Origin of the sequence: Bradyrhizobium vignae, assembly GCF_004114425.1 — a bacterium.
Taxonomy (GTDB): Bacteria; Pseudomonadota; Alphaproteobacteria; order Rhizobiales; family Xanthobacteraceae; genus Bradyrhizobium; species Bradyrhizobium vignae.
The window spans coordinates 111911-168490 of sequence record NZ_RDQF01000006.1; the positions used below are offsets into that span (position 1 = coordinate 111911).

The 56580-nt window shown below is 63.5% G+C and carries 52 protein-coding genes and 1 pseudogene (1 of these 53 running past the window's edge); 24 read left to right on the forward strand and 29 right to left on the reverse strand.

Going from position 1 to position 56580, the window contains the following annotated elements; all coding sequences use genetic code 11:
• The first annotated feature begins 617 nt into the window (after window positions 1-617).
• Window positions 618-851 carry a DUF6894 family protein gene (locus EAV90_RS07305; RefSeq protein ID WP_129143005.1) on the forward strand — a complete coding sequence of 78 codons (234 nt, stop codon included), beginning with the start codon at window positions 618-620 and terminating at the stop codon, window positions 849-851.
• Between the two features lie 51 nt (window positions 852-902).
• On the forward strand, window positions 903-1103 hold the full coding sequence (locus tag EAV90_RS07310; protein ID WP_129143006.1) for a hypothetical protein: 201 nt from the start codon (window positions 903-905) through the stop codon (window positions 1101-1103).
• Window positions 1104-1311: 208 nt separating this feature from the next.
• Here EAV90_RS07310 and EAV90_RS07315 read toward each other — a convergent pair whose 3' ends face one another.
• The 6 genes from EAV90_RS07315 to EAV90_RS07340 all read right to left on the reverse strand — a co-directional run bounded on the left by EAV90_RS07315 (window position 1312) and on the right by EAV90_RS07340 (window position 4576).
• Window positions 1312-1833 (reverse strand): DUF4760 domain-containing protein, encoded by a 522-nt coding sequence (locus EAV90_RS07315; RefSeq protein ID WP_129143007.1) that lies wholly within the window; start codon window positions 1831-1833, stop codon window positions 1312-1314.
• Between the two features lie 119 nt (window positions 1834-1952).
• Window positions 1953-2264, reverse strand: coding sequence for a hypothetical protein (locus EAV90_RS07320; protein ID WP_129143008.1), 312 nt, complete (start codon window positions 2262-2264; stop codon window positions 1953-1955).
• Window positions 2265-2361: 97 nt separating this feature from the next.
• Window positions 2362-2634, reverse strand: a complete 273-nt coding sequence (locus EAV90_RS07325; RefSeq protein WP_129143009.1) for a hypothetical protein — start codon at window positions 2632-2634, stop codon at window positions 2362-2364.
• Window positions 2635-2644: 10 nt separating this feature from the next.
• Entirely contained in the window at window positions 2645-2890 is a 246-nt protein-coding gene (locus EAV90_RS07330) for a hypothetical protein (protein WP_129143010.1), read from the reverse strand.
• A gap of 142 nt (window positions 2891-3032) precedes the next feature.
• On the reverse strand, window positions 3033-3305 hold the full coding sequence (locus EAV90_RS07335) for a helix-turn-helix domain-containing protein (protein WP_129143011.1): 273 nt from the start codon (window positions 3303-3305) through the stop codon (window positions 3033-3035).
• Window positions 3306-3463: 158 nt separating this feature from the next.
• Window positions 3464-4576, reverse strand: coding sequence for a tyrosine-type recombinase/integrase (locus EAV90_RS07340; RefSeq protein WP_129143012.1), 1113 nt, complete (start codon window positions 4574-4576; stop codon window positions 3464-3466).
• 218 nt (window positions 4577-4794) lie between these two features.
• On the opposite strand from EAV90_RS07340, the gene EAV90_RS07345 reads away from it, so the two are divergent.
• Together EAV90_RS07345 and EAV90_RS07350 are read left to right on the forward strand one after the other, a co-directional pair.
• Window positions 4795-6255 carry a sensor histidine kinase gene (locus tag EAV90_RS07345; RefSeq protein ID WP_129143013.1) on the forward strand — a complete coding sequence of 487 codons (1461 nt, stop codon included), beginning with the start codon at window positions 4795-4797 and terminating at the stop codon, window positions 6253-6255.
• Window positions 6252-9236 (forward strand): bifunctional [glutamine synthetase] adenylyltransferase/[glutamine synthetase]-adenylyl-L-tyrosine phosphorylase, encoded by a 2985-nt coding sequence (locus tag EAV90_RS07350; protein ID WP_129143014.1) that lies wholly within the window; start codon window positions 6252-6254, stop codon window positions 9234-9236. Before EAV90_RS07345 ends, EAV90_RS07350 begins: the two co-directional genes overlap by 4 nt.
• Here EAV90_RS07350 and EAV90_RS07355 read toward each other — a convergent pair.
• From EAV90_RS07355 to EAV90_RS07375, 5 genes are read right to left on the reverse strand one after another with little or no spacing between them, the layout of a single operon-like run.
• On the reverse strand, window positions 9196-9426 hold the full coding sequence (locus EAV90_RS07355; protein ID WP_162500359.1) for a formate dehydrogenase subunit delta: 231 nt from the start codon (window positions 9424-9426) through the stop codon (window positions 9196-9198). The genes EAV90_RS07350 and EAV90_RS07355 overlap by 41 nt on opposite strands.
• Window positions 9416-10243, reverse strand: a complete 828-nt coding sequence (gene fdhD / locus EAV90_RS07360; RefSeq protein WP_129143015.1) for a formate dehydrogenase accessory sulfurtransferase FdhD — start codon at window positions 10241-10243, stop codon at window positions 9416-9418. The genes EAV90_RS07355 and fdhD overlap by 11 nt, the downstream gene beginning before the upstream one ends.
• Window positions 10244-10247: 4 nt before the next feature.
• On the reverse strand, window positions 10248-13121 hold the full coding sequence (gene fdhF / locus EAV90_RS07365) for a formate dehydrogenase subunit alpha (RefSeq protein WP_129143016.1): 2874 nt from the start codon (window positions 13119-13121) through the stop codon (window positions 10248-10250).
• A 10-nt stretch (window positions 13122-13131) separates the two neighbouring features.
• Window positions 13132-14688 carry a formate dehydrogenase beta subunit gene (locus EAV90_RS07370; RefSeq protein WP_129143017.1) on the reverse strand — a complete coding sequence of 519 codons (1557 nt, stop codon included), beginning with the start codon at window positions 14686-14688 and terminating at the stop codon, window positions 13132-13134.
• The gene (locus EAV90_RS07375; RefSeq protein ID WP_122404099.1) at window positions 14685-15161 is read right to left on the reverse strand and encodes a formate dehydrogenase subunit gamma; all 477 of its coding nucleotides are present in this window, start codon (window positions 15159-15161) and stop codon (window positions 14685-14687) included. The genes EAV90_RS07370 and EAV90_RS07375 overlap by 4 nt, the downstream gene beginning before the upstream one ends.
• Before the next feature lie 224 nt (window positions 15162-15385).
• Between EAV90_RS07375 and EAV90_RS07380 the strand changes: the two genes are divergently transcribed.
• On the forward strand, window positions 15386-16279 hold the full coding sequence (locus EAV90_RS07380) for a LysR family transcriptional regulator (RefSeq protein WP_122404098.1): 894 nt from the start codon (window positions 15386-15388) through the stop codon (window positions 16277-16279).
• A 208-nt stretch (window positions 16280-16487) separates the two neighbouring features.
• Here EAV90_RS07380 and EAV90_RS07385 read toward each other — a convergent pair whose 3' ends face one another.
• The 12 genes from EAV90_RS07385 to EAV90_RS39340 form a co-directional block, all read right to left on the reverse strand.
• A complete protein-coding gene (locus EAV90_RS07385; protein ID WP_129143018.1) occupies window positions 16488-18818 on the reverse strand; it encodes a PAS domain-containing sensor histidine kinase in 2331 nt (776 codons plus the stop codon).
• 225 nt (window positions 18819-19043) lie between these two features.
• On the reverse strand, window positions 19044-20417 hold the full coding sequence (locus tag EAV90_RS07390; RefSeq protein WP_129143019.1) for a cation-efflux pump: 1374 nt from the start codon (window positions 20415-20417) through the stop codon (window positions 19044-19046).
• Window positions 20418-20619: 202 nt separating this feature from the next.
• Complete coding sequence (locus EAV90_RS07395; protein ID WP_129143020.1) at window positions 20620-21588, reverse strand: zinc-binding dehydrogenase; 969 nt, start codon at window positions 21586-21588, stop codon at window positions 20620-20622.
• A 25-nt stretch (window positions 21589-21613) separates the two neighbouring features.
• Complete coding sequence (locus EAV90_RS07400; RefSeq protein WP_129143021.1) at window positions 21614-22609, reverse strand: NAD(P)H-dependent flavin oxidoreductase; 996 nt, start codon at window positions 22607-22609, stop codon at window positions 21614-21616.
• Window positions 22610-22867: 258 nt separating this feature from the next.
• The gene (locus EAV90_RS07405; protein WP_129143022.1) at window positions 22868-23518 is read right to left on the reverse strand and encodes a hypothetical protein; all 651 of its coding nucleotides are present in this window, start codon (window positions 23516-23518) and stop codon (window positions 22868-22870) included.
• 58 nt (window positions 23519-23576) lie between these two features.
• Window positions 23577-23780: a hypothetical protein gene (locus EAV90_RS07410; protein WP_122404093.1), complete on the reverse strand. Its 204-nt coding sequence runs from the start codon at window positions 23778-23780 to the stop codon at window positions 23577-23579.
• A gap of 585 nt (window positions 23781-24365) precedes the next feature.
• Window positions 24366-25139, reverse strand: coding sequence for a fumarylacetoacetate hydrolase family protein (locus EAV90_RS07415; protein ID WP_164936818.1), 774 nt, complete (start codon window positions 25137-25139; stop codon window positions 24366-24368).
• An 11-nt stretch (window positions 25140-25150) separates the two neighbouring features.
• Complete coding sequence (locus EAV90_RS07420; protein WP_129143024.1) at window positions 25151-26170, reverse strand: 2-dehydropantoate 2-reductase; 1020 nt, start codon at window positions 26168-26170, stop codon at window positions 25151-25153.
• A 98-nt stretch (window positions 26171-26268) separates the two neighbouring features.
• A complete protein-coding gene (locus tag EAV90_RS07425) occupies window positions 26269-26694 on the reverse strand; it encodes a CBS domain-containing protein (RefSeq protein ID WP_122404090.1) in 426 nt (141 codons plus the stop codon).
• Window positions 26695-26868: 174 nt separating this feature from the next.
• The gene (gene oxlT / locus EAV90_RS07430) at window positions 26869-28191 is read right to left on the reverse strand and encodes an oxalate/formate MFS antiporter (RefSeq protein ID WP_122404089.1); all 1323 of its coding nucleotides are present in this window, start codon (window positions 28189-28191) and stop codon (window positions 26869-26871) included.
• Between the two features lie 258 nt (window positions 28192-28449).
• Complete coding sequence (gene oxlT / locus EAV90_RS07435) at window positions 28450-29739, reverse strand: oxalate/formate MFS antiporter (protein WP_122404088.1); 1290 nt, start codon at window positions 29737-29739, stop codon at window positions 28450-28452.
• A gap of 243 nt (window positions 29740-29982) precedes the next feature.
• Complete coding sequence (locus tag EAV90_RS39340; protein ID WP_164936819.1) at window positions 29983-30120, reverse strand: hypothetical protein; 138 nt, start codon at window positions 30118-30120, stop codon at window positions 29983-29985.
• 345 nt (window positions 30121-30465) lie between these two features.
• On the opposite strand from EAV90_RS39340, the gene EAV90_RS07445 reads away from it, so the two are divergent.
• Complete coding sequence (locus tag EAV90_RS07445) at window positions 30466-31878, forward strand: Hsp70 family protein (RefSeq protein WP_245509471.1); 1413 nt, start codon at window positions 30466-30468, stop codon at window positions 31876-31878.
• A 13-nt stretch (window positions 31879-31891) separates the two neighbouring features.
• Here EAV90_RS07445 and EAV90_RS07450 read toward each other — a convergent pair whose 3' ends face one another.
• Entirely contained in the window at window positions 31892-32335 is a 444-nt protein-coding gene (locus EAV90_RS07450) for an SRPBCC family protein (protein WP_027572003.1), read from the reverse strand.
• Between the two features lie 288 nt (window positions 32336-32623).
• Here EAV90_RS07450 and EAV90_RS07455 point away from each other — a divergent pair, with 288 nt between their 5' ends.
• Together EAV90_RS07455 and EAV90_RS07460 are read left to right on the forward strand one after the other, a co-directional pair.
• Entirely contained in the window at window positions 32624-32845 is a 222-nt protein-coding gene (locus tag EAV90_RS07455) for a hypothetical protein (RefSeq protein ID WP_122404086.1), read from the forward strand.
• Window positions 32846-32851: 6 nt separating this feature from the next.
• Window positions 32852-33274 carry a hypothetical protein gene (locus EAV90_RS07460; protein ID WP_164936820.1) on the forward strand — a complete coding sequence of 141 codons (423 nt, stop codon included), beginning with the start codon at window positions 32852-32854 and terminating at the stop codon, window positions 33272-33274.
• A 206-nt stretch (window positions 33275-33480) separates the two neighbouring features.
• On the opposite strand, the gene EAV90_RS07465 is transcribed toward EAV90_RS07460, so the two are convergent.
• Window positions 33481-35379, reverse strand: coding sequence for an outer membrane protein assembly factor BamB family protein (locus EAV90_RS07465; RefSeq protein ID WP_129143025.1), 1899 nt, complete (start codon window positions 35377-35379; stop codon window positions 33481-33483).
• A 208-nt stretch (window positions 35380-35587) separates the two neighbouring features.
• Here EAV90_RS07465 and EAV90_RS40060 point away from each other — a divergent pair, with 208 nt between their 5' ends.
• The 8 genes from EAV90_RS40060 to EAV90_RS07505 all read left to right on the forward strand — a co-directional run bounded on the left by EAV90_RS40060 (window position 35588) and on the right by EAV90_RS07505 (window position 42676).
• Window positions 35588-35983 (forward strand): FAD-dependent oxidoreductase, encoded by a 396-nt coding sequence (locus tag EAV90_RS40060; RefSeq protein WP_208738474.1) that lies wholly within the window; start codon window positions 35588-35590, stop codon window positions 35981-35983.
• A 448-nt stretch (window positions 35984-36431) separates the two neighbouring features.
• The gene (locus EAV90_RS07475; protein ID WP_129143026.1) at window positions 36432-36806 is read left to right on the forward strand and encodes a DUF2946 domain-containing protein; all 375 of its coding nucleotides are present in this window, start codon (window positions 36432-36434) and stop codon (window positions 36804-36806) included.
• A 56-nt stretch (window positions 36807-36862) separates the two neighbouring features.
• Entirely contained in the window at window positions 36863-37867 is a 1005-nt protein-coding gene (locus tag EAV90_RS07480; protein ID WP_122404082.1) for a hypothetical protein, read from the forward strand.
• A gap of 2 nt (window positions 37868-37869) precedes the next feature.
• On the forward strand, window positions 37870-38220 hold the full coding sequence (locus EAV90_RS07485) for a copper resistance CopC family protein (RefSeq protein ID WP_122404081.1): 351 nt from the start codon (window positions 37870-37872) through the stop codon (window positions 38218-38220).
• Window positions 38221-38259: 39 nt separating this feature from the next.
• On the forward strand, window positions 38260-39192 hold the full coding sequence (copD, locus tag EAV90_RS07490; protein ID WP_245509473.1) for a copper homeostasis membrane protein CopD: 933 nt from the start codon (window positions 38260-38262) through the stop codon (window positions 39190-39192).
• A gap of 589 nt (window positions 39193-39781) precedes the next feature.
• Window positions 39782-40240 carry a YybH family protein gene (locus EAV90_RS07495; RefSeq protein ID WP_129143028.1) on the forward strand — a complete coding sequence of 153 codons (459 nt, stop codon included), beginning with the start codon at window positions 39782-39784 and terminating at the stop codon, window positions 40238-40240.
• 572 nt (window positions 40241-40812) lie between these two features.
• Window positions 40813-42135, forward strand: coding sequence for an adenylate/guanylate cyclase domain-containing protein (locus tag EAV90_RS07500; RefSeq protein WP_129143029.1), 1323 nt, complete (start codon window positions 40813-40815; stop codon window positions 42133-42135).
• A gap of 85 nt (window positions 42136-42220) precedes the next feature.
• Window positions 42221-42676 carry a cupin domain-containing protein gene (locus EAV90_RS07505; protein ID WP_122404077.1) on the forward strand — a complete coding sequence of 152 codons (456 nt, stop codon included), beginning with the start codon at window positions 42221-42223 and terminating at the stop codon, window positions 42674-42676.
• A 247-nt stretch (window positions 42677-42923) separates the two neighbouring features.
• Here the strand turns inward: EAV90_RS07505 and EAV90_RS07510 are convergent, their stop codons facing one another.
• Window positions 42924-43823, reverse strand: coding sequence for a LysR family transcriptional regulator (locus EAV90_RS07510; protein WP_129143030.1), 900 nt, complete (start codon window positions 43821-43823; stop codon window positions 42924-42926).
• A gap of 211 nt (window positions 43824-44034) precedes the next feature.
• Here EAV90_RS07510 and EAV90_RS07515 point away from each other — a divergent pair, with 211 nt between their 5' ends.
• The 4 genes and pseudogenes from EAV90_RS07515 (at window position 44035) to EAV90_RS07530 (ending at window position 47366) form a co-directional block, all read left to right on the forward strand.
• Complete coding sequence (locus EAV90_RS07515) at window positions 44035-45243, forward strand: arabinose transporter (protein WP_122404075.1); 1209 nt, start codon at window positions 44035-44037, stop codon at window positions 45241-45243.
• Window positions 45240-46022 carry a carboxymuconolactone decarboxylase family protein gene (locus tag EAV90_RS07520; RefSeq protein ID WP_129143090.1) on the forward strand — a complete coding sequence of 261 codons (783 nt, stop codon included), beginning with the start codon at window positions 45240-45242 and terminating at the stop codon, window positions 46020-46022. Before EAV90_RS07515 ends, EAV90_RS07520 begins: the two co-directional genes overlap by 4 nt.
• Before the next feature lie 116 nt (window positions 46023-46138).
• A complete protein-coding gene (locus tag EAV90_RS07525) occupies window positions 46139-46534 on the forward strand; it encodes a (R)-mandelonitrile lyase (protein ID WP_197711551.1) in 396 nt (131 codons plus the stop codon).
• Between the two features lie 63 nt (window positions 46535-46597).
• A pseudogene (locus EAV90_RS07530) lies at window positions 46598-47366 on the forward strand (glucose 1-dehydrogenase).
• 593 nt (window positions 47367-47959) lie between these two features.
• Here the strand turns inward: EAV90_RS07530 and frc are convergent.
• From frc to EAV90_RS07550, 3 genes are all read right to left on the reverse strand, one after another.
• Complete coding sequence (gene frc / locus EAV90_RS07540) at window positions 47960-49237, reverse strand: formyl-CoA transferase (protein ID WP_129143031.1); 1278 nt, start codon at window positions 49235-49237, stop codon at window positions 47960-47962.
• A gap of 63 nt (window positions 49238-49300) precedes the next feature.
• The gene (gene oxc / locus EAV90_RS07545; RefSeq protein ID WP_129143032.1) at window positions 49301-51034 is read right to left on the reverse strand and encodes an oxalyl-CoA decarboxylase; all 1734 of its coding nucleotides are present in this window, start codon (window positions 51032-51034) and stop codon (window positions 49301-49303) included.
• Between the two features lie 64 nt (window positions 51035-51098).
• Window positions 51099-51794 (reverse strand): GntR family transcriptional regulator, encoded by a 696-nt coding sequence (locus EAV90_RS07550; protein ID WP_162500618.1) that lies wholly within the window; start codon window positions 51792-51794, stop codon window positions 51099-51101.
• 351 nt (window positions 51795-52145) lie between these two features.
• Between EAV90_RS07550 and EAV90_RS07555 the strand changes: the two genes are divergently transcribed.
• From EAV90_RS07555 to EAV90_RS07570, 4 genes are all read left to right on the forward strand, one after another.
• On the forward strand, window positions 52146-54275 hold the full coding sequence (locus tag EAV90_RS07555) for an acetate--CoA ligase family protein (protein ID WP_129143033.1): 2130 nt from the start codon (window positions 52146-52148) through the stop codon (window positions 54273-54275).
• A 136-nt stretch (window positions 54276-54411) separates the two neighbouring features.
• Window positions 54412-55254: an IclR family transcriptional regulator gene (locus EAV90_RS07560; RefSeq protein ID WP_122404069.1), complete on the forward strand. Its 843-nt coding sequence runs from the start codon at window positions 54412-54414 to the stop codon at window positions 55252-55254.
• A gap of 104 nt (window positions 55255-55358) precedes the next feature.
• The gene (locus EAV90_RS07565) at window positions 55359-56327 is read left to right on the forward strand and encodes a Bug family tripartite tricarboxylate transporter substrate binding protein (protein WP_162500356.1); all 969 of its coding nucleotides are present in this window, start codon (window positions 55359-55361) and stop codon (window positions 56325-56327) included.
• Window positions 56324-56580, forward strand: partial view of a tripartite tricarboxylate transporter TctB family protein gene (locus tag EAV90_RS07570; protein ID WP_129143034.1) — the 5' portion only. It continues 229 nt past the right edge of the window; only the first 257 of its 486 coding nucleotides appear in the window; its start codon is at window positions 56324-56326; its stop codon lies off the right edge, out of view. Before EAV90_RS07565 ends, EAV90_RS07570 begins: the two co-directional genes overlap by 4 nt.

Genomic DNA, 56580 nt, shown 5'->3' on the forward strand with positions numbered 1-56580 from the left:
GCCTAGCGCGAACCGCCGCTGATGACCCAGACCTCCGTCCCGACCGCGCGAAACAAGCGTCAGCGCGGCAGATAAGGTCAGTCAACTTGACAGTGGGGCATGGCTAGTTTCGTCGCCTCTTTGCCAATGCTCCGCCTGCTCAGCCAGGCCTTGCTTTAGTAGAGGCTCTGGCGAGCTTTAAGATCGTGGTGAAACAATGCAGCTATCTTTCTGGCGCTTGAAAGGACCCGATGACGGCGACGAGAGGCGCGGGATCGATCAAGGTCAAAGTTGAGGAATCGCTGCTTCGCGGACGGACGATCCGGGGCATTGTGTGAGCTGCTCTGCAAACTTGAAAGCTTCGAGATCATGCTGGCCTCCTGAGCTAAGCTGCTAGGCGCGGTCAACGCCTTGGTTCTCATATCGCAAGAAGCCTGTTTTCGAAATTCCGGTGGGTTGCTTAAGGACATTTGCGAGTGACAGCGTGGGTCGGACGGCTTTGCGCAACTGGAAACACAATTGAGCAGCCCCCCCTTCCGCCTTCTCCGTATATCCCCTTAGGGTATCGACCTGAATTTTCTGATGTTTCTTCTCCTGCTATTGGGTGACCATGCCCTCGGCTGTGTAGGAGTCGGAACATGAAGGACGTCTATTTCCATTACTCCAATGCACGCGGCTTGTTGATTGATCCAAGCGGCACGGCCGTGGACCACTTGGTGGAGGCATGCGAGCGCGCAGATCGTGTAGTGCGGTCGCTCATCATGACAGCGAGCGCGGAAGATTGGCGCGGTTGGGTCCTCCACGTTACCGATAATGACGGCGATCAAATCTTTGACGTGCCGTTCGCAACAGTGCTCGGCAAGCCGCACTAAGAGGGCAAAATGCTTGCGCGCCGCGGGTGTCACTTCAGCGAGGCTTAATTCATGTTGGACGCTGCAACTCTGCGTGAAGATCTTGCCGTTATGGAAAAGCAAATTCAGTTCAATCCCAACGACAACGATCTTATCAACAGATACCTGACATATGCTCGCAAGGTTCGTGAAATTGAATTTCACGAGAACGGTTACGTCACTGCACGGAATCAGCCAACTCAAGGACGCAAGTTTGGAAAATCGTTTGCTTAGACAACTACAATTGGCTCATTATCATAGCTGGCGCGGCGCTCGCCGTAGTAATCCCGCCAAGCCGTCGCTTTGCTGTTCTCGAGTCCGGAATTGGCCCTTAGTGGACGTTCACGCGGGCATCGTTGATGTCTGCTTTTGGGGGCACCGCGACCCCGCCTAACCGCTCGACATCGTCGCGATGCCCACGCGCCGAATTGCGCGCCATCACCTAGCGCATCGCGACGACCCGATTTTTACTGTGCCATTCGTTTACTCTTGCGCTCCACCTCTCGTGCAAGCTCGTCAGCTCAAGGTATGCCGCCCCGTGATTAGGCCGCTGCCTTAGACGCTTGATCAGAACCTCGCACTCGATGCAATGGCGGATCAGAGTATCGGCCCAGAAGTGGTAGGCAACGTCCTCGTCGATGACGCCCTTCCTGATGCCGACGGCGAGAAGCTCGTGGATATTTAAATACGATCTCACGTGAGCGTAGTCGTCGCTGGCCTCAAACCTCGCCATCAGCGTTGAGTTAGCGGTATGCTTTGCCAAAATCAGCGCAGCCGCTTCATACTTCGCATGGGCGGTCAGCATCGGCTGATCCATCTCGGTCTTGATGAAAAAGTCGACGGCCGCTCTGTTCTTCGCGATACTGCGCTGCACTCGGATCGCTCGCATCGCCACGAGGCTAGCTATCAACGCGATGCTCGCCGTTGCTATAGTAGCGTGCGACGCCCACCAGTCCCAATCCATTGTTTCCCCCAAAGCCACCAAAATAGGGTGTATTAAACTCTCGGCACACGTACCATTATCATTTGGTTGGAGGGCTGCCCAAGAGCTCGTATGGATCCGCGCGCCCTCCCAGCTCGGCGCTACACTGGCCCGCAGTTGTCGACGATGACGCGAAGTGATTTGCGCAATGCCTGACAGTCGGCCTCTTGCGGCTGGTAAGTCGCCATGAACAGGGTGGCGCTCTCGACGGTGGTCGAGGGTTGAAACGCCAAGATGATCAATGGCTTTTCGAGCCCCGGTCGGGGCGTGACCTTTTCTAAGATTGAGACGACCCTGGCCCGTTCGAACTCGATGCCAGCTCGGATTGCTCTCTCGACCGCACCTTCAAGGGATCGATCGCGATCGTTGAACACGGCTTGGAGCACTTTCGCGCGCATCTCAGAGAACGTCATGGTTCTTTCTCCGGAAATGGACCGCCGCCGGGCAAAGCCAAGAAAACCCCCCGGCGGCGGTGTCGACGATCTCGCCTGCAACGAGGTCGGTCGAAACTCATCTCTTGCTCGCCGCGAGTGCGGCCGCAGCGCCGGCGCGAAGACCGGCGGCGTGCGCGTCCTTTAGACGTTCGACCGATGCATCAATTTTACCAGAGAGCCGTTCGATCTTGTCGTACTTACTCCACGTCTCCCCGGTCTCCTTGTGAAGCCCGGCGAGCTGCTGGATGACGGTATCGATCGATCCAACCTCGTCAGCTAGGGCATCGAGCCGATGGAGTTTAACAGACCGCCGGGCGCGAGCGCCGCTAAAGGGAATAGGATCAGCCATCGCAAGCGCCTCAGAAAAACTCGGCTTCGTCCGGCACGGGCTCGGCCGCGCGCGCTGTCGGCGCGCGGCTCGGCCCCAGCTCCTGGACCCAGCGAAGCGCCTCGACGAGCTGACGCTCGATTTGGAGGGCCTCGTCGAAAGTCATGCCGCCAGCCAAATCGGCGTGTTGGTGTTGGGCGCAGAAAGCTGCGAGGTCGCGCACCAAGCCGAGCAACTTGCCGGCGCGACGGTACGGGCTGAGGAGGCGTTCGGTCATTCTCTGTCCTCGATCGGTGGGGGAGAGAAGGCGCCCCCAGGCGGGCTTTCCGGACACCTGGGGGCGCTGTGCCGCGCGACGTACTTCCGGCCGCGCGGCGGCTGCGTCACGCCGGAGACTGCGACGGCGCGGCTGCAAACGTTCAGGAGGGTTCGGCTTCTGAGCCGTCCGCGGATTTCGCGTCGGGCAAGCGATCGAGCCACACGCCGATCGCGTCGCGCATGACTAGAAGACGACGCCCGTGCTTCTTGGCGGGGAGAGCCCCCTCGTTGATCGCCTGGCGCGTCGACGTCAGACCGATGCCGGTGAGGGCGCTAACCTCTTCGGGTGAGAGAGCCAGACGCTGCGCGAGCGGCACGGCGTTCTTTTCACGCTGGGCGGGCGGCGCGGACTTTCTTTGACCAAACCTTTTCATGTCGAGACGAGCTTTCTTGACAGCTGACGATATGAGTTACGCTCTAGTGAAGCGAAACTGGTTTGGTTTGCTGATTTGATCTAGTGCAAAAGTGGGTCGAGCCATACGACCCATTTTTGCACTTGACGATGCGAAGCCAACCTCTTCGGTAGGCGTTCTCATAGCTCGGCCTCGTCGCCAACCCGATGAGATAGGCAGAACTCCAAAACCTCGCGGCGGAAGTTATGCTCTCGATCGTCGGCGCCCCAGTTTCGGAAGGTAGTTCGCATGCCGTGCATCGTCGCGGCGAAGCCGGCGCGCTTGATCGCGCCGACCAATGCGTTCGCGCGGAAGGGCTGATGTTCATCGGCGTGGTTCGACGGAAACACGTAGCGGCCAACACGCGGCATCGACTGGATGATGGCGATCGCTGCGTCGGTGAGCGGGACGAGGTGCGGCTTCGGATCAGCCTCGCCCTTGATCTTCATTTTCTCGGCAGGAATGAGCCAGGTCCGCTTTGCGAAGTTGAGCTCGTCCCATTCCATCAAACGGATCTCTTGGCTGCGCGAGCAGCACAGGATGCCGACCTCGACGCAGCGCGCGACCGGATACGGATCGTAGGCCAGCGCGGCCATCAGTGCTGGCGCGCGCTCATAGTTGATCGATGCATGTCCCTTCTTACGATTGAGCTTCCGCGGTGAGGGCAGGAGGTGCTTGAGGTTGTCCCGCCATGCTGCCGGGTTCTCGCCAGTCCGGTGCTTCTCAACCTTCGCGGCGCTCAACACGCGCTCCAGCCGCTCGCGCGTGCGACCGGCGCTGACGGGCTTTTTCCACCAGATCAGCTTGAGCGCCTCGACGACGTGCGTGGTGTCGATCTCGTGAAGCTTCTTGTCGTGGAGCTTGGACAAATCCCGCAGCGATCGCGTCCAGGCCAGCACCTCCTCATCCCGCTCGCTGCGGCCGCGCAGCCACTCGGCCGCCTTCGCCCTCCAATAGCTCTCGAACGTCACGTCGCCCTTCGCGGCGAGCTGCTTCTTGTGGCGGGGATCCACGCCATCCTTTTTCAGCGCGAGGCGGTACTCGCGCGCCTGGTCGCGCGCGGCTGTCAGCGTCAGCTCGCCTGGCTTGTCGCCCACGGTGCCGAACTCCATCATCGCGCGCTTGCCGTCAGGCGCGGTGAACCGGAAACCCCAAACCCGCTCGCCGGTGTCCCTGACGATCAAATAAAGCCCGCCGCCATCGGCGTGGGCCCCAGGTTGCTTCGATTTAACTTGGCTGGAATTGAGTGCCATCCTACCGTTCCCTGCTTACCGCTCGCCGTCACGGATCGTCGCGGGGTGGATGGGCTGATCGCTTACCGTTTTTTGACCACTCCCCCCCGCGCGGCCGGCGATACTGGATGATATCAGACGGGAGCTGGTAGCTGCAAGACTTTGAATTGCCTTGCAAATTCGACACGAGACGACGGCTAGTGATGCTCAGCAACACCTATCATTTGGATACATGATCCGTGACGGCATTCGGTAAACTCGTCCGCACCACGGCGTTCCGGCTGACGCTGGTCTATCTGCTGCTGTTCGCGATGTTCGCGGCCTCGCTGCTCGGCTATTTCGCCTGGAATACACGGCGGCTGATCACCGAGGAAATCACGCAGACGGTCAATTCCGAGACTTCGGAAATCAGCGAGATCTACGATCGCCGCGGCATGTTCAGCCTCGTGCGCACGATCGAGTATCGCGCGCTACGCCCGGGTGCCAACCTCTATCTCGTGACCACGCCGACGGGGCAGGCGGTTGCCGGCAATGTCGGCTCGCTGGCGCCCGGCGTGATGGCGACGCGCGGCTGGTCGGAGACGGCCTATCGACGCCTCGAGGATGCCGATGATCGCGATCATCGCGCTTTGGTGCGCGTCACCGAATTGGAGAACGGCTTCCGGCTGCTGATCGGCCGCGACCTCGCCGAACGGCGGCGCCTGTTCGGCATCGTCGCCAAGGCAGCGCAATGGTCGATCCTGATCGTCGTCGTGCTCGGCCTCGGCGGCGGCATCTTCGTCGCACGCAGGGTGCTGAGGCGCATCGACGCGATGACCGGCACCACGCAGCGCATCATGACCGGAGATCTCAGCGAGCGCCTGCCCGTGGGGCGCAGTGGCGACGAGATCGATCGCCTCGCCGAGAACCTCAACGCCATGCTCGAGCGGATCGAGGCGCTCATGGCGGGTCTGAAGGAGGTTTCCGACAACATCGCCCATGATCTCAAGACGCCGCTGACGCGGCTGCGCAACCGCGCCGAAGAGGCGTTGGCGAGATCAGGCTGCGAGGCCGATTATCGCGCTGCGCTGGAGCGGACCATCGAGGAGTCCGACGGGCTGATCCGGACCTTCAACGCGCTTCTGATGATCGCGCGCGCAGAATCCGGACAGGCGCGCGGCAACATGGACGACTTCGATGCCGCGGAGGTTGCGGAGGGCATCCACGAGCTCTACGAGCCGCTCGCCGAGGAAGACGGCATGACCCTGAAGGTCAAATGCGAGCCGACGCCGGTTCATGCCAATCGCGAACTGATCAGCCAGGCGCTCGCCAATCTCGTCGAGAACGCGATCAAATACGGCAAGCCGGCGGCACAAGCGGCCGGAACCGTGGTCAGCATGGACGCGAGGCAAATCACGATCGAGGCGCGGCGCGAGGGCGACCGGGTGCTGCTCAGCGTGACCGATCGTGGTCCAGGCATCCCCGAAACTGATCGCAAGCACGTCGTCGAGCGATTCGTGCGGCTGGAGGCCAGCCGCACGCTGCCGGGCTCAGGTCTCGGCCTCAGCCTCGCCTCAGCGGTCGCGACGTTGCACGGTGGCGAATTGCGCTTGGGCGATGCCAATCCCGGGCTCGTCGCCACGCTCGTCGTGCCGGCGCGCGCGGGGGCCGGCGACAGGGTTGCTCCGCCGATGCAGGATGTGCCACAGAAGGTGGCATGAACCACTCCGCGCCGGGAAACGCGGACAAGCATGGTGAGAGGCTGGCCGCACGCTTCGCGGAGGCTCCCCATATTGCCGCTTCCACAACCGACGAACGACGTTTCGAAACCTGGCTGGCCGAGCTCGAGCCGGCACAATCGGCACGTCTCGAATCCCTGCTGGTTCATCCATTCGCGCGGGATATCTTGGCCGGGATCGCGGAATTCTCGCCCTATCTGTTCGATCTCGTGCGCGCCGACCCCGCGCGTCTGGTCAGGCTGCTCGAATGCGATCCCGATGTGCACCTGGCGGTGCTGATGGCGGAGGCGAGGAGCGCCGTGCTCGCGGCATCCGATGAAGCCGAGGTGATGCGCCTGCTTCGCCGCATGAAGGCGGAGGCAGCACTGCTGACAGCACTCTGCGATATCGGCGGCGTCTGGCCGGTGATGCGGGTGACGGCGGCGCTGACCGACATCGCGGTATTCTCGGTCCAGGCGGCGCTCCAGTACCTGCTGCGGCAGGAAGCCGCACGTGGCAAGCTCTCACCGCCCGACCCCGAGGCGCCCGAAAAGGGCTGCGGGCTGATCGTGCTGGCGATGGGCAAGATGGGCGCGGGCGAGCTGAACTATTCCAGCGACATCGATCTCATCGTCTTCTTCGATCCCGATGCCACGACGCTGGCGCCCGATATCGAGCCGCAGCCGTTTTTCGTGCGGGTCACACAGGGCATGGCGCGCATCCTGCAGCAGCGCACCCATGATGGTTACGTCTTCCGCGTCGACCTGCGGCTGCGCCCCGATCCGTCCTCGACGCAGGTGGCGATCTCACGGGACGCCGCGCTGAATTACTACGAGCGGGAAGGGCGCACCTGGGAGCGCGCCGCCATGATCAAGGCGCGGGCCTGCGCCGGCGATCCCAGGGCGGGCGAGGCGCTTCTGGCGGAGATCGCGCCCTTTGTCTGGCGCAAGCATCTCGACTTCGCCGCGCTCGCCGACGTCCACGACATGAAGCGGCAGATGCAGACCTATCGCGGCCAGAGCGAGATCGCGGTCGAGGGCCATAACGTCAAGGTCGGGCGCGGTGGCATCCGCGAGATCGAGTTCTTCGCGCAGACCCAGCAGCTGATTGCGGGCGGCCGCCATCCGGAATTGCGGGTGCGGCCGACGCTGAGGGCGCTCGACGTGCTCGCCTCCAGCAACTGGATCACCCTTGCTGCGCGCGACGAGCTGACCACGGCTTACGAATTCCTGCGCCGGGTCGAGCATCGCCTCCAGATGATCGCCGACGAGCAGACCCACACGCTGCCCGAGGACAAGCAAGCGGTCGAGCGCTTCGCATGGTTCTTCGGCTATCCGGATCGCGAAGCCTTTGCGCGCGACCTGCTGCACCAGCTCAAGATCGTCCAGGGTCACTACGAAAAGCTCTTCGAGGGCGACGATCCGACCGGCACCGCCAAGCTGCCGGCGCTCGACTACGGTGCGGGTCCAGACGATCCGCGCCTGCTTCAGCATCTGGCGACGCTTGGCTTCAAGAAGCCCGCCGCCGTCGCGCAAACCGTGTGCGACTGGATCACCGGCGACTACCGCGTGTTCCGCGTTGAGGCGACGCGAAGCGCCTTCTTCGAATTCGTGCCGGCCTTGATCGACGGCCTTGCCCATGCCGAGGATCCGGATCGCGCCGTCGTGGCGTTCGATCATTTCCTCGGGGCGCTCCAGCGCGGCGGCCGGCTGATCACGCTGCTCAGTCAGAACCGGGATCTCGTCGCGCTGGTGGCGCTGGTGCTGGGCGCGGCGCCGCGGCTCGGCGAGATGCTGGCACGGCAGCCGCAGCTCATGGATGGCCTCATCGATCCCCGCTTTTTCGGCGCGATGCCCGACAGGCTGGAATTGTCGGGCCGGCTCGCCGCGACCGTGCAGGATGCCGGCTCCTACGAGGAGTTTCTCGATCGCCTGCGCCTGTTCGGGCAGGAGAGCCTGTTCCTGATCGGCACGCGCATCCTGTCCGGCACCGTCTCGGCGCAGCAGGCGAGCACGGCCTTTGCAGACGTCGCCGAAGGCATCGTCCACACGGTGCATGGCCTCGTCGCCGATCGCTTTGCCGCCCAGCACGGCCGCATCAAGGGGCAGGAGACCGCGATCATCGCGATGGGCCGGCTCGGCAGCCGCGAAATGACGGCGTCGTCCGACCTCGACCTGATCCTGCTCTACGATTTCGACAGCGAGAACCCTGACTCGGATGGGCCGAAGTCGCTGCAAGGTGCGCACTATTTTGCCCGCTTCACCCAGCGCCTGATCAGTGCTTTCACGACGCGGACCAACTACGGCGTGCTCTACGAGATCGACATGCGGCTTCGTCCGTCGGGGCGCGCCGGCCCGGTGGCGTCGAGCCTTGCCTCCTTCGCGGACTACCAGGCCAACGAGGCCTGGACCTGGGAGCACATGGCGCTGACGCGCGCGCGCGTGGTGTCGGCTTCGCCAGAATTCCGGAAACGGATCGAGCGCGTCATCCGCGATGTCCTGACCCGCCGCCGCGACCGCGGGATCATCGCCAACGACGTCGCCGACATGCGCAGCGCGATCGGCCAGGAGAAGGGGGAGGCCGACCACTGGGATCTCAAATACGCCGCCGGCGGCATGATCGACGTCGACTTCATCGCCCAATATCTCCAGCTCGTGCATGCCCACGACAAGCCGGACATTCTCGACGTCAGCACCGTGCAGGTGCTGGAAAACGCATGCAGGCTCGGCGTGCTCGCTCAATCCGAGACCGAGATCTTGCGTGCGGCGGCGCGGCTCTATCATGACCTGACGCAGATCCTGCGGCTCTGCGTCAGCGAGCGCTTCAAGCCGGAAACCGCCGGCACCGATCTCCTGCGCGTCATGGCGCGCGCCGGCGATGCGCCGGACTTCTCGTCGCTGGAGGCGCGGGTGAAGGAAACGCAGAGCGAGGTGCGGCGCGTTTTCAGGATGCTCGTAGGGACGTCGCCTGTTTCAGCGAGGTGAGGGCCTCGCGCACGTTCGGCTCCAGTCCCGCGCCGCCGGCATCGAGATGGGCGAAGATCGCGCGCTTCATCCGCGGATCCCAGAACTTCTTGATGTGCTCGGCAATGCCCGGCACGGCTTTGTCATGCCCCTGGCTCTGGAAGAACTTGCCGATCTGGTTGGCCATGTAGATCAGGCGATCAGGCGACATCGGCAACCTCCTGGGCATGGCGGGCGATGACCCGGTCACCATGCGAGAACACTTCGAACCCGTCCTGCCGGGCGATGGCGATCAGCGTGATGCCGGCAGCTTCCGCCGTGCGCACCGCGAGCGCGGTCGGCGCCGAGACGGCGACCATCACCGGCGCGCCGATCGCGGCGGTCTTCTGCACCATCTCGACCGAGACGCGGCTCGTCAGCAGCATCATGCCGCCGCGCGCATCCGTGCGGCTGCGTGCCAGGGCGCCCGCGAGCTTGTCGAGCGCGTTGTGGCGGCCGACATCCTCGCGCAGCGCAACGATGCCGCCGGCAGGGGACCAGAACGCAGCGGCGTGAACGGCGCGGGTTTGCATGTTGATCGATTGCAGCGGCGCAATGGCCTGCATCGCCGCCATGATCTGGTCCGGCGTGAAGGTCTGACCGCACGGCACGACCGCCGCGGGCCGCACGGCTTCAGCGATGGACTCGATGCCGCAGATGCCGCAGCCGGTAGGACCGGCGACGCGGCGCCGGCGCTCGCTGATGAGTACCGCATCTTCCGGTGCCAGCCACATCCTGAGCTCGATGCCGTCGTCGAGGCGAACAACCTCGAGCGATTTGATGTCGTCGACCGACTTGATGATGCCTTCGTCCAGGCTGAAGCCGACGGCGAAATCCTCCATGTTCTGCGGCGTCCCCATCATGACGGCATAGGTGCCGCCATTATAGGTCAGCGCCAGCGGCGTCTCCTCGGGGATCAGCCGCGTCCCCTCTGATGCGATGCCGTCACGCCAGATCTCGCGGTCGATGGCCTGGACCGGAACGTGCATGCCCTTACTCCGCAGCTTCGGCCGGTACGATGCGACGGGATTGCCGCGCCTGTGCGTCATAGGCCTTCTGCCAATCGGACGGGCCGTTCGAGGGCGAGACCTGCACCGCCGTGACCTTGTATTCGGGACAGTTGGTCGCCCAGTCCGAATAGTCCGTCGTGATGACGTTGGCCTGCGTGTCCGGGTGGTGGAAGGTGGTGTAGACGACGCCGGGCGCGACGCGGTCGGTGATCTCCGCGCGCAGAGTAGTCTCGCCGGCGCGGCTCTTCAGCCGCACCCAGTCGCCGTCGCGCACGCCGCGCTGCTCGGCATCGTGCGGGTGGATCTCCAGCCGATCTTCGCTGTGCCAGATAACGTTGTCGGTGCGCCTGGTCTGCGCGCCGACATTGTATTGGCTGAGGATGCGGCCCGTGGTGAGCAGCAGCGGATAGCGCGGACCGGTGCGCTCGTCCGTCGCGACATACTCGGTCACGACGAATTTGCCCTTGCCGCGGACGAAGCCGTCGATATGCATCACCGGCGTGCCCTCGGGCGCCTTCTCGTTGCAGGGCCACTGCACTGAGCCGAGCTCGTCGAGCTTGGCGTAGGAGACGCCGGCGAAGGTCGGGGTCAGCGCCGCGATCTCGTCCATGATCTCGGAGGGATGGCTGTAGTTCATCTCGAAGCCCATGGCCCTGGCAAGGCCAATGGTGACCTCCCAGTCGGCCATGCCGTTCTTCGGCGTCATCACCTTGCGCACGCGCTGGATGCGGCGCTCGGCATTGGTGAAGGTGCCGTCCTTCTCGAGGAAGCTCGAGCCGGGCAGGAAGACGTGGGCATAGTTCGCTGTCTCGTTCAGGAAGAGGTCGTGGACGATGACGCATTCCATCGCCGACAGCGCAGCGACCACGTGCGAAGTGTTCGGGTCGGACTGGAGAATGTCCTCGCCTTGCACGTAAAGGCCCATGAACGTGCCTTCGACCGCGGCATCGAACATGTTGGGGATGCGCAGGCCGGGCTCGGGGTTGAGCTTGACGTTCCACAGCGCCTCGAACTGGTCGCGCACGGCATCGCCCGATATGTGGCGATAGCCTGGCAGCTCGTGCGGGAACGAACCCATGTCGCAGGAGCCCTGCACGTTGTTCTGGCCGCGCAGCGGGTTCACGCCGACGCCCGGACGGCCGATATTGCCGGTCGCCATCGCAAGGTTCGCGATCGCGATCACGGTGGTCGAGCCCTGGCTGTGCTCGGTGACGCCGAGACCGTAATAGATCGCGCCGTTGCCGCCGGTCGCGTAAGTGCGCGCGGCTTCGCGCAGGACCTTGGGATCGACGCCGGTGAGGATGGCGGTCGATTCCGGGCTATTCTTCGGCTGGGAGACGAAGGCGGCCCACTCCTCGAACTCGCTCCAGTCGCAGCGCTCGCGCACGAAGGCTTCGTTGACGAGGCCCTCGGTGACGATGACATGCGCCAGCGCGGTCATGACTGCGACATTGGTGCCGGGCATCAGGGGCAGGTGCAGCGCCTTCACATGCGGCGATTCCACCATCTCGGTGCGGCGCGGGTCGATCACGATCAGCTTTGCGCCCTGGCGCAGCCGCTTCTTCAGGCGCGAGGCGAAGACGGGGTGTGCGGAGGCCGGGTTGGCGCCGATGATCAGGACGACGTCGGTGTCCTCGACCGAGTCGAAGTCCTGCGTGCCGGCGGAGGTGCCGAAGGTGGTGGCGAGGCCATAGCCGGTCGGCGAGTGGCAGACGCGGGCGCAGGTGTCGACATTGTTGTTGCCGAAGCCGGCGCGGATCAGCTTCTGCACCAGATAGGTCTCTTCATTGGTGCATCGGGACGAGGTGATGCCGCCGATGGCGTCCCGGCCGTATGTCTTCTGGATGCCGCGCATCTTGGCGGCAGCAAAGGAGAACGCCTCGTCCCAGGACACTTCGCGCCAGGGATCCTCGATTCTTTCGCGGATCATCGGCTTGAGAATGCGTTCCCCGTGGTTGGTGTAGCCCCAGGCGAAACGGCCCTTGACGCAGGAATGACCGCGGTTGGCCTTGCCGTCCTTGTAGGGCACCATGCGCACCACTTCCTCGCCGCGCATTTCGGCCTTGAAGGCGCAGCCGACGCCGCAATAGGCGCAGGTGGTGACGACCGAGTGCTCGGGCTGGCCGATCTCGATCACGGATTTTTCCGTCAGCGTCGCGGTCGGGCAGGCCTGCACGCAGGCGCCGCAGGAGACGCATTCGGAGCCCAGGAAGCTCTCGTTCATGCCCGGCGAAACCCGGCTTTCGAAGCCGCGGCCGGAGATGGTCAGCGCGAAGGTGCCTTGCACCTCCTCGCAGGCGCGGACGCAGCGCGAGCAGACGATGCACTTGGATGGATCATAGGTGAAGTACGGGCTGGACTCGTCCTTCGGCATCCAGTGGTCGTTGTCGCAGCCGTGGGTCTTGGCGAAGACGTGGTTCTCGCCCTCATAGCCGTAGCGCACGTCGCGCAGGCCCACGGCGCCCGCCATGTCCTGCAGCTCGCAATCGCCGTTGGCGCCGCAGGTGAGGCAATCGAGCGGATGATCGGAGATGTAGAGCTCCATCACGCCCTTGCGCAGCTTCTTGAGCCGCTCGGTCTGGGTGTGCACGACGAGGCCGGGCATGACGGGCGTGGTGCAGGAGGCCGGCGTGCCGGCGCGGCCCTCGATCTCGACCAGGCAGAGGCGGCAGGAGCCGAATGCGTCGACCATGTCGGTGGCGCAGAGCTTTGGAATCTGGTGGCCGGCTTCCATCGCCGCGCGCATGATCGAGGTGCCCTCGGGCACCGAGATCTCCTTGCCATCGATGGTCAGCGTCACCATCGCTTCCGATTTGGAAGCCGGCGTGCCGAAGTCGATTTCCTCGATCAGAGACATCGTCGTTCTCCTATTCCGCGGCCTGAAGCGTCGTCGGCGCCGGGACAAAATCCTCCCGGAAATGCTTCAGCGCACTGAGCACGGGGTAAGGCGTGAAGCCGCCGAGTGCGCAGAGCGAGCCGAATTTCATGGTGTTGCAGAGGTCCTCGACCAGCGCGAGGTTTTCATGGACGCGCTCGCCCCGGATGATCTTCTCGATGGTCTCGACCCCACGGGTGGAGCCGATCCGGCACGGTGTGCACTTGCCGCAGGATTCGATGGCGCAGAATTCCATGGCGAAGCGCGCTTGCCTCCGCATGTCGACGCTGTCGTCGAACACGACGATGCCGCCATGGCCGATCAGGCCGTCGCGCGCGGCAAAAGCCTCATAGTCGAATGGAGTGTCGAACAGCGCGCGCGGGAAATAGGCGCCGAGCGGCCCGCCGACCTGCACGGCGCGCACGGGGCGGCCCGTGAACGTGCCGCCGCCGATGTCGTCGACGAACTCGCCGAGCGTCACCCCGAAGGCGGTCTCGAACAGGCCACCGTAGCGGATGTTGCCGGCGAGCTGGATCGGCATCGTCCCGCGCGAGCGGCCCATGCCGAAATCCGCATAGGCCTTGGCGCCCTCGGCGAGGATGAAGGGGACGGCCGCGAACGACAGCACGTTGTTGATCACGGTCGGCTTGCCGAACAGGCCGTGATGCGCCGGCAGCGGCGGCTTGGCGCGCACGATGCCGCGGCGGCCTTCCAGGCTCTCCAGCAGCGAGGTCTCCTCGCCGCAGACATAGGCGCCGGCGCCGACGCGCACCTCGAGATCGAAGGCTTGCTTCGAGCCGCCGATGTCGGTGCCGAGATAGCCGCCGCGCCTGGCCGCCGCGATTGCGGCGTTCATCGCCTCGACCGCGTGCGGATATTCGCTGCGGATGTAGATGTAGCCCTTGCTCGCGCGGACCGTGAGGCCGGCGATGGTCATGCCCTCGATCACCAGGAAGGGATCGCCTTCCATGATCATGCGGTCGGCAAAGGTGCCGCTGTCGCCTTCGTCGGCGTTGCAGACGATGAACTTGCGGTCGGCCTTGGCTTGCGCGACCGTCTTCCACTTGATCCCGGTCGGAAAGCCCGCGCCGCCGCGGCCGCGCAAGCCCGATGCGGTGACTTCGTTCAGGATCGCATCAGGTCCGAGCGAGAGTGCGCGCTCAAAACCCTTGTAGCCGCCATGGGCGCGGTAGTCGTCGAGCGAGCGCGGGTCGATGACGCCGCAGCGGGCGAAGGTGAGGCGGGTCTGGCGCTTCAGCCAGGGAATCTCCTCGGTCGCGCCCAGCCGCAAGAGATGCGGTGTGTTGCTGGCGAGCGCATCGAGCAGCGAGGGCACGTCGGTCTCGGTGACAGGACCGAAGGCGATGCGGCCCTGGGGCGTCGCGACCTCGACCAGCGGCTCCAGCCAGTACATCCCGCGCGAGCCGGTTCTGATGATCTCGATCGCCACGCCACGCTTGGCGGCGGCCTGCTCCAGCGCCAGGGCGACCTCGTCGGCGCCGACGGCGACCGCGCCGGCGTCGCGTGAGACGTAGAGGCGCATGCTCATCGCTGCGCCTCCGCAACCAGCGCATCGAGGCGCTTCTGGTCGAGCCGGCCGATGAGGCGGCCATCGAGCATCGCGGATGGCGCAGTCGCGCACAGGCCGAGGCAGTAGATCGGCTCCAGCGTGACGCGATCGTCAGCCGTTGTGTTGCCGAGCGAGACGCCAAGCTTCGCCTCGGCCCGCGCAGCCAGCGCATCGCCGCCCGCGGCCTGACAGGCTTCGGCGCGGCACAGCTTCAGCACATGGCGGCCGGCCGGCTTGTGGCGGAAATCATGATAGAACGTGAAGACGCCATGGACTTCGGCGCGCGACAGATTGAGCGCCTGCGCAACCATGGGGATGGCGGCCTCCGGCACATAGCCGAATGCCTCCTGCAGCGCATGCAGGATGACCAGCGTCGCACCCTCTTGATCGGCATGTTCGGCGATGATTTCGGCGCCGCGCGTCTCGTTCCAAGGCTCAAAAATCGCTGTCATTCGTCGTTCTCAACCTGAGCGTTCCCTCGGCGCAAACTAGTTGGAATCGTTCGAAGATCAATAAAGCTGTCCCGTGCTGCGATTGCGAATTCGGATCGATTTGCAACGACAATCAATCGATACGAAACGGTAATGAAAGTCGTATCGGCTGCCGGTTTTTGCGTGTTGGTGCAGGCCCGGCATGCTAGCTTGCATGCCACGATGGAATTCGAGGGGACGACCGGTTGATCGACAAGCTTGAACTATTGCTGGCGCTGGCGAAGGAGCGACATTTCGGACGCGCTGCCGAGGCCTGCGGCGTGACGCAACCGACAATGTCGACCGGGCTCAAGCAGCTCGAAGAGATTCTCGGCGTGATGCTGGTCCAGCGCGGCTCGCGCTTTCAGGGATTCACCCCTGAAGGCGAGCGGGCGCTCGACTGGGCGCGGCGGATCGTGGGCGATGCCCGCGCAATGCGCGACGAGATCAACGGGCTGAAGCATCAGCTCTCCGGCGAGATCCGCATCGCCGCGATCCCAACCGTGCTCGGCATGGTCGCCTCGCTGACGACGCCGTTTCGCGCGAAGCATCCCGAGGTGCGTTTCAGCATCCGCTCGACGACCTCGTCGGAGGTGCTGGGATTGCTCGAGAATCTCGAGGTCGATGCGGGGCTGACCTATATCGAGAACGAGCCGATAGGCAAGGTGCGCACCATTCCGCTCTACAACGAGAGCTACCGCCTGCTCACTGCACCGGATGCGATGTTCGGCGACCGCGAGACGGTGACGTGGAAGGAGGTCGGGCAGGTGCCGCTCTGCCTGCTGACGCCCGACATGCAGAACCGCCGCATCATCGACCGCGCGCTGCGCTCGGTCGGCGCGGAGGCGACGCCGACCCTGACCTCGAACTCGCTGCTGGTGCTGTTCACGCATGTGAAGACGGGGCGCTGGGCCAGCGTGATGCCGGCCAAGCTCGCCGAGACGCTCGGCCTGTCCGATACCGTCCGCTCGATTCCGATCGTCGAGCCCGAGGTCAATTACAGCATCGGCATGGTGATCCCGCAGCGCGATCCGATGACGCCGCTGATCGCGGCGCTGGTCAACGTCGCGCGCGAGGTCGCGCCGACGCTGCAATTGTAGAGCATGATGAGACAGAGTGCGTCCGCGATGTGGGTGCCACCTCTCCCCAACGGGGAGAGGTCGGATTGCGCCTGGCGATGCGCAGCATCGTCCAGCGCAATCCGGGTCAGGGACCGCAGTAGACGGTCAGACCGTAATCCCCTTCGGGAGAGGTGATCTGAGCTCTGGGCTGACATCGATTCACCCAATTCAAAGCTCGTTCCGCCGGTCACGCCGCGGCCGATATCCCCGACGCCGCCTTGACCGCGTCGCGCGGCAGCGCCACGCGGACGACGGTGCCGACCTCGAGCTTGGAGCGCAGCCGCATCGAGCCGCCGTGGAGCTGCGCCAGCGAGCGGGCGATGGCAAGGCCAAGGCCCGAGCCGTGATAGGTTTTGGTGAGCTGGCTCTCGACCTGCTCGAACGGGCGGCCGAGCCGCGCCAGCGAATGCGGCGCGATGCCGATGCCGGTGTCGGCGATCATCAGCACGATCCTGTCCTCGAGCTGCCGGCTGCGCACCACGACGCGCCCGCCGTCGGGGGTGAACTTCACGGCATTGGAGAGCAGGTTGACGATGATCTGCTTGGTGGCGCGGCGGTCGGCGACCACCGAGATGGATTTTGCGATGTCGGCGTCGAGCGTCAGGTGCTTGTCCTGGGCCCGGCCAGAGACGACCCGTAAGGATTCCGCGAGCGTCTTCGAAAGGTCGAGCTCTTCCATGTCGAGCTTCATGCGGCCGGCTTCGATCTTGGACATGTCGAGGATGTCGTTGATGACCTCGAGCAGATAGTGGCCGCTGGTCAGGATGTCCTGGCAGTATTCCTGATACTTCTCGCTTCCGAGCTCGCCGAACATGCCCGAGCCCATGATCTCGGAGAAGCCGATGATGGCATTGAGCGGCGTGCGCAGCTCGTGGCTCATGTTGGCGAGGAATTTCGACTTGGTCTGGTTGGCTTCCTCGGCGCGGGTCTTCTCGCGCTGGTACTTCTCGGCGAGGTCGGCGAGCTCGACCGCCTGGCGCTCGAGCGCGGCCTGCGAGCGCTTGAGGTCGATGACGGTGGCACGCAGACGCAGATCGTTGTCGACCAGCTTCTGCTCGTGCTCCTTGATGCGGGTGATGTCGGTGCCGACCGAGACGTAGCCGCCGTCCTTGGTGCGGCGCTCGCTGATGTGCAGCCAGCTGCCGTCGTCGAGTTGGGCCTCGAAGGTGCGCGCGCCCGGACCTTGGGCAACCGTCTCGTTGTGGCGGGTGCGCACCTCCGGCATGCGGCCGACCTCGAGCACGGTCTCGTAGGAGGTGCCGGGGATGACCGCGCTGTCGGGCAGCTTGTGCAGGCGCTGGAAGTGCGAATTGCAGAGCACCAGGCGGTCGCTCGCGTCCCACAGCACGAAGGCTTCCGGAATGGTCTCGATCGCATCGCGCAGGCGGAGGTCGGCTTCCACCGTCTTCTCCGCGAGGCTCTTCTGCTCGGTGATGTCGACGGCGATCCCGATCAGGTGCACGCTGGAATCGGTCGCCCCGCGCGTCTTCTCGCAGCGGACGCGGAGCCAGATCCAGTGACCGTCGACATGCTGCATGCGGAAGGTCTGGTCGATGTGGTCGATCTTCTCGGAAATCAGCTGATCGGCGATCTCGAACAGGTCGATGTCGTCGGACTTCACCAGCGCGTTGACCTCGCCGAAGGTGAGGAGCTCGTTGCGGCCGTCGAGGCCGAGCATCGAGAACATCGACTGCGACCAGAAAATCCTGCCGCGCGACAGATCCCAGTCCCACAGCCCGCAGCGGCCGCGATTGAGCGCGGTGTCGATGCGGCCGCGCACGGCGTCGTTGATGAGGTCGCCCTCGCGGGCGCGGGTCGACTGCCAGTGGAAGGCGAAGCCGAGGATCAGGACGACGAAGCCCGTGGTCGCCGACAGCGTCACCGAGAGCGCGGCGTCCGAACCCCAGATCGGCTCGTTGCGCTCTTGGATCACGGTGACGAAGCCAGGGAGCGACTTGATCTGCCGGGAGGTCGCCATCGCCGCGTTGCCGCTCGGCAGCGTCATGTCGGTGATGGTGCCGTCGCGTGGCGGCGCCGCGATCAGTTGCGCGGTCGTGATCGCATCGAGCAGGCGGTCGTTGCCGACCGGGTCGCTGTCGACCGGGATGCGGGCGAGGATACGACGACCGATTCCGGCCGAGGTGACGATGACGTGGCGGCCCGAGGCGGTGCCCCAGGAGGGAATGAGATCGGGCAGCAGCGTCGGCAGGTTCTCGATGGTCTTGATCCGCTCCTGCCGCACCGAGGTGAGGCGATCGATGCGCTCGGCGAGCAGGTCCGCGAGTGCCGAAATGTCGTGGCGGATCACCAGCCGCTTCTGGCGCGTCTGATCGACCACCTGCACGAACGCGCCGAGGCAGATCGTGATCAGGAAGGCGATGATGAGCGTCGGCACCGCGCGGCGCAGTGCCGGCTCCGCGATCAGGAGCCGGTGATAGGCAGGTTTCGCGATCGATTGCGCCAATCCCTTGATTGAATCGGATTGGACGCACGCGTTCGCGGCGTCTGCGCTCGCCATGCCTTCGGCCCCCTGAAAACCTGCTTGCAACTGAAGTCCGGAAGCAGCCCCACGTTGCTTCCGAATCACACTGATTTGAATCCAGTTTTCGCAGGCTGTCGAGAGTCAACGAATCGTTAACGCGAAATTATTCTTATCCAACACGCAGTTTGTGCATCGAATGCCCGCAAACTCCAGGGCGCAACGAGTCCGAAACGAGAACGTGTGACTCGTCACACATTCTCATCACGCCCGCGGCGGTTCGGCGTGACTGATGACGCGCTTCACGCTCGGGAACGCGCGCCGCAATGCGCGCTCGATCGAGTCCACACGTTCGTGCACCTTGATCACGCTCATCGATGGCGCCGCGCGGCAGTGGAAATTGACGATCTCGCCGGCGTCGGTGTTGCGGACGCGCACATTATGGATGTCGTGGATCTCGCCTTCGCCGGCGAATTCGGTCAGCGCGGCGGCGATGGTCTGCACCCTCTCAGGCGCGGCATCGACGCCGAACGGCAGTTCCGGTTCCAACGGCTCGATGTGAACGTCGACCTCGACGTCCTCGCCGAATTCCTCCTGGATATTGCGCTCCAGCGTGTTGGCGACGTCGTGGGCGGCCTCGAGCTGCATGTCGGCGTCGACTTCGAGGTCGATGCTGACGATCAGCTTGGCGCCGAGGTCGTGCACCGTGACGTGATGGATGGCGAGCCCGGAATTGCGCGCGATCACCATGATGCGGTCGCGCACGGTCTCGTTGTCGCGCGCGACAGGCACCGCGGCGAAAGTGAGGTCGGCATCGCCGAAGGCCTTGGTGACCGCGGCCTGCGCGTTGCGCTTGATGTCCTCGACGCGGTCGATCGGATAGGTCCGCGGCACCTTCGCGATGGTGTCGATGAACGTGGTCGCTCCGACCATGCGCACGCGCAACCGGTCGACGTCGATCACGCCCGGTACCCCGCGGATCGCGGCGGTGGCCTTCTCCTGGGCGCCCTCCGGAGCGCGATCGACCAGTGTCTGCACGGTCGAGCCGGCCATGCGCAGGCCGAGAGCCGCGATCATCACGGCGACGGCGGCAGCCGCGGCCGCGTCGCCCCACCAGAAGCCGAGCCAGGCGAGCATCAGGCCAACGATCACGGCGAACGAGCCCATGACGTCGGAGGCGAAATGGAGCGCGTCCGCCGCCAGCGCCTGGCTCCTGGTCTCCCGCGCGGCGCGGTGCAGCGCGCGGGCGCGCCAGAGATTGACGGCAATGTCGGTCACCAGCACCACGAACGGTACGGCCGAGATGGTCGGCGGCGGGGTTCCCTCGCGCAGCCGGCTATAGGCCTCGACCAGGATGCCGCCGGCGAGCACGTAGAGCAGGGCAGTGACGCCCAGCGCGGAGATGCTTTCCAGCTTGCCGTGGCCGTAATGATGCTCCTCGTCCGCGGGCTTGTCGGACACCCGCACCACCGCCCAGGTGATGATGGTTGCCACCAGGTCGATCGAGGAATGCAGGGCCTCGGAGATCAGCGCCAGCGAGCCGATCGCGATCCCGACCACGAACTTGGCCGCCGCCATGCCGCCGCTGGCGAAGATCGAGAGCGCGGCGACCGAGGTCTTGTCGTGCTGGGAGGTCATGCCGGGGATTTAGCAGGCCAGCGTGGGACATCAAGTGATGATCCACAGGAGCAGTCGCTAGTGAGTTGCAGAAGCGGGACCGGCGCTCTCACCGTCATGCCGGGCTTGTCCCGGGCATCCACGTTCGTCGTACCATGCCGCAGAGACGTGGATGGCCGGGTCAAGCCCGGCCATGACGACAAGGAGAGAGCTTCGCACTCGTTTACACTGTCACCACGATCTTCCCCAGGTGCTTGTTTGCCTCCATATGCTCGAACGCCTTATCGATCTGGTCGAACGAAAACACCTTATCGATCGGCAGTTGCAGCTTGCGCGATTCCACTGCGCTCCAGATGTCCTTGCGGACCTGCGCAAAGATCTCGCGGACCTCCTCGATGGTGCGGGTGCGGAAGGTGACGCCGACATAATCGATGCGGCGCGCCGCATGCAGGTCGAAATTGAAGTCGGCATGGGTGCCGCCGAGCCGGCCGACATTGACGATGCGGCCCTTGATCTTCGTCGCGGCGAGATTCTGGTTCGCGACCTTGCCGGAGACCTGGTCGACGATGAGGTCGACGCCTTCGCCGTTCGTTGCCTTGAGGACCTCGTCGACCCATTTCGGATCGGAGCTGTCGATGGCGAGATCGGCGCCGTACTCCTTCAGCCGGCCGCGGCGGGTGGCGTCGGTCGACGAGCCGATCACGAGCCTTGCGCCTTTGAGCCTTGCGATCTGCATTGCCATCAGGCCGACGCCGGAGCTGGCGCCCTGGATCAGTACGGCTTGCCCGGGTTGCACGCCGCCGACGGTGACGACGGCGTTGTGCATGGTCGCGAGTGCGACGGGGAGGGTGGCGGCCTCCTCGAAATTCATGTTCGAGGGTGCGTGGAACAGCCGGCCGTGATCGGCCAGCGTGTATTCGGCAAATGCCGCGCTGCCCGAGCCCATGATGCGGTCGCCGACCTTGACGCCTTCGGCATCCGGCCCGAGCTCGGCGACCTCGCCGGCCCATTCCATGCCGAGCACGGTGCCGACGCCGCCGGCCGCGCCATGGGCGTGGCCTTTGCGCATGCCGGTGTCGGCGCGGTTCAGCCCGCAGGCGCGGACGCGGACGAGGACCTGTGTGCCCTTCGGTTTTGGTTGAGCGACCTCGGAAATCGTAGCGCCATCAGGGCCGTAGACGTAAGCTTTCATGAATTGCTCTCGCTTCTTGCCGTGGCTATTCAGCAGCTTGCGCTGCCGGATGAACAATCATTCCATCCAGCCTTCCGCGGATGATCGCCTCCGCCTCGCGCACGATGCGAGAGATGAGCTCGGCGCAGCTCGGGATGTCCTGGATCAGGCCCTGGACTTGGCCGGCCGACCAGATGCCTTCGTCGGAATTGCCTGTCGCATAGACCATCTTGCCGCGGGCACCCGCAACGAGTTCGCGGATGTCCTCGAACTTGGCGCCTTCCTTCTCCATTGCGACGACCTTGGTCGAGACCGCGTTCTTGGCGACGCGCGAGGTGTTGCGCATGCTGCGGAAGATCAGCTCGGTCTCGCGCTCGTCATTGGCGACGATTTTCTCCTTGATGAGCTGGTGGATCGGGCTTTCCTTGGTGGCCATGAAGCGGGTGCCCATGTTGATGCCATCGGCACCCAGCGCCAGCGCCGCGACGAGGCCGCGAGCATCGGCAAAGCCTCCCGAGGCGATCATCGGGATCTTGATCTTGTTGGCGGCAGCCGGGATCAGGATCAGGCCCGGCGTGTCGTCCTCGCCGGGATGGCCGGCGCATTCGAAGCCGTCGATCGAGATGGCGTCGACCCCCATGCGTTCGGCGGAGAGCGCGTGGCGGACGCTGGTGCATTTGTGCACGACCTTGACGCCGTGTTTCCTAAATTCGTCGACATGCTCCTGCGGCTTGTTGCCGGCGGTCTCGACCACCTTGATGCCGCTCTCGATGATGGCGGCGCGGTACTCGGCATAAGGCGGCGGCTTGATCGCGGGCAGGATGGTGAGGTTGACGCCGAACGGCTTGTCGGTGAGGTCGCGGCAGCGCGCGATCTCCCTGGTGAGGTCCTCCGGCGTCGGCTGGGTCAAGGCGGTGATGAAGCCGAGCGCGCCGGCATTCGCGACCGCGGCGACCAGCTCGGCCCGTCCGACCCATTGCATGCCGCCCTGGACGATCGGGTGCTGGACGCCGACGAGCTTGGTGAACCGTGTCTGCAACATGATCTGTTTCCCCCGGCCGGTGTGGCGATCTGTTATCGGTTGATGGCGGGGAGGATGCCGCCGGGGGCGGGAAATGTCTATTGCGCCGGCGTGGGGCGATCATGCGGAGATGTGGGTGATTCCGCGGGGCGGATAATTGGGTGGGCCCGCATGTGACGGCGCGACTAGGTCTCGTGTCCCGGACGCGCTGCAACGTTCTTGACGTTGCGGCGGCTGAGCCGGGACCCATCGGATCACGGCGGCGCTGCCGGGCTTCGGCTACTCCGCCGACAGCCGCACCATCTGGCGGCCGCCATTCATTTCCTTGAGGTGGTTGACGAAGTTTTCCGGACGCTGCCAACGATGGGGGACCTTCAATCCCATGAACTCCGCGATGTCGCTGATGAAGCCGGTGCAGTTCATTGTCTCGGCATTCCAGACCGGAGTGTTGGCCTGCAACTCCCTGATATGGGCGAACACGCGCTTGGCGTCGGCCTCGTTCAGGTAGACCCGATAGCTCGCGGTCAGATATTCCGGATCGAGATCACCGTAGCTCGCGCCGGTCTCGGCCGGCACAAAGGTGATGTGACCGAGCACGTAAGCGAGCGTGTCGCCGGCCGGCGTGAGCCCCGCGACCTCGACCGCCTTCTCGCTGGTCTTGCCGTACCAGACGAAGGCATGGCCCCAGCTCGCGGCGGTACGCGCGCGGAAGTCGACGTAGTAGGGGCCTTTCTCCGCGCGCGCGACGGAGCGCCGCGTCGATTGCGGCGCCGGTCGCGAGGCGGTGTCGGTCGTAGCAAGCGCGCTCGCATCGGCAACGCGCTTGTTTGCCTCGTGGGCCGAGGCCGAGGGCGTCATGCACGAGAGCATAGCCGCAAGAGCGAACCCTGCGAGGATGCAGGATCCCGATCGATTAGCTTTGTTCGTCACGCGATTCCCCCTCGACTATCGGCCGCTACGCGGATTTTGCGCGTGTTACGCTCGCGCGTCAGTAGCGCGCTGCGACCGGGCCGGGCGCCTTGCCGATCGGGGCCTTTCCAACCGGGCTCTTGCCAATCGGCATCTTGCCGATCGGAGCCTGCTCAGCCGGATAGGCCGGCACGGGCTGGCGGCGCGGCAGATCCGCAGCGTTCGCGGCCGTCACCAGAGCAAGCGTGGCACCCAGAGCAATTGCAATCTTCTTCACAGTCATACCCCTAGAAGGTTTGGTCCAAACACGGCTGTGCCGTGCCCCCAGACACGCTCCACAGATGGGCGACCGAATGCGTCCAAGTTGCGGCACGCGCGGGAAATGTTGGCGGCATATGTCGGGCGCGCGGAGATGTGATGTGTCGGGATGTTTCGGAGGGCGTGATGGCCGTATCGCTGCGCTCAACCCCTGCGCAGCCGCGCTTCACCCGATCCGGTTCAAACTGGTCTTGATCGTCGTGAAGATGCCGCCGATGCGCAAGGCGTCGAGCGCGTTGAAATCCTCGAAGATGCGGGCGATGCGGTCTTCGACCTCGCGCTTGCTTTTTCGTCAACGGTCGCCGCCGACGAGAACCGGCGCGCCTCCGGCTATTGTCTCCCGAGGAAGTTCGAGCGCATCTTGTCGGCGAACCACACGACGAAAATCGCCGCGAACGAGAGAGCGAAGTACAGGGCCGTCCACAAAAGTGCATTGCCGGCATTCGTCATGGCGTCCTCCCTTTGCGTCAGAGACCGATGTCTTGCAAGGAAGGATACCAGTGGCCGCGACGCCCGATTTGCGCGGGATCAATTTTGCTGCGCTGCGGGGCTACAGCCGAAACTCGTTGGTGAGCTCGCCGATGCCGTCGATCGCAACCGTTACCGTGTTGACCGGCTCTTTCATCACGCCGACGCCGACGGAGGTGCCGACCGCGATGAGGTCGCCGGGCAGCAGGGTCATGTCGTGGGAGATCCTGCTGACCAAGTGCTGCGCAGTGAAGATCATGTCGGAGATCGGATAGTTCTGCCGCTCCGCGCCGTTGAGGATGGTGCGGACCGTGAGTTTCGCGGCATCGAGGCCGGTCGCGATGACCGGGCCGAACGGGCCGTAATCGTCGATGCCTTTGGCGCGGGCCCATTGTGGGAAGGTGGGGTCGCGGGTCAGGATATCGTTGGCGGTGATGTCGTTGACGCAAGTGTAGCCGAAGATGAAGCTGTCGGCTTCGCCAGGTGAGACACGCGCGCACGTCTTGCCGATCACGATGCCGAGCTCGCCCTCATAGGTCGTCTTGCCGTCGTAATAAGAGGGCCGGCGAATCACGGCACCGGGAGCGGTGATGCTGGTGGTGGCCTTGAGCAGATAGAGCGGCTCCGGCGGCTCGGGCTGGTTCAGCTTGGTCGCGAGCGCGTGGAAATTATTCCAGAGCGCGACGATCTTGCTGGGCACGCAAGGCGCGAGCAGCTCGACCTCCGAGAGCGCCAGCATCTTGCCGGTGGCGGCGTGGCGGCCGAACATCTCGCCCTCATGCACGCTGATGCCTGATGCCGTCAGCGTGCCGAAGCCGGTCGCGCCGGCATGGCGGAAGCGCAGCCACTTCTTCATTTCGCCCGCCATCACGCCACCGCCAGTGCGCGGGGATCCGATGATGTCGAGATGCCGTCATAGAGGCCGGCGATGCGGGCGCGCTGGGTCACCATCGCCAGCACCGAGTCGAGCGCGGGCGTGGGGATGCCGGTGAGGCGGCCCATCTCCTGCACGACGGTGACGAGCGGGTCGATCTCCATCGGGCGGCCGCGCTCGAGATCCTGCAGCATCGAGGTCTTGTGGGCGCCGACCTTGCGCGCGCCCTCGATGCGGCGCTCCACGTCGACGCGGAACTTGACGCCGAAGGTCTCGGCGATCGCTTGCGTCTCCACCATGATCGCACGCGACAGCGCGCGCGTGGCCGGATCGGTGCAGATCACGTCGAGCGTGGCGTGGGTCAGCGCGCTGATCGGGTTGAAGCAGACATTGCCCCAGAGTTTCAGCCAGATCTCGTCGCGGATGCGATCGAGCACGGGAGCCTTCAGGCCGGCGGCGACGAAGAGGTCCGCGAGGCGCTGCACGTCGGACGTGATCTCACCGGAGGGCTCGCCGAGCGGGAAATTGTTGCCGTAGACGTGACGGATCACGCCGGGCGCTTCGATCTCGGTGGCGGGATAGACGATGCAGCCGATGGCGCGCTCGGCCCCTAACTCGCGCCACTGCCGTCCGCCGGGGTCGATGCTCTCCAGCGTCGAATTCTCGTATTGGCCGCCGTGCTTGTAGAAGTACCAATAGGGAATGCCGTTGACGGCGGTGACGATGCGGGTGTGGGGCCCGAGCAGCGGCTGCATCTTCTCGATCACGCCGGTGATCGAATGCGCCTTCAGCGTGACGATGATGGTGTCCTGCACACCGAGCTCGGTGGGATCATCGGTGCAGCGCGGATGGACGGTGTGCGTCTCCTCGCCGGCGAGCAGCGTGAGGCCGCGCTCGCGCATGGCGGCGAGATGTGCGCCGCGTGCGACCAGGCTGACATCGGCGCCCGCGCGGGCGAGCTGAACCCCGAGATATCCGCCGATCGCGCCGGCGCCGTAGATGCAGATCTTCATGAAATCCTCGCGGGTAAGGCGGAATTTTGGGACGAATGATCCGGTCCGGCTCGGATGGATCCGAGCCGGGGCCGGCAGTCGCAGGGAAGTGAGACGCTTTAAGCTGCTTGCGGCGTCGAGTTGGCGGCCTCGTCGACCGCGGCGGCGATGTCGCGCATGCTGATGACCGAGACGAGGCTGTAATCGTCGATCACGGGCAGGTGGCGAATGTGATGACGGTTCATCAGGTGGCGGACGTGCTCGATCGTGTCCGAGGAAGTGCAGGAGACGAGCTGCTGCACCGAGACCAGCTGGGAGACCTTGACGTTGATGGCGCCGGCGCCGTGCTCGGCGACGGCGCGCACCACGTCGCGCTCGGTGAACATGCCGACCGCGGTGTTTCCTTCCGAGCGGACCACGTCCTTGACCACCAGCGCGCTGATATTGTTGGCGCGCATCAGCTTGGCCGCGATCCCCACCGTTTCGTTCATACGAACCGTGACAACGCGCGGCGTCTTCTTGCGCAGAATGTCTCCGACCAGCATTGCAACCTCCCTGGGTGAATGTTGGGAGAAGTGTGGTATACGTAATGCCAATCGTCAAGCGCTGGATTTGGCTGATCCGAAAAATCTTGCGACAGGAATGCTGACGTTTGTCGCGGCCAAAAAGAAAGGGGCGCATCGCTGCGCCCCTTTCTTTCGTGCGAAGGCTTGTGGTGGCTACGCCGTTTCGGTCTTGGCTGTGCCGGTCGCGGTGTCCGTGCTCTCGGCTTCCTTGCCGAGAATGAAGGAGCGGCGCAGCGGCTTGATCACGAACAATGCCATCAGCGCCGCCGTCGCATTCAGCGCCACTGCCACCACGAACACGGCCTTCCAGCCATAAGCGGTCGAGATCACGCTCGCGAGCGGGACGAGCAGGGAGGCCGTGCCTTTCGCGGTGTAGAGCATGCCGTTGTTGGTGGTTGCGAACTTCGCACCGAAGGTGTCGCCGCAGGTTGCGGGGAACAGCGAGTAGATCTCGCCGAACACGCCGAAGTAAATTGCGGTCGCCAGCACGAAGACGACGGGGATGTGACCGTAGGCCGATAGCGTCAAGAGCATCAGCGCGGCGGTGCCGAAAGCGATGAACATGGTGTGCTCGCGGCCGATCGTGTCGGAGACGAAACCGAAGAACGGGCGGCCGAAACCGTCGAAGATCCGGTCGAGCGAGATCGCGAAGGTCAATGCCGCCATCTGGAAGCCGGCGAGTGTGACGGGCGTGTTCGCGATCTTGAAGTCGTGCGCGATCGGGGCGATCTGCGCCGCGGTCATCAGGCCGCCCGAGGCGACCATGACGAAGACGAGGTACATGACCCAGAAAATAGGGGTGCGCAGCACCTGCGGCGGGGTGAAGTCGATCTTGGTCTGCGGCAGATTGAGCTGCTTCTTCTTCGGCGGGATCGAGATCCGCGGGGGCTGGATGAAGAAGGCGAGCACGAACACGACGAGGCCCTGGCCGATGCCGAAGGTGAGGAACGCGTGCTGGTAGCCGCTCGAGACGATCATGCTCGCGATCGGCACGATCGTGAGTGCGGCACCCGCGCCGAAGCCGGCGGCGGTCGCGCCGGCCGCCAGGCCGCGGCGATCAGGAAACCATTTCAGCGCGTTGCCGACGCAGGTGCCGTACACCGCGCCCGCGCCCATGCCACCGATGACCGCGGCAGTGTAGAGCAGGGTGAGGCTGTCGGCGTAGGAGTTGAGCACCCAGGACAGCGCGATCATCACGCCGCCGAACATGATCACGATGCGCGGGCCGTATTTGTCGACGAACCAGGCCTCGACTGGCACCAGCCAGGTCTCGGTGACGACGAAGATGGTGAAAGCGAGCTGGATGGCGGCGCGCCCCCAATGATGGGTCGCATCGATCGGATCGACGAACAGCGTCCAGCCGTATTGCAGGTTGGCGATCATCGCCATGCAGACGATGCCCATCGCGAGTTGGAGCCAACGGAAACCGGTGCGAAGAGGCGCGGCTGTGACGGCGCCATCCGTGCTGGAAATCATCAAGAACCTCCCAACGCGCCTGATTGATTGCGACGCAGGAGTGCAAGATGACCCAGGGTCGCAAATGTTGTGGCTTATCGTCGCAAGCGCGGCGCGGAGCTTGGTATACCATATCCCAGATTGCAAGCCCTATCTTGGTTCCCGTTCGACAAAATGCGCGGCTCCGCAAAGCGCAGAGGTATCCTGGGATACTGGCGCCAAACGAAAACGCCCGGCCGTGAGGCCGGGCGTCTTGCTTGGTGACTGTAGTGGAGCGGGTCAGAGGGTCGATTTCGCAACCACGACCTTGCGCCATGGTTTGAGCACCACGATCGCCAGCAGCGAGGCCAGGATGTTGGCACCGGCCGCGATGATGAAGACGTTGTCCCAATGCCCCGAGGTCTGCTGCACGTAGTTGGCGATCGGCACCAGCAATGCGGCGGTGCCCTTCGCGGTGTAGAGCAGGCCGGCATTGGTGGTCGCGAACTTGGCGCCGAACGTGTCGGTGCAGGTCGACGGGAACAGCGAGTAGATCTCACCCCAGGCGAAGAACACGAAGCCCGAGAGCAGCACGAACCAGATCGGATCGTGGCCCCAGAGGTAGAGCATCCAGATGCCGATCCCTTCCATGCCGAAGGCGATGAACATCGTGTTCTCGCGGCCGATCATGTCGGAGATCCAGCCGAAGAATGGACGCGTCAGGCCGTTGAGCACGCGGTCGATGGTCGCTGCGAACGTCACCGCGGTCATGGTCATGCCGATCAGGGTGACTGGGACGCTGTCGACCTTCCAGTCGACCGCGATCGGCTTCAGGTTCGCGGTCACCATCAACCCGCCGGCGCCGACGATCACGAACATGAAGTACATCAGCCAGAAGATCGGCTGACGCAGCACCTCGGTCGGCTGATAGTTGCGGCGAGATTGCAGCAGTGCAGCGTTCGTCACCACGTTCGGCACCTGGCCCGCTTTGGGCGCGAGCAGGAAGAAGGCGAGGATGCAGATGATGATGCCTTGCCCGAGGCCGAAATAGAGGAAGGTGGTCTGGAAACCACTGTCCTTGATCATGGCCTGAATCGGCGCGACGGTCAGCGCAGAGCCCGCACCAAAACCTGCCGCCGTGATGCCCGCGGCAAGACCGCGCTTGTCCGGAAACCACTTCAGCGCGTTGCCGACGCAGGTGCCGTAGACGCCGCCGGCGCCGATGCCCGCGATGATCATGCCGAGATAGTAGCCGTTGAGCGTCGTCGCCTGCGCGTTGATCACCCAGCCCAGAGCACAGAGCACGCCGCCGATCAGCACGACGATACGCGGGCCGTATTTGTCGACGAACCACCCTTCGACCGGCACGAGCCAGGTCTCGAACAAAACGAAAAGGGTGAATGCCCACTGGATCGATGCGCGATCCCAACCGAACGTCTTCTGGATGTCGGGGACGAAGAACGTCCAGCCGTATTGATAGTTGGCGATCATGACCATCGCGCCTACGCCGATGGCCAATTGCGCCCAGCGATAAGCATCGCTGACGCGCGCGGCGCTTGGAGCCGCCGTTGCCTGCACCATGTCCGTCATAAAGCCTCCCGTGGCGCCTCTAATTATTTTGCGAGCGCTGGGGTGGCATTCTTGTATGCATTATGCCAAGCTTCAAGCGCTGGTCCGGCCACCGTGCGCAAATGTCGCAGGAATGTCCGGCTGCGACTCTGACTCGGGACAGCACAAGTAGAAATGGCCCCGTGCTGCGGGGCCATTCATCAAAAGTCGAATGTTGACGGTGCCGAAGCCGGCGCGCTGCCTCGGCAGCGCAAAAGCACGGGCTTAGAGGCCGAAGCGGGGCAGGTCGCCGTTGTGATTCGAGATCTCGGCACTCGCCATCAGGAAGCGGTCAACCGCGGCCATGAAGCGGGCGAACAGCGAGTTGGAGGGGGCGAGAGCGACGGTAGCGGTCTTGGACATCGGAATTCCCTTTCTTGAGACAGTCAGTTGCTGTCTCCTTTCGAAAGGTAATTTATGTATACCAGATACCAATGTCCATGCATGTCATTGCATAGCAGCATGTGCTCCACCGCATCGCAACATAATGCTCCATTAAAGCGGCCATTCCGGGCTTAAGATTGCAAGCTGGACAGCCGAAACAGGGATTTCGGCCTCTGGGAGCAGGAAAACCTTGTTTCCCGTGGCTCGGAACGGCGCCCGACGAGGATGAATTCCGACCGCGCCGCAGCAAAACGGCCCTTGGCAGCGCAGGTCAAAGCGGCTAGTGGTCCGCCCCCTTTTCCAATCAAACGTTCAGAGTGCTTCATGTCGAGCGCCTCGCCCGCCGTCTCGATCGGCATCGATTTTGGGACCAGCAACACGGTCGTCGCGCTTGCGTCGGACGACCGCCGGGTTGAGGCCATTCGGTTCGACCAGGGCGGACAGCGTCACAGCGTCTATGTGTCGGCCCTGTGCTTCTGGGAGGAACGGCCGGGCGCGGGTGCCCAGGCCGAAGGCGGCCCGTGGGCGATCGAGCAGTTTCTCGAAGGGCGCCACGTCTACCGCTTCCTGCAGTCGTTCAAGACGTTTGCGGCGAGTTCCAGCTTCAACACCACGCAGGTATTCCGGCAACGCTACAAGTTCGAGGACATATTGGCGGCGTTCCTGCGCACGCTGGCGCGCCATGGCGGCGAGAAGTTCGGCTTCGAGACGGCGAACATCACGGTCGGCCGTCCGGTGCGCTTTGCCGGCGGCAATCCCGACGAGGCGCTGGCGATGCAGCGCTACCGGGCCGCGTTCGAGCGCTTGGGGGCCGGCCACGCGCGCTATGTCTACGAGCCCGTGGGCGCGGCGTTCTCCTTCGCCCGCAGGCTGGAGCGCGATGCCACCGTGCTGGTTGCCGATTTCGGCGGCGGCACCAGCGATTTCTCGGTGATGCGGTTTTCCCGCGCGCGCGGCACGCTTCGCGCCGAACCGCTCGGCCATGCCGGTATCGGCATTGCCGGCGACACGTTCGACTATCGCATTGTCGACCACGTCGTCTCGCCGCGGCTCGGCAAGGGCTCGAGCTTCCGCTCGTTCGACAAGGTGCTCCCGGTCCCGAGCGGCCACTACACCAACCTCGCGCGCTGGCATCAGCTCGCGATGATGAAGAGCAACGGCGATCTGCGCGAGCTCCGCGAGCTTGCGCGCACCGCGCTGAAGCCGGATCTGCTCGAGGATTTCATCACCATCGTCGATCTCGACCTCGGCTTTGCGCTGTACCGCGCGGTGTCCGATGCCAAGGTCGCCCTGTCGGCGCAGGACGAGGTGGACTTCCGCTTCAAGGGCGGCGGCGTCGACATCGGCGCCACCATCACGCGCAAGAATTTCGAGACATGGATTGCCGACGATATCGCCCGGTTGCGCGCCACCGTCGACAAGGTGCTGGCTGAAGCCGGCATCACCGCGCGCGAGGTGGAGAAGGTGTTCCTGACCGGTGGCACGTCCTTCGTACCTGCCGTCCGAAAACTATTCGCCGAGCGGTTCGGCAACGAGCGGCTGATGTCCGGCGACCAATTCGAATCGATCGCCTATGGGCTCGCACTGATCGGGCACAGTCCCGATCCGGAGCGATGGACGGCGGACGGCGGGCTGAAAAAGGCGGTGCGTAGCGCACTATTGGACGAAGCACGATCCGCCGGGTCTGCTACACCTCTCCCTTCGGGACCCTTCGGGAGAGGTGTACTCGACCGCTAGGCCGTTGCGGCTGCTACTGATTGATCTCCGGCTCGACGAGCCGCGCCAGATTGCGCAGCGATTCCTGCCAGCCGAGATAGCAGGCCTCGACGGGAATGACGTCGGGCAGGCCGGACTGCGTGATCTCGACCTCGGTGCCGACCGAGACCTTCTTCAGGATCACGGTCACCTCGATCACGCCCGGCAGATTGGGATCGTCGAACTTGTCAGTATAGCGCAGGCGTTCGCCGGGCACGAGCTCGACATATTCGCCGCCGAACGAATGGCCGTTGCCCGTGGTGAAATTCCGGAACGACATCTTGAACGTGCCCCCGACCTTGGGCTCGAGATGATGCACGGTGCAGGTGAAGCCGTTCGGCGGCAGCCATTTCGCCATCGCATCGGCCTCCAGGAAGGCGCGATAGACTTTCTCCGGACTGGTTGCGAGCACGCGGTGCAGACGGACGGTATTGGGCATGGTTGTTATCCTCGGTGATTGATGGGCCCGAGTTTGGCGTCTACGGCCCATTCATGTCACGAGGACGACCGGGAAGCCGCCGATCCGACAGGGGGCTCGGATTTTTGTTCGAGCCTTGTTCGGCAGCGCGATCTGGTACCCCTGCGCGGCAGAGCCGACGGGGCGTGGCGCTTGGCCGCCTTTCAGTCGGCTCTTCGGATCGAAGTGGTCTTGTCTTGAAAGTTCGTCAGGTTAGTCGGATACTGGATAGGATCCCTTGGGCCCATTATCAATCCGAGGAGGACGATCATGGCGATTCAGATCGTGATGGACCGCACCGGCGACCGCCATCACCCTTTCGACCCCAGCGACCTGCAGGAAGTGGCGAAGGCGGAGCAGCGGTTCTATGAGCTGACGAATGCCGGCTTCACCGCCGCGGTCCGGACGGGTCCCGGTCAGATCTCGCAGATCCGATCGTTCGACCCCACTGCGGATGAAACCCTCTTTTTCCCCAGATTGATCGGCGGCTAGCCGCTCATGTTCGGCTTTCGGCCGGCGGCGTCGCACGTCCGCTCCCGCATGAGAGCGGCGCGAATGCTCTTCATCAGGCACGGCGCCGAACGCACGCCAGAGGGACGGTCGCTGCTGCTCTTGCGGCGTTGGCTATCGCCTGCGCAGCAGGAGCAGTTAGCGACGAAGGGCTACTTCGAGGTTGTCGGAAGCGAGAGTGGGAAGCGGTACCGGATTTACGCCGGAACGTCGGTGAACGTCTGCGAGATTGACGAAAGAGGCCGCGTGCAGGACGGGTTGTGCTTCATGCCGATCGGCGCGCTTCCGATCGGAGATGTCATGCTCGCCCAGAAGATTGCGCTGGAAACATGCGAGACTAACGCGCGCGCCGTGGCCAGGAGGTTCACGCCGAGCACTTTCCAGTTCAGACAAGCCCGACCGCTCGCTTGACGCCACCTCATTGCACCGCTGCACCAACTTCAACTCGGCACTCGAGAGCTGGCCCGTTCGTGGACGCACTCGGCGCGCGGCGACGCACCGAACGAAGCATCCAGGTGCAATCGATTTCCGATGAAGCCGGCCTCAAGCCTTCAGGTCGATGATCCTCATGATTGCGACCACGTTCCCGTCGTTGAATGCTTCAAGTGATATCGCACCTACCTCCCTTCTACCGAGAACGCGAGCAGCACGTTACCCGGCAACGTGCCGTAGTTGGTGTAGCCCGAATTGACGTAGAGCATGCCCCCAGCAATAACTGCGCCCGGACCGTCGAGCGAGCCGCCTTGGCCGGCTGCGCCATTGACAGTCGTGTAGCCCTGGACGGTGTCGACGTCCCAGATGATCTCGCCAGTCCGGGCGTTGTAGGCGCGAAGGTGGCCATCGAGCCCACCCGAGAAGACCACGCCGGGAATTGCTGTGACCGCGGCCGACTGGGCTGGACTGCAGCCGGGCTTGTCATTGCAGCCCGGATGCGGTGTGCGCCAGACGACCTCGCCAGTGGCAAGCTTGAGAGCAAACAGTCCGCCGCCCTTGCGAGGATCCATCTTCAACTCGCCGCCCATGATGGTTTTCTGAGCACCCGGCGTGCCCGGCGCCGCGCGTTCGAGTCCGACATCCGATACTGATACGTAGACATTCTCGTCATCGACGGCCATTCCCCATTGCACACCGCCAAGCGCGGAGCCCTGCCCGATCCGGCGCTGCCACAGTATCGCGCCACCATGATCGGGATCGAGCGCATGCACGACGCCCGACTTCTGCCCCGCGATCAGCGCGCGCTTGCCGTCCGCGAGATCAACCAGGATAGCCGACGATCCGAAGTCGAAATCGGGGCCCTTATTGTCTGGACAGTTCGCGCGATATTGCGAGGTGCATGCGACATTGTAGGCATCGCTCTCGGTCATCTGTCGCGACCATTTGAGCTTTCCGTTCACGAGGTCGAACGCCACAAAAGCGTCAGACGTGTCCTGTGCGGGATTTGAATAGCTGTCCCCAGTGGTCGCATAGACCGTGTTCGTCTGGAGGTCGACCGTTGGCGCGGACCAGATCGCGCCGCCCGATGGCCCGAAAAGTTGCACGCCCATCGAACTGATGCCCTGCGGTCCCGGTGGTGGCGAAACATAGCTGCGCCATTTCACCTCTCCCGTCGCTGCGCTGAGCGCCACGATCAGCCCGCGGAAGCTGCAGCAGCCGTACCGTGGATCCGCCGCCAACGCCTCTTCGAGTGAGGAAACCGGTACATAGAGGATGCCGTCCGCAAGTGTCGGAGCACCCGTGATCATAGCCGCTTGATGGTCCTCGACCCGACGGGTCCACTTTAGCTTCCCAGTCTCGGCGTCGAGCGCATAGACGTTCCCTCGCTGGTCGCCGAAATAGGCGGTGAAACCGCGCCCGTCCTCGCCGATGGTGACGGCGCTGCGGACGCCAAAGCCTGCATCGAACACCCAGCGCTGACATCCGGTCCTGGCGTCGAGCGCATAGACCTTGCCGCCGGCGCTACCGACGAACAGCCGGCCGCCCCAGACCGTCGGCTGCGCGAAGGCTCTGACGTCACCGGGAAAAGCGAAAGCCCATTTCAGCTTGAGACGGGGGACATCGTGCGCCGCAAGCAGCGCGCTCTCGGCGGGCTGGAAGCGATGCTGGCGAATGTCGACGCCCCAACCGTTCCAGCGCGGCAGCGCGGGATCAGCGAGTTTGGGTCCTTCATCGCGGCAGCTGGAATCGGGCAGTTCGATCGCCGGTGGCGGCGCGTTGCCCTTCAAATAGCGAGTGATGGCGCCGATCTGATCCTTGCTCAGATCTCGCCCCTGCGCGCTCATTAGCCCGTAGGCGAGCTGAAAGCCGATCCGCTGCTCGTTCAGCTGCCGTAGCGCATTTCTGTCGGGCGCCCGTGCCGCGCCGCCCTCATGACACGAGGCGCAGCGTTGCTCATAAAGGGCCTCGCCTGATGGACCCGCTGCCTCCTCGGCACCCGGCGATGAAATTCCGATCGTGGCGAGAAGCAGTCCGGTCGAAAGCTGCAACCAGACGAAGCGAACCGGGATCTTGGATGTCATCGTCTCTCCCCACTTACTGCGCAGACCAAGACGTAGCAGACATTCACACGCCCGCCACACAACTTCAATTTATGCTCCTGGCGCACCGCTATGCAGACGGAACGCTCCACACCTATGCGGCCTTAAACAAGCCAGAAGATTGGATTAAGTCCATCGACTTTAGCAACACAAAAGCTGCCTTGGCCCATATTGCCGAGCAATTCCAAGGATGGGCTCGCAACTGACCGCACTCATTACAGACGGCGAAACCGATCCCGTGCTTCGCCCCATCTATGCGCTCCCAGTTGGACATCGATGGGAGCGCGTGCCGAGCTTAACATTACTTGGGGATGCGGCGCATCTGATGTCCCCTTTCGCAGGCGAAGGCGCGAACCTCGCTATGTATGATGGCGCAGAACTCGCCCAAGCGCTCGTTGCCACTCCCGATGACATCGAAGCCGCGCTCGCCAGCTATGAAAACGGCCTCTTTCCCCGAAGTGCTGAAGTCGCCGGCGAGACCGCCCAGAATCTCAAGCGGTTTTTCGATGATACCGCGCCTCAGAGCGTAGTCGCTCTGTTCAGCAAGCATCTCATCAGAACGGAGAGACCCTTCGCGGGTATCTAATGCGGCGCGCACCGAGAAATCGTTGCCATATGCGTCTAGCGTACCGTCACAGCACTAAAAACCCCGGTAGAGCGATGGTTTTGCTGGCACTAGCTGGTTAGTCTGCTTCTGGCCCGAAGCGACAAATTCGGTCGGGCGTCTTGATGTCGGCAATGAGGGGTAAGCCGGACGCGGGCCTGATCGCGCAGAACCAACGCGATTGACCCCAAGCAGAAGTGTCAGGTCGGCCGCTTTTCTGGCTAACGCCAGCAGCGGTCGTGTAAATAAATTGGGGCGTCCACAGCGAGATCAAGTGAATTGGGCGCGCAGCTCTGAAAGCGAGGTCCCATCGTTGCCGGCGCACAACACACTCGACTAAATCGTCAGCCTCTCTCCCTTCGGCGCCTCGGCATTGCCGCTTGGCTCGACGGCGGCCCTTCACTGCGATAGGTTGCCGCAGGATGGAGCGATGCGCCGACAGCTGAAGAATTTTCTACCGATAGTCCTGGTTGCCCTGTTGGTGCAGATCTTTGTACCGATCGGTGCGTGCTGGGCGGCGAGCCTTGCGGGCTCCCATCCACTTGTCGGCGCGGTCATCTGCCACGGCGGTTCGGCACAAGGGACTGGGCAGGACGATCAGACCGGCCACCGCGCCCACGATGGCGGCTGCGCCGCCTGCGGCGTGTTGCAGACCGGGGCGCCGATCGACACCCCGCAGACATCAGCCGCGATCGTGGTCGATCGCGTGACGAGCCAGGTCGCCTGGCAGGATTTCGGGCCGGGCCTGTCCGGTTCGAGAACCGCTTCTGGGGCCCAGGCACGCGCTCCGCCGTTCCTGTCGTAAAGTCGCGCGGCCACCGGCCGTGAACCCTTTGCACATCAACGCCTGCGGAGATTTTCATGTTTATCCGTCATGCGCGCGCAGCCGTGCCAGGGCTCGCCATCGCGCTCGTTCCCCTTTTCGGAAGCACCGCCCACGAAATCGTCGGCAACCGCTTCTTTCCAGCGACAATCGGTATCGACGATCCCGGTGTGAACGATGAATTGTCTTTCCCAACGGTCGCGAACTTCAAGACCGGTGACGATCCGTCGTTTCGGCAGCGCGATTTCTCGGGCGAATTTTCCAAGCGGATCACCGAGGCCTTTGCGATCTCGATCGGCGCAACCCACAGCTCGCTCGCAGCGCCCGGCGGTCCGACCGGGATCGGCGCGCAGGGATTTCAGAATCTCGAAACCCTGTTCAAGTACCGGCTGTTCAAGGACCCGGCGCATGAATTCGTGGTGTCGGTCGGGCTGGGCATTGAATGGGGCGGCACGGGCGCAGCAGCCGTCGGTGCGGACCCGTTCAACACCTATACGCCGACGATCTTTTTCGGCAAAGGCCTCGGCGATCTGCCCGACACCCTGTCATGGCTGCGGCCGGTCGCGATCACCGGTCAGGTCGGCTATGCCATCCCGGGCAGAAACTCCACCACGACCTTCAGCATCGACCCCGACACCGGCAATCTCAGCGCCGACACCGAATTTCATCCGCGGGTGCTGAACTGGGGCGGCACGATCCAGTACAGCATGCCCTATCTGAAATCGTCGGTGATCGACCTCGGCCTGCCGGATTTCGTCAATCATCTGATCCCGCTGGTCGAGGCGACGCTGCAGACGCCGGTAGCGAACACATTGACGTCGGGTACCAAGACCACAGGGACCATCAACCCCGGATTCCTCTGGGTCGGAAATACCTTTCAAATCGGAGTCGAGGCGCTGATCCCGATCAACCGGCAAAGCGGGACCAATGTCGGCGTTATCGGCCAATTGCACTTCTATCTCGATGACATCGATCCCCGCGGCATCGGCAGGCCCATCTTTGGCGGGCCGGTGCAACCCGCCAGCCCGTTTGCCAGGAATTGATCATGCGACGCTCATCCCTGATCATCGCGCTATTGCTGTCGTTTGCGACCGGCAAGGCAGACGCCCACGCCTTTCTCGATCATGCCGAGCCGCGCGTCGGCAACAAGGTGGCTAGTCCGCCGCGCGAGGTGACGCTCTACTTCACCCAGAAGCTGGAGCCGGCGTTCAGTTCGGTGACGGTCACCGGTCCTTCCGGCCAGCGCGTCGATGCGGGAAGGGCGCGCGTGAACGGCAGCCAGATATCGGTCTCTCTGAAAGGCGGCGGTGTCGGGACCTACCACGTCAATTGGCATGTGCTTTCCGTCGACACCCACACGACCGATGGGAGCTTTACCTTCCAGGTCGGTCCCTAGAGCACTGTTGCGATGGATTGGTCCGCAGCAGGAGTGCCGATGATTGCGACGCGCGCCGTGCACTTCGCGGCTACAGCGATGACAGTCGGAAGCGTTATTTTCGACCGCTTCATCGCTCTGCCGGTCTTGCGGGGCCACGCCGCGGCGGCCATCTCGTTCCGGAGCCGGACGCGGCGTGGAATTTGGGTCTGTCTCGTCCTCGCGGTGGTCTCGGGCGCGATTTGGCTGTTGCTGCAGGCGGCCTCGATGAGCGGCATGCCGCTCAACGAGGCTCTGACCGCAGACGTGCTGTCGACGGTCATTAACGAAACCCAGTTCGGCGAGGTGACGGCCATTCGCGCAGGTCTTGCGTTCTGCCTGGCAGCCTGCCTCGCCTGTGACCGTGCGGTCACCACACAATGGCTGGGGCTCGCCGCGGCGACCGGGTTCGCCGGCAGCCTTGCCTGGACCGGCCATGCCGGCTCGACCGTAGGCGTGACCGGCTATCTGCATCTGGCAGCAGATGCGCTGCATGGAGTGGCCGCGGCAGCCTGGATCGGCGGCCTGGTGTCGCTGATCACTTTCTTGGCGATCACCGAGATACGCGAAAACATGTTGCTCGCCCGCGATGCCATCGAACGGTTTTCGACGCTGGGCATTGTCAGCGTGGCCATCATCCTGCTCAGTGGCGTTGTCAACGCTGGCATTCTGGTCGGCTCGCTGCATGGGCTCGTTGCCACCGAATATGGGCGCATGCTGACGCTCAAATTGGCGATCTTCGCAGTGATGCTCGCGTTCGCTGCGACCAACCGTTTTCGGTTGACGCCGCAGCTTGCTTCCAGCGGAAACGAACAATCCTCCATCGCGCTTCGTCAACTGATCCATAACAGTGCGATCGAGATAGCACTCGGACTGGGCATCCTCGTCATTGTTGCGGTGCTCGGAACCTTGCATCCGGCCGTTCACATGATCGACCTTACAACCTCTCGGTGACCAGCCCATCGACACCGCCCTTCTCGCCGCAAAGATTTCGAAGTCCGTTCGTTTTTTTTCGTCGGAAGCGCGTCATCGGCAAGAATTCCGCTCCTGGCCCGTGGCTGACCTCCCCATTTGGGCCCGCACGGTCCGCTTAAGGGTTAAGTGGAAAGCCGTCGTGGAGCCACCGAGGGCAACCTTTGACCCACACCGGTCATTAGCCCGACCCCTCTGAGGATCTCCCGCGCAAAGGCGGGACGGTCTACCGGTTGGCTGTTGTGGAGGCCGTTAGAGAGCGGCGCCACCGTTCGGTGCCATGGTAAGGTGAGCCCGGGACATACATTGGGTCATGAGCAGCGGTCGGGCTCATGAAATGTGAACGCGTACATTTCCGAGCGATTGGGCCGATCGCGTGCTATAGTTCTTCCTGGCTGCCACTCTGAGGAGCGGTGCCGATCCCTCAGAGTGTCCCGCCGCCGATCTCTACGACAAAGCGCTTGCGCTTCAAGGCGCGCTCGCGAAGGAGGTTTACGTCGCGATCAGATATGAAAAGGAGGCAGACATGAGGCCAATCATAACCACGACTATCCTGGCGCTGACTGTCGCGATGGCACCCGTCAGCAGGGCGCAGCAGGCCGACAATCAGACGAAGCAGGCGATAGAAGCCATGGTCATGAAATGGACGCAGGCGGTCAATCAGGGAGACGACAAGACCGCGTCATCGTTCTTCACGTCCGATGCTTTTGGCATCGACGTCTACGGCAGAACTTCCGGCGCCCAGATGGGCGAGTTGACCAAGAAAGTGCACGAGATGGGCATCGACTTGACCAACAAAGTCGACGACGTCCGTTCCCTAGCCTCAGGGCAGGCACTCCTGGCCAGCGGCACATTTACCGTAAGCTACAGCAACAATCCGAATTTGAAGCCGGGCGACACCATCACCGGCAATTGGATGCGGGTCCTAGTCAAAGAAGGTTCGGACTGGAAGATCGCGGCCCAAAGCCTCACCCGGCAAGCTCCGCCGGCGCCATCGGCAACGGTCGGTTCGAGCTCCACAAACAAGTAACCAGCAAATCTGCCGCAGAATAGATCGCCGACGGAGTGTTGTCGACGCTCGATCTTGCGCCGATATCATGGAAGCCACTCGACGCAATCGGAAGGCTTCCATGTCGGCATAGCGAGGTTCATCGTTCCGCGGACTCCTCGGCCGATCTTGGAGCGCAGTAACTCGCGTCACGGCAGAGGTCGTCGAGCTTCGCCCGCAGCGCGCAGCAAGAGCTCCTGCTACTCGACCTCCGCCCACCCCGCCTGGCTACGGTAACAACGGAGATGATGGTCTTCCCGACTTTCCGGGTCGAGATGGTCAACCGGGCTTTCACCTGCGGATGTCTGCTCGTGGCCCGAAGCGACAAATTCGGTCGGGCGTCTTGATGTCGGCAATGAGGGGTAAGCCGGACGCGGGCCTGATCGCGCAGAACCAACGCGATTGACCCAAGGGCGACTTCGTGCTGCCCCTCGAAAGAGGCTTGAAGCGCAGTCGCGGCGCGTTACGCTTGGATTAGGCGATGCCAAATCCATGAGCCGGACCGGTCATTTCGTGATAAGAAAGGCAGTGAAGATCTTTGCGTGGGCTCGACAATGAGTGATTTCGATTTGCCCCTGACGCGCTATGCGATGAGTGGCGATGTAAGCATCGCATACCAAACCATGGGCGATGGACCGATCGATCTCATCATCGTTCCCGGCATGGTCTCGCATGTCGAGTTCATGCATGAATCGCCGGGGTATACAGCGTCCCTGCGTCGCCTGTCAGGTTTCGCCCGTGTCGTAACATTCGACAAGCGAGGGCAGGGATTGTCCGACAGGGTACCAGGCGCACCTTCGCTCGAACAGCGAATGGATGATGTTCGGGCCATCATGGATGACATCGGCTCGAAACGGGCGGCGCTCTTGGGTATTTCCGAGGGTTCAGCCATGAGTATCATGTTCGCCGCGACGTACCCTGACCGCGTCTCTCACCTAGTTTTGTATTCCGGGTTCGCAAGCTCTCCTGCCCAAAGGATGGACAATTACGAAGAGATAGTGTCCGAGCGCGCCAAGGCTTGGGGGACCGGCATGCTGATCAAGCTCATCAATCCAAGTCGTGCACGCGACCCAAACGCGGTTAGCCAGTTTGCCAAGTTTGAAAGGCTATCTGCGAGTCCAGGGGCATATAGGTCGCTGGCGTTAATGAACGCATCGATTGATGTCAGGCCCATACTGTCAGCGGTACGAGTTCCTACGTTGGTGCTTCACCGACGAACGGACACTTTGATTTCAGTCGAAACAGGTCAGGATCTCGCAAAGCAAATTCCTGGTGCCAAATACATTGAATACCCTGACGGCGATCACATGATGACGTTTGGTGACGTCGAAACTTTGTTGGGAGATGTCGAGGAGTTCATCACCGGACACCGCGAAATTCCATCAACCGATATTGAGCGTGTTTTAGCCACGGTTCTTTTCACGGATATCGTGGAGTCCACACGTCGCGCCGCCGATATGGGCGACCAAAGATGGACCCACTTACTGGATATGCACGATCAGCTGGCAAAAGACTTGGTCGAAAAGCACCGCGGCACGCTGATCAAAACGACCGGCGATGGCATTCTCGCGACATTTGATGGACCTGGTCGTGCTGTTAGGTGTGCGCTTGCGCTTAGGACCGCTTCTAGAGAAATCGGTTTGCCGCTGCGTGAGGGTCTGCACACCGGTGAAATCGAAATAAGGGAGCGCGATATTGGCGGTATTGCTGTGCATGTGGCAGCTCGTATCATGGCGCAATCCAGAGCTGACGAGATCCTTGTCTCGAGGGTCGTGACCGATCTTGTGGCTGGCGCGGGCTTGAAATTCTTTGATCGCGGATCGCATCAGCTTAAAGGCATTCCGGGACGATGGGATCTTTTTGCGGCGAGCGTGTAGATCCGGCTATGCCCGCTATTCGTGGGTGGTGGCGTAGGAGTTTCTAATGGTGCCATGATCTACCTTCACAACGGGAGGAACTCAGATGAGGGAACTCTTGGTAATAGCAGGTTTAGTCGCATTCTCACTGCCGGCGACGGCACAAGACACGCCGATGCGGGTCACGCCAGAGGCAATTACGTGGGCTGAGAACCCGGCCTTCCCAAAGGGCGTCCAGACAGCAACTCTCGTGGGCGACCCGACGAAAGCAGGGGATGTGGTCGTCTTACGGATCAAGTTTCCCCCAAACTTTCAAATGCCGCCGCACACTCACCCCTATTCCGAAGTTGTCACTATCATTAGCGGCAACGTGGGGACTAGCCACGGTGAAAAATTTGAGAAGAAAGGCGAGCCGTTAAAGCCGGGCTCGTTGTGGGTGTATCCGGCTAAACACGCTCACTACGCTTGGACCGGAAATGAGGAGGGGATTCTCCAAGTTCAATTCGTTGGTCCTGGAGGCATCGACTACATCAACCCAGCGGACGATCCGCGCAAGAAGTAATTGCAGACGCAGCGTCTGGTGCGACTCGGCGCTTCTGATAGAGGATGCGCAAACAGCGGGCTCACGTCGGTGAGTGGCCCGTGGCTGATCCTAACTCGCAGCGCTGCGAAGTCTGCTTCCTGATGGTCACGCGAACGGGCCCACGCAAGCTCGTCACGGCCGTTTTTGACCCATAGCCGACTCGGTCGCTGGCGCGCGACCGCTTCCGCTCACTGGCGCAACGACAGCTTAAGCAGCTAAGCAACAGCTACTTCTCTCGATACCGGAGCGCTTCAACCAACAGTGAGAAGGCTGGGGATGGCTGCCGCCGGCTGGGATAGTAGAGGTGGTAACCCGAGAACGGCTGACACCAATCCGCCAAGACCCGAACAAGCCGACCTTCCAATATGTAACGCTGGACATGGCCTTCCGTTAGGTATGCGAGACCAAAGCCTTTGAGCGCGCCGTCCAGGAGAAGGCCGGCGCTGTTGAATATAAGCTGTCCATCGACCCGGACGTTGAGCTCCCGCCCGTTCTTCTCGAACTCCCAAACGTAGAGGCTGCCGCCGTGTGTCGGCAGGCGGAGGTTGAGACAGTTGTGCTGAGTCAGATCTTGCGGCGTCTTCGGCCTCTTGCGATCGGCGAAGTAGGAGGGCGAGCCGACGACTGCCATCCGGAGATCGGGGCTGACGCGCACTGCGACCATGTCCCTGGCGACGAGTTCCCCAGGGCGGATGCCCGCATCCACCTGCTGCGCAACGATGTTGGTGAGGCCGTAGTCGACGATCACTTCGACGTTGATGTCGGGGTATTTGGGCAGAAGCTTCCGTAGAGCCGGCAGCAGGATCTCTGCGGCTGCGTACTCAGTGGCCGTTAGTCGGACCGTTCCGGCGGGCTTCTCGCGGAGCTTGCTCAGTTCCGCGAGATCGGCATCCATGTCGGTAAACTTAGGGCCGACGCTGAGGAATAGCCGTTCCCCAGCTTGTGTCGGTGTGACGCTGCGCGTCGTCCGGTTCAGCAATCGAACCCCGAGCCGCTCCTCCAGAGACCGGATGATCTGGCTTAGGGCGGACTGCGTCATGCCTAGCTTAGCCGCGGCGCGCGTGAAGTTACGTTCCCGGGCGACGGCTAGGAACGCGATGAGATCGCTGGCATCGTCCCGGTTCATTCATAAGCCTGTCTAATTACCTCATTCAAAATCTATCACCTAATCAGGCTTGAGGAATAGGACTACGTTTAGTCAGCAGTCGGCGAAGAGCCGCCCAAGGCAAGGATCCCATGGCGGAAGGAAGCAAGGACGAGATCGTCATGATGACGGAAGCAACCAGCGTGGCGGGTGAAGCGATCGCGTCTACCCCGACCGGCCAGGAGCTCTAGCTATGTCGGTCACTGTCATGCAGGCGCCTGCTTCGGCGCCCAGTGTCACAGCGACTTTGGCGCCCATCATGGGCGTGGTGTTCGTCGGCTTCCTCATCATCGGCGTGGCAATGCCGGTGCTTCCTCTTCATGTGCACGACGGGCTAGGCTTCGGCCCCTTCGTGGTGGGTCTGGTCGCCGGTAGCCAGTTCGCCGCATCGTTGATCTCCCGACCGTGGGCGGGGCATTTCTCCGATGCTCGTGGCGCCAAGCGCGGGATCATCGCAGGCCTGCTGGCGGCGGCCGCCGCAGGACTGCTCTATCTGCTGTCGTTCGGCTTCAGCGGATCCCCGTTGATTTCGGTCGTGATCCTTCTCGCGGGGCGCGCGCTGCTCGGCGGAGCGGAAAGCTTCATTATCACCGCGGCGGTGAGCTGGGGGCTCGCGCTCTCCCATTCGAGCAACACCGGTAAGGTGATCGCGTGGGTGGGATCGGCCATGTTCGCGGCCTTCGCGATCGGCGCGCCGGCTGGCTCCGCTGTGTATGCGGCTTACGGATTCGCCGCGATTTCGCTCGCGACCACGTTGGCTCCGCTCGTCGCGCTGCCTCTCGTCGCTCTCCTGCCCGCGGTCGCACCTGGGAAGCACGCGCGGGCGTCTTTCGTCGAAGTGATTGGAGCCGTCTGGGTGCCGGGCCTGGGCTCGGCGCTCGGCTCCGTTGGCTTCGGCGCCGTGACAACCTTCGTCGCCCTGCTGTTCGCGGCAAGGGGATGGGCCAACGGGTGGGCAGCCTACACCGCCTACGCGGTGGCCTTCATCCTGGCGAGGGTGTTCTTCAGCCATCTGGCCGATAGGATCGGCGGAGCGAAAGTCGCGCTGGTCTGCGCCGCCATCGAAGCGGTCGGCCAGGCGCTGATCTGGCTTGCCATCCGTCCGGAGATGGCGCTCGTCGGCGCGGCGCTCACCGGTTTCGGCTTCTCGTTGGTCTATCCCGGATTCGGCGTCGAAGCGGTCCGCCGCGTGCCGGCAGAGAGCCGGGGTCTCGCCATGGGCGCCTACACCGCGTTCCTCGATCTCGCCCAGGGTCTGACCAGTCCCGCGCTCGGCCTGATCGCTGCAGGGTCCAGGCTGAACGCTCTGTTTCTGGTCAGTTCGGTCACCGTGCTGTGCGCTTCGCTCGTCGCCTGGTGGCTGATCGCGAACCCATCGACCCTGGAAGGATCCCCGCAATGAGAACGCTTGCAGCCACTTTGATCTCACTCTGCCTGTTCGCCGGCGCGGCCGCCGCGCAGCAGGCACCCAAGGAAGGAGCAACCGCCATGCCCAAGTCCGAAGACGTCCGCGCAGTTGCACCGGCCCTCGAAAGCTATGCGCAGAAATTCGTCGTCGACGACCTCTGGAAGCGCCCGGGCCTGTCCCGCCGCGACCGCGGCATCGTGACGGTGGCCGCGCTGATCGCCCGCGACCAGACCGTTGAATTGCCGCACTACCTGGCGCTCGCGCTCGATAACGGCGTGAAGCCGTCCGAGATATCGGAGATCATCACGCACCTGGCGTTCTACACCGGCTGGGCGAACGCGATGGATGCGATCCCCGCGGTGCGGGAGGTCTTCGAGAGCCGCAACATCGGGGCCGACCAGCTCCCGCCGGCGACGGGGCCACAGCTTCCGCTCGACGAGGCGGCGGAGAAACAGCGGGCGACGCGGGTCGGAGAGCAATTCGGGCAGATCACGCCGAGCCTCGTCCAGTACACGACGGACGCGTTGTTCCGCGATCTCTGGCTGAGACCGGCGCTCGCTCCCCGGGACCGCAGCCTCATCACAGTGAGCGCCCTGATCGCTACCGGTCAGGTCGCGCAGATCACCTACCATCTGAACCGCGCGATGAACAACGGGCTGACGCGGGACGAGGCCGGTGAGGTGCTCGGGCACTTGGCGTTTTACGCCGGCTGGCCCAACGCGTTTTCCGCTGCGCCCGTGATCAAAGACGTCATCGAAAAGCGCGCGAACTGAGTAGGCACCCAATGATCTCGCGCCGAACATTGTTAGTCGCGGGCGCCGCCGCATCGGTGAAAGCCACAGGGGCGTCAGCGCTCGCGACTGAGCCGCACAAGGGGAATGGAATGGACATCGACATCAAAAGAAACGGCTCCCGTCCTTCCCAGAAAGGATCGGGCGATTGGTTTACCGGGAACGTGCGCGTAGATCCGCTGTTTCAGGCGCCGGACCCCGGCCGCGTGAGCGCCGGACAGGTCACCTTCGAACCTGGCGCCCGCACGGCCTGGCACACTCATCCTCTCGGACAGACGCTGATCGTGACTGCTGGGTTGGGCTGGGTGCAACGCGAGGGCGGGTCGGTCGAAGAAGTCCGCCCAGGGGACGTGGTGTGGTTTCCGCCTGGACTGAAGCATTGGCACGGCGCATCGCGGACGACGGCGATGACTCACATTGCGATACAGGAGTCCGTCGGAGGCAGGAACGTCGACTGGATGGAGAAGGTCAGCGACGAGCAGTATCGCAAGTGATCGGACCGATCGCGCCTGTAACACCGCCCACCGCATAGCTTTGACTTTGGGAGAGGAGCAATGATGAACCCCCGGTACGATTTCAACGGCCAGGTCGCGCTGATTACAGGCGCTGCCAAGGGCATGGGGCTGACGACCGCGCGTATGTTCGCCGAGAGCGGGGCTTCAGTCGTGCTTTGCGATTTGGACGGCGACTTGGCCGCGCAAGCGGCGGACCAGATCGTTCGCGGCGGAGGCTCGGCGCTCGGATTGAGGTGCGATGTATCAGACGAAGCACAGGTCGCGGCGGCCGTTGACCGGACAGTTGGCGAATACGGAACGGCTCGATATGGCGTTCAACAACGCCGGGATACAGGTGCCGCCGTCCGACGCCGCTGACGAGCCAATCGAACAGTTCGATCGGGTGGTCGCCGTCAACCAGCGCGGTGTCTGGAGCTGTATGAAGCACGAGCTTCGGGTCATGCGCGAACAGGGCTCCGGTGCTATCGTGAATTGCTCCTCGCTCGGAGGCCTCGTCGGCTTGCCTCAGCGGGCCGCCTATCACGGGACCAAACATGCCGTGCTCGGCATGACCAAGAGCGCCGGCGTGGAGTATGCGCCACGCGGAATCCGGATCAATGCCGTATGTCCGGGGACAATCGATACTCCGATGGTTGCTGACATGCTGCAAGGTCAGTCGGACGCAATGGCAGAGATCATGAAGCAGCAGTCGATCGGACGGCTCGGTCACCCGGAGGAGGTCGCCGCGGCGGTGCTCTGGCTGTGCAGCCCGGCCGCCAGTTTCGTCATCGGCATCGGCCTGCCGGTAGACGGCGGGTTCACTGCTCACTGATCGCCGGGGAGCGAGTTATGGCTTGGTTCCCGTCCGCAGAATCTTCGGTTGCCTGGCCTTGGCGTTGAGCTTGCAATTCGTAAGGAGCCCGGTGTGCTGGTACTGTACGCAGTATCCGAGAAAGACAACCCCACGAACGTCAAGGTCTTTGAGATATATCGGAACAGTTGCCGCAGTGATTTGGGACGCCCCCGGTCAGGAGAAGCAGCTTGGCATCGCGGGCCCAGCGCTGCTGGCAAGTTCGAATAGGAACATTCATTGCTGCGTCGCATGAGTCCGGTTGTGGCCCGCCGCCGATTTGGCGCGAATGACTGCGCCTTCCGGTGTGTGGGGTGAACCGGACCAATCGCTCGTCAAGGCTCCCTTGCGAGCCTGGCATCCGTATCTCTGGATGTTGGCATCATACCCCTGTTTTGCCCGACGGGTCAAAGGCAGTTTCGTAAAATCAGAAACCCTTTTGGCCCAAGTGGTTGGCTACTGTGCATGGGGTTGTTTTTCGATTTTTTGAGTTGCTGCGCGCGATGGCAGGCGTTCTCATGCAAAAAGGGCCGCCTCGATAGGCGGCCCTTTGTCTCGCGTCGAAGAAGCGTCGCTTACTCAGCGGCCTGCTTCTGCGGCGGGTCGAGCGCGCCGGACTTGTGGATGTCGGCGACCTGATGATCGCTGAAGCCGAGCACCGAGCGCAGGATCTCGTCCGTGTGCTCGCCGAGCAGCGGCGAGCGGGTGACTTCGGCCGGGCTATCCGACAGCTTGATCGGGTTGCCGACCGAAATGTACTTGCCGCGGGTGGGGTGGTCGACCTCGACGACGGTGCCGGTCGCGCGCAGCGACTGGTCTTCGGCGATCTCCTTCATCGACAGGATCGGGCCACAGGGGATGTCGTCCTTGTTGAGGATCTCCATCGCCTCGAACTTGGTCTTGGTCATCGTCCACTGCTCGATGCGGGCGAAGATCTCGTTGAGCCGCGGCAGGCGCGCCGCCGGCTTGGCGTAGTTCGGATCGGTCTTCCAGGTCGGCTCGCCGATGACGTCGCAGATCTTCTCCCAGACCGGGGCCTGGGTGATGAAGTAGATGTAGGCGTTGGGATCGGTCTCCCAGCCCTTGCACTTCAGGATGCGGCCGGGCTGGCCGCCGCCGGAATCGTTGCCGGCGCGCGGCACGGCATCGCCGAACGGCACGCCTTCGCCGAACTGGCTGTACTCCTTGAGCGGACCATGGGCGAGGCGCTGCTGGTCGCGCAGCTTGACGCGGCAGAGGTTGAGCACGCCGTCCTGCATCGCGGCGGTGACGCGCTGGCCCTTGCCCGAATGCGTGCGCTGATAGAGCGCGGTGACGATGCCGAGCGCCAGGTGCAGGCCGGTGCCGCTATCGCCGATCTGCGCGCCGGTGACGAGCGGCAGGCCGTCGCGGAAACCGGTCGTGGAGGCGGCGCCGCCGGTGCACTGCGCGACGTTCTCATAGACCTTGCAGTCTTCGTATGGGCCAGGGCCAAAGCCCTTGATCGAGGCGACGATCATCTTCGGGTTGATCTGCTGGATCTTCTCCCAGGGGAAGCCCATGCGGTCGAGCACGCCGGGGCCGAAATTCTCCACCAGCACGTCGCACTTCTTGATCAGCTCGGTGAGGACTTCCTTGCCCTTGGGGTTCTTGGTGTCGAGCGTGATCGAGCGCTTGTTGTGGTTGAGCATGGTGAAATACAGGCTGTCCACGTTCGGGATGTCCTGCAGTTGGCCTCGGGTGATGTCGCCCACGCCCGGGCGTTCCACCTTGATCACGTCGGCGCCGAACCAGGCCAGCAGCTGCGTGCAGGTCGGTCCGGACTGGACGTGGGTAAAATCGAGAATGCGAACGCCCGTGAGCGCTTTGGTCATCGTGTTGCTCCGTACTCTGTCTGCCCCTGCTAACCACAGGGAGTAAGGGTTGAAGGGGTGGACTTACTTTTTCTTCTGCAGAACGCTCTGCGGATTGAGGTTGCCGATGCGGCCGCTCTCCGAGCCCGCGGCCGGATCGATCACGGCGTTGATGAGCGTCGGCTTGCCGGACTTCATGGCTTCGTTGACGGCGCGCTTCAGTTCATCCGGCGAGGTGGCATTCACGCCGACGCCGCCGAAGGCTTCCATCATCTTGTCGTAGCGCGCGCCCTTCACGAACACGGTGGTCGCCGGATCGGAATTGGCGCCGTTGACATCGGTGCCGCGATAGATGCCGTCATTGTTGAAGATCACGACGCAGATCGGCAGGTTGTAGCGGCAGATCGTCTCGACCTCCATGCCGGAGAAGCCGAACGCCGAGTCGCCTTCCACCGCCAGCACGGGGTTGCCGGTCTCGAGCGCGGCCGCGATCGCCTGGCCCATGCCGATGCCCATCACGCCCCAGGTGCCGACGTCGAGGCGCTTGCGCGGGCGGTACATGTCGATGACGCCGCGAGCGAGGTCGAGCGTGTTGGCGCCTTCATTGACGAGGATCGCCTCGGGATACTCCTTGATGACGTTCTTCAAGACGCCGAGCGCGCCGTGATAGTCCATCGGCGACTTGTTGTTCATGAGCTTCGGCGCCATCTTGGCGACGTTCTCTTCGCGCTTGGTCGAGACGGCCTTGGTCCAGTCGGCGGGCGGTGCAGTCCAGCTCGAGCCCATCGCCTGGTTGAAGGCGGAGACCACTGAGCCGATGTCGCCGACGACGGGCGCGACGATCTCGACGTTGGAGTCCATTTCCTTCGGCTCGATGTCGACCTGGATGAACTTCTTCGGCGCTTCGCCCCAGCTCTTGCCCTTGCCGTGCGAGAGCAGCCAGTTCAGCCGCGCGCCGATCAGCATGACGACGTCGGACTCTTTCAGCACGGTCGAGCGGGCCGCGCCGGCGCACTGCGGATGGGTGTCGGGCAGGAGGCCCTTGGCCATGCTCATCGGGAGGAACGGCACGCCGCTCTTCTCGACGAAGTTCTTGATCTCCTCATCGGCCTGCGCGTAGGCCGCGCCCTTGCCGAGAATGATGAGCGGACGCTTGGCGCTCTTGAGCACGTCGAGCGCGCGCTTCACCGAAGCGGGCGAGGGGATCTGCGCGGGCGCCGCGTCGATCACCTTGACCAGCGACTTCCGGCCGGCCTCGGCGTTCATCACTTGCCCGAACAGCTTTGCCGGCAGATCCAGATAGACGCCGCCCGGACGGCCCGAGACCGCAGCGCGAATGGCGCGGGCGAAACCGATGCCGATGTCCTGGGCGTGCAGCACGCGATAGGCCGCCTTGCACAGGGGCTTTGCAATCGCGAGCTGGTCCATCTCTTCGTAGTCGCCCTGCTGGAGGTCGACGATCTCGCGCTCGGAGGAGCCCGAAACCAGGATCATCGGGTAGCAGTTGGTGGTGGCGTGGGCGAGCGCAGTGAGACCATTGAGGAAGCCGGGCGCCGACACCGTGAGGCAAACGCCGGGCTTCTTGGTGAGATAGCCGGCGATGCCTGCGGCGTAGCCGGCGTTCTGCTCGTGGCGGAAGGAGATCACGCGAATACCGGCGGCCTGCGCCATGCGGCCCAAATCCGTGATCGGGATGCCCGGCACATTATAAATGGTGTTGATGCCGTTCAGCTTGAGCGCGTCGATGACGAGATGGAAGCCATCCGTCAGTTCCTGCTCGGTGCCCGGTGCTTCGGACTTGGTCGCGGTATTCAGCATGGGCCTTGTCTCCCTGGTCTCAAGGTCGTTGGGGCGAATTGTTCGCCCTTCTGGTGAACGTTGCTTAAGTGAAGAGTTCCTGGCCGTGCGCTTCGACGTAAGCGGCAAGGCCGAGGGTGTGATCGCGGGCGCGCTTCTCGGCGAGCTCGGTATCGCGCGCTTCCAAGGCTTCGATGATGCCGAGATGCTCGGGCAGCGAGGTCGCGGTGCGGTCCTTGCGCCCGATCGTCAGTTGCCGGTAGCCGCGCACGTGCAGCAGCAGGTCGTTGGTGAGGTCGACCAGCACGGGGGATTCCGACAGCGAGATCAGCGCCTGGTGGAAGGCGATGTTGGCCTTGGAGTATTCCTCCACATGATCCTCGGGCAGGCGGTCCTTGCCGAAATCCTTGAAGAAGTCGCGCAGCGCCGAGATGTCCTTCTTGCGTGCGGTGGTGGTGATGAGGCGGGCGGCCATGCTCTCCAGCGCCGCCCAGGCGCGGATCATGTCGACGATCTCGCTCTTGGTCCTGCGCACCACCATGATGCCGCGGCGCGGCACCGTCTTCACGAAGCCGTCCTGCTCGAGCATCGCGATGGCTTCGCGGATCGGCGTGCGGCTGACGCCGAGGCGTTCGGACAGCGCGCGCTCGTCGAGCATCACCGGCTCGGGCGTCGAGTAGATGTCCATCTTGAGGATGGCTTCCTTCAAGGCGTCATACGCCTTGTTCTTGAAGCTGCTCTCCGGGGCAATACGAACGATTGCGATGTCTGCCTCGGCCATGTTCGGCAACGCCTTGGTTGGTTTCCGTAGTGACACGACGAATCTCCTCCAGTGGGAGTCGTCTTTTACAGGAATATTGACGGGAAAGTTTTTGGCATACCACATGCCAGAATGTCAAGCTGCCTATTTTTTGCGGCGTTCTTAGGTGCGTGGCGGCTTGACAAGTTGGCTTCTGGCATACCAAATGCCATCGCCAGCCATTTTTGATCCAAGCCGGCGGAGTAGTCTTGGGCTTTATGCCACTCCGTTCCGTCGCATGGAACAGAGCGCGGCGAATGGCAAGCATCACGGGCAGCCGCAAACCACGCGCGCGCTTTGCAAAGAACGAACTGAGGTCAAGGGAGAAGCCACATGTCCAATTCCAAAGATGCCGTCCGCAAGGTGCTTGACCAGGTCAAGGCGGACAACCGCACCAGCCTGACCGCGCCGGAAGGCAAGCTGGTCTGCGACGCCTACGGCATTCCGGTGCCGAAGGAGGGCGTGGCGAAATCGGCGGGCGAAGCCGGCAAGATGGCGGCCGCGATGGGATTCCCCGTCGTAATGAAGATTGTCTCGCCGGACATTCTCCACAAGACCGAAGCCGGCGGCGTTATCGTCGGCCTCAAGACGGCCGAGGAAGCCGAGAAGGCCTACGAGACCATTCTCGGAAACGCGAAGAAATATAAGGCCGATGCCAAGATCGAGGGCGTCCAGGTGCAGCAGATGCTGGCCGGCGGTACCGAGGTCATCGTCGGTTCGATCACCGACGGTTCGTTCGGCAAGCTGGTGGCTTTCGGCCTTGGCGGCGTGCTGGTCGAAGTCTTGAAGGACATCACGTTCCGCCTCGCGCCTGCCACAAAGGAAGACGCGCTCTCGATGCTCGACGGCATCCAGGCACACGAGATTCTGAAGGGTGTGCGCGGCAGCGAGCCGGTGAACCGCAACGCTCTGGCCGACGTCATCGTCAAGGTCTCGCAGCTCGTCACCGATTTCCCGGAGATCGTCGAGCTCGACCTCAACCCTGTGTTCGCGACGCCGAAGGACGCGACCGCCGCGGACGTGCGCATCGTCGTCGATTTCGCCTACAAGCCGAAGCCGAAGCCGCGCCCGACTGAGGAGATCGTCGCGGCGATGAACCGCATCATGCAGCCCAAAGCGGTCGCCGTGGTCGGCGCCTCCGCCGAGGACGGCAAGATCGGCAACTCCGTGATGAAGAACCTCATCAACGGCGGCTACAAGGGCGAGATCTATCCGATCCATCCCAAGGCCGCCGAGATCCTCGGCTATAAGGCGTACAAGAGCGTCAAGGACGTGCCGGGCGTGATCGACGTCGCGGTGTTCGCGATTCCCGCGAAGTTTGTGGCGGCAGCTCTCACCGAATGCGGCGAGAAGAAGATTCCGGGCGCAGTCCTGATTCCCTCGGGCTTTGCCGAAGCCGGCGCACCGGAGCTGCAGGCCGAGATCGTGGAGGTCGGCAAGAAGTACGACATCCGCTTGATGGGGCCGAACATCTACGGCTTCTACTACACCCCGGCCAATCTCTGCGCGACCTTCTGCACGGCCTATGACGTCAAGGGCCACGCGGCGCTGTCGTCGCAGTCGGGCGGCATCGGCATGGCCATCATCGGCTTCTCGCGCTCGGCCAAGATGGGCGTCTCGGCGATCGTCGGCCTCGGCAACAAGTCGGACATCGACGAGGACGATCTGCTCGCCTTCTTCGAGCAGGACCCGAACACGAATCTGATCGCGCAGCACTGCGAAGACCTCAAGGACGGCCGCGCCTTCGCGGAAGCCGCCAAGCGCGTCTCCAAGAAGAAGCCGGTCGTCGTGCTCAAGGCCGGCCGCACCTCGGCCGGTGCGAAGGCTGCGTCCTCCCACACCGGCGCGCTCGCCGGTAACGACCGCATCTATGAGGACGTGTTCAAGCAGTCCGGCGTAATCCGTGCGCGCAGCTTGCGCCAGCTGCTCGAATTCGCCCGCGGCGTGCCGGTGTTGCCGACGCCGAAGGGCGAGAACGTGCTCATCATCACCGGTGCCGGCGGCTCGGGCGTGCTGCTGTCGGATTCCTGCGTCGACAACGGCTTGTCGCTGATGTCGATGCCCCCGGACCTCGATGCGGCCTTCCGCAAGTTCATCCCGCCGTTTGGTGCGGCCGGAAATCCTGTGGATATCACCGGCGGCGAGCCGCCGATCACCTACGTCAACACGGTGAAGCTCGGCCTGTCGGACGAGCGCATCCACGCCCTGATCCTCGGCTACTGGCACACCATCGTGACCCCACCGATGGTGTTCGCCCGCAACATGGTCGAGGTGAAGAAGGAGATGGAGGCCAAGGGCTTCGTGAAGCCCATGGTCGCCTCGCTCGCGGGCGACGTCGAGGTCGAGGAAGCCGCCGAATATCTCTACCAGCACGGCATCCCGGCCTACGCCTACTCGACCGAGCTGCCGGTCGAGGTCCTCGGCGCCAAGTACAAGTGGGCGCGCGGGGCAGGGCTGCTCTGAGCGTTGTCTCTCCCGTCGTCCGGGGCGGCGCGAAGCGTCCAACTATGGTGCGCGCTTGCGCACCTGAGGATCTCGAGATTCCGGGTTCGCGCTCACGCGCGCCCCGGAATGACGCCAGCCAGAGCGGCAGGTCGCGATGAGCAAGAACGTGATCCGGCGCAAATCGCTCGAACCCAGATCGCCGGCGGAGGCTGATCAAGAGGGCCGCGACGGTGGCGTGCAGTCCGTTGATCGTGCGCTGTCGATCATCGAGACGCTGGCCGAGGACGACGAAGGTTATCGCCTCAGCGATCTTGCGATCCGTACCGGCCTGTCGGCTTCCACCGTGCACCGACTGCTCGCAACGCTCGAAAGCCGCCGTTTCGTGCAGTTCGACCGTGGCGAATCGAAATGGCATGTCGGCGTGCGCAGCTTCACAGTTGGCGCCAGCTTTGCGCGGAGGCGTAATTTTTCCGCGCAGGCGATTCCCTACTTGCGCAAGCTGCGCGATCTCACCCGCGAGACCGCCAATCTCGCCGTGGTCGACGATGAGTTCATCATCGTGCTGACCCGCATGGAAAGCCGCGAGATCATGCGCTCGCTGACCAAGGTCGGCGGCCGCGTTCCCATGGTGACCTCCGGCGTCGGCAAAGCGGTGCTCGCAACCTATTCAGACGAGGACGTCGGCGCCGTCATCCGCCATCACGGCATGCCCCGGCTGACCGAGAAGTCGATCGTGCGGCCGAGTGACCTGTTCAAGGAGCTTGAAAAAATCCGCAAGCAGGGCTTTGCCGTCGACGATGAGGAGGCACAGATCGGCCTGCGCTGCGTAGCCGCGGTGGTATACAATGCTTTGGCCGAACCGCTAGCCGCGATTTCCGTATCCGGCATGACCAGCCGCGTCACCGACGAGCGTTTGCCGGAGATTGGCCAGATCGTCCGGGATGTCGCTGCCGAATTGACGGCCGCGCTTGGCGGGGTGATCCCGGCATCCCGCTAGCCAAAACCCTGAGGGGATCTCACTGGACAGCATCGGCCGTTTTGGTTGATATGCGACCAAACGACATAATGCGGCGAAGTCCGCACGAGCCTGGAGATGCCTGCATGTTTCGATTTCCCGTGCGCCTTGTCGGCGCAGCCGTCGCGTTGACCCTGGCGGCAGCCAATCCGGCCTTTGCCCAGCAGCTCGAGCTCAAGCTGATGGCGCCGGCCGCCCCAGGCGGGGGATGGGACCAGACGGCGCGTTCGATGCAGCAGGCGCTGGTGGCCTCCGGCGTCGCCCGCAGCGTGCAGGTCACCAACGTTCCCGGTGCGGGCGGCAGCGTGGGCATCGCGCAGTTCGTCAATGGCGCCAAGGGCGATGGCAACCAGATGATGGTCAACGGCTTCGTCATGGTGGGCGCGCTCGCCATGAACAAGTCGCCGGTGACGCTCGAACAGGTGACGCCGATCGCGCGTCTCACCGAGGAAATCCAGGTGATCGTGGTGCCCGCGAACTCGCCGATCAAGACCGGGCAGGATCTGGCCGCCGCGGTGAAGGCGGATATCGCCAAGGTGACCTTCGCCGGCGGCTCGGCTGGCGGCGTCGACCATGTGATGGCTGCGCTGTTCGCCGGCGCCGTCGGCGCCGACGCGAAGAAGATCAACTACATCCCGTTCTCCGGCGGCGGCGAGTCGCTCGCTGCGATCCTTGGCGGCAAGGTCACCGCAGGCATCTCGGGGCTGAGCGAATATGAAGGGCAGATCAAGTCCGGCAAGCTGCGCGCGATCGGCGTGACATCGGAGAAGCGCATTGCCGGCAGCGACATCCCGACCTTCAAGGAACAGGGCATCGACCTCGTGATCGCCAACTGGCGCTCGGTGGTCGCACCTCCCGGCATCACGCCGGAGCAGCGCAAGACCTTGAGCGATGCGGTCGAGAAGATGGTGAAGTCGGACGCCTGGAAGGAGATCCTCAAGCAGAAGGGCTGGGAGGACGCCTATCTCGGCGGCGACGCCTTCGCCGACTTCCTGAAGAAGGAAACCGTGCGCGTCACCGACGTGCTGAAATCGGTCGGTCTCGTCAAGTCATGACATCAGGCGATTCTGCGCAGCCGCCGCGGCGTGTCGATCGCGCCGGCATCGTTATCGCTGCGTTGCTGGCGGCGCTCGCAGCGGTGCTGGTCTGGGACGCGCGCGGCCTGCAATCCGCCGCGATGTACGGCATGGGGCCGGAGGCGATGCCCGTCGTGGTCGCCAGCGGCCTTGCGCTGCTGGCGGTCGGCAATTTCATCGATGCGCTGCGCGGCAACTTGCCGCCGCGTGAGAGCACCGGTCCCGTGCCGGT

Excerpts from the sequence above, each read along its gene's own strand:
- EAV90_RS07305 (WP_129143005.1), top strand. The coding sequence starts at position 618 with ATGAAGGACGTCTATTTCCATTACTCCAATGCACGCGGCTTGTTGATT.
- EAV90_RS07310 (WP_129143006.1), top strand. The coding sequence starts at position 903 with ATGTTGGACGCTGCAACTCTGCGTGAAGATCTTGCCGTTATGGAAAAG.
- EAV90_RS07315 (WP_129143007.1), bottom strand. The coding sequence starts at position 1,833 with ATGGATTGGGACTGGTGGGCGTCGCACGCTACTATAGCAACGGCGAGC.
- EAV90_RS07320 (WP_129143008.1), bottom strand. The coding sequence starts at position 2,264 with ATGACGTTCTCTGAGATGCGCGCGAAAGTGCTCCAAGCCGTGTTCAAC.
- EAV90_RS07325 (WP_129143009.1), bottom strand. The coding sequence starts at position 2,634 with ATGGCTGATCCTATTCCCTTTAGCGGCGCTCGCGCCCGGCGGTCTGTT.
- EAV90_RS07330 (WP_129143010.1), bottom strand. The coding sequence starts at position 2,890 with ATGACCGAACGCCTCCTCAGCCCGTACCGTCGCGCCGGCAAGTTGCTC.
- EAV90_RS07335 (WP_129143011.1), bottom strand. The coding sequence starts at position 3,305 with ATGAAAAGGTTTGGTCAAAGAAAGTCCGCGCCGCCCGCCCAGCGTGAA.
- EAV90_RS07340 (WP_129143012.1), bottom strand. The coding sequence starts at position 4,576 with ATGGCACTCAATTCCAGCCAAGTTAAATCGAAGCAACCTGGGGCCCAC.
- EAV90_RS07350 (WP_129143014.1), top strand. The coding sequence starts at position 6,252 with ATGAACCACTCCGCGCCGGGAAACGCGGACAAGCATGGTGAGAGGCTG.
- EAV90_RS07355 (WP_162500359.1), bottom strand. The coding sequence starts at position 9,426 with ATGTCGCCTGATCGCCTGATCTACATGGCCAACCAGATCGGCAAGTTC.
- fdhD (WP_129143015.1), bottom strand. The coding sequence starts at position 10,243 with ATGCACGTTCCGGTCCAGGCCATCGACCGCGAGATCTGGCGTGACGGC.
- fdhF (WP_129143016.1), bottom strand. The coding sequence starts at position 13,121 with ATGTCTCTGATCGAGGAAATCGACTTCGGCACGCCGGCTTCCAAATCG.
- EAV90_RS07370 (WP_129143017.1), bottom strand. The coding sequence starts at position 14,688 with ATGAGCATGCGCCTCTACGTCTCACGCGACGCCGGCGCGGTCGCCGTC.
- EAV90_RS07375 (WP_122404099.1), bottom strand. The coding sequence starts at position 15,161 with ATGACAGCGATTTTTGAGCCTTGGAACGAGACGCGCGGCGCCGAAATC.
- EAV90_RS07385 (WP_129143018.1), bottom strand. The coding sequence starts at position 18,818 with ATGGCGAGCGCAGACGCCGCGAACGCGTGCGTCCAATCCGATTCAATC.
- EAV90_RS07390 (WP_129143019.1), bottom strand. The coding sequence starts at position 20,417 with ATGACCTCCCAGCACGACAAGACCTCGGTCGCCGCGCTCTCGATCTTC.
- EAV90_RS07395 (WP_129143020.1), bottom strand. The coding sequence starts at position 21,588 with ATGAAAGCTTACGTCTACGGCCCTGATGGCGCTACGATTTCCGAGGTC.
- EAV90_RS07400 (WP_129143021.1), bottom strand. The coding sequence starts at position 22,609 with ATGTTGCAGACACGGTTCACCAAGCTCGTCGGCGTCCAGCACCCGATC.
- EAV90_RS07410 (WP_122404093.1), bottom strand. The coding sequence starts at position 23,780 with ATGACTGTGAAGAAGATTGCAATTGCTCTGGGTGCCACGCTTGCTCTG.
- EAV90_RS07415 (WP_164936818.1), bottom strand. The coding sequence starts at position 25,139 with ATGAAGAAGTGGCTGCGCTTCCGCCATGCCGGCGCGACCGGCTTCGGC.
- EAV90_RS07420 (WP_129143024.1), bottom strand. The coding sequence starts at position 26,170 with ATGAAGATCTGCATCTACGGCGCCGGCGCGATCGGCGGATATCTCGGG.
- EAV90_RS07425 (WP_122404090.1), bottom strand. The coding sequence starts at position 26,694 with ATGCTGGTCGGAGACATTCTGCGCAAGAAGACGCCGCGCGTTGTCACG.
- oxlT (WP_122404089.1), bottom strand. The coding sequence starts at position 28,191 with ATGATTTCCAGCACGGATGGCGCCGTCACAGCCGCGCCTCTTCGCACC.
- oxlT (WP_122404088.1), bottom strand. The coding sequence starts at position 29,739 with ATGACGGACATGGTGCAGGCAACGGCGGCTCCAAGCGCCGCGCGCGTC.
- EAV90_RS39340 (WP_164936819.1), bottom strand. The coding sequence starts at position 30,120 with ATGTCCAAGACCGCTACCGTCGCTCTCGCCCCCTCCAACTCGCTGTTC.
- EAV90_RS07445 (WP_245509471.1), top strand. The coding sequence starts at position 30,466 with ATGTCGAGCGCCTCGCCCGCCGTCTCGATCGGCATCGATTTTGGGACC.
- EAV90_RS07450 (WP_027572003.1), bottom strand. The coding sequence starts at position 32,335 with ATGCCCAATACCGTCCGTCTGCACCGCGTGCTCGCAACCAGTCCGGAG.
- EAV90_RS07455 (WP_122404086.1), top strand. The coding sequence starts at position 32,624 with ATGGCGATTCAGATCGTGATGGACCGCACCGGCGACCGCCATCACCCT.
- EAV90_RS07460 (WP_164936820.1), top strand. The coding sequence starts at position 32,852 with ATGTTCGGCTTTCGGCCGGCGGCGTCGCACGTCCGCTCCCGCATGAGA.
- EAV90_RS07465 (WP_129143025.1), bottom strand. The coding sequence starts at position 35,379 with ATGACATCCAAGATCCCGGTTCGCTTCGTCTGGTTGCAGCTTTCGACC.
- EAV90_RS40060 (WP_208738474.1), top strand. The coding sequence starts at position 35,588 with ATGGGCTCGCAACTGACCGCACTCATTACAGACGGCGAAACCGATCCC.
- EAV90_RS07475 (WP_129143026.1), top strand. The coding sequence starts at position 36,432 with ATGCGCCGACAGCTGAAGAATTTTCTACCGATAGTCCTGGTTGCCCTG.
- EAV90_RS07480 (WP_122404082.1), top strand. The coding sequence starts at position 36,863 with ATGTTTATCCGTCATGCGCGCGCAGCCGTGCCAGGGCTCGCCATCGCG.
- EAV90_RS07485 (WP_122404081.1), top strand. The coding sequence starts at position 37,870 with ATGCGACGCTCATCCCTGATCATCGCGCTATTGCTGTCGTTTGCGACC.
- copD (WP_245509473.1), top strand. The coding sequence starts at position 38,260 with ATGATTGCGACGCGCGCCGTGCACTTCGCGGCTACAGCGATGACAGTC.
- EAV90_RS07495 (WP_129143028.1), top strand. The coding sequence starts at position 39,782 with ATGGCACCCGTCAGCAGGGCGCAGCAGGCCGACAATCAGACGAAGCAG.
- EAV90_RS07500 (WP_129143029.1), top strand. The coding sequence starts at position 40,813 with ATGAGTGATTTCGATTTGCCCCTGACGCGCTATGCGATGAGTGGCGAT.
- EAV90_RS07505 (WP_122404077.1), top strand. The coding sequence starts at position 42,221 with ATGAGGGAACTCTTGGTAATAGCAGGTTTAGTCGCATTCTCACTGCCG.
- EAV90_RS07510 (WP_129143030.1), bottom strand. The coding sequence starts at position 43,823 with ATGAACCGGGACGATGCCAGCGATCTCATCGCGTTCCTAGCCGTCGCC.
- EAV90_RS07515 (WP_122404075.1), top strand. The coding sequence starts at position 44,035 with ATGTCGGTCACTGTCATGCAGGCGCCTGCTTCGGCGCCCAGTGTCACA.
- EAV90_RS07520 (WP_129143090.1), top strand. The coding sequence starts at position 45,240 with ATGAGAACGCTTGCAGCCACTTTGATCTCACTCTGCCTGTTCGCCGGC.
- frc (WP_129143031.1), bottom strand. The coding sequence starts at position 49,237 with ATGACCAAAGCGCTCACGGGCGTTCGCATTCTCGATTTTACCCACGTC.
- oxc (WP_129143032.1), bottom strand. The coding sequence starts at position 51,034 with ATGCTGAATACCGCGACCAAGTCCGAAGCACCGGGCACCGAGCAGGAA.
- EAV90_RS07550 (WP_162500618.1), bottom strand. The coding sequence starts at position 51,794 with ATGGCCGAGGCAGACATCGCAATCGTTCGTATTGCCCCGGAGAGCAGC.
- EAV90_RS07555 (WP_129143033.1), top strand. The coding sequence starts at position 52,146 with ATGTCCAATTCCAAAGATGCCGTCCGCAAGGTGCTTGACCAGGTCAAG.
- EAV90_RS07560 (WP_122404069.1), top strand. The coding sequence starts at position 54,412 with ATGAGCAAGAACGTGATCCGGCGCAAATCGCTCGAACCCAGATCGCCG.
- EAV90_RS07565 (WP_162500356.1), top strand. The coding sequence starts at position 55,359 with ATGTTTCGATTTCCCGTGCGCCTTGTCGGCGCAGCCGTCGCGTTGACC.